58 protein-coding genes, 6 tRNA genes and 1 riboswitch (1 of these 65 running past the window's edge) are annotated in these 57,671 nt (G+C 44.3%); of the genes, 5 read left to right on the top strand and 59 right to left on the bottom strand.

The annotated features are described in order from the left end of the window. The 5 genes from thiW to HF966_RS06965 form a co-directional block, all read right to left on the bottom strand. Window positions 1-347 carry the 5' portion of an energy coupling factor transporter S component ThiW gene (gene thiW, locus HF966_RS06985; RefSeq protein ID WP_246586697.1) on the bottom strand. It extends 178 nt beyond the left edge of the window, so only the first 347 of its 525 coding nucleotides appear in the window; it begins with the start codon at window positions 345-347; its stop codon lies off the left edge, out of view. 114 nt (window positions 348-461) lie between these two features. Continuing rightward, a riboswitch (TPP riboswitch) is annotated at window positions 462-551 on the bottom strand. 53 nt (window positions 552-604) lie between these two features. After that, window positions 605-1,114 carry a hypothetical protein gene (locus tag HF966_RS06980; RefSeq protein WP_168677411.1) on the bottom strand — a complete coding sequence of 170 codons (510 nt, stop codon included), beginning with the start codon at window positions 1,112-1,114 and terminating at the stop codon, window positions 605-607. Beyond that, window positions 1,111-1,407, bottom strand: a complete 297-nt coding sequence (locus HF966_RS06975) for a hypothetical protein (protein ID WP_168677409.1) — start codon at window positions 1,405-1,407, stop codon at window positions 1,111-1,113. The genes HF966_RS06980 and HF966_RS06975 overlap by 4 nt, the downstream gene beginning before the upstream one ends. A gap of 12 nt (window positions 1,408-1,419) precedes the next feature. Then, on the bottom strand, window positions 1,420-2,583 hold the full coding sequence (locus HF966_RS06970) for a vWA domain-containing protein (RefSeq protein WP_168677407.1): 1,164 nt from the start codon (window positions 2,581-2,583) through the stop codon (window positions 1,420-1,422). Continuing rightward, window positions 2,580-3,731 (bottom strand): ATP-binding protein, encoded by a 1,152-nt coding sequence (locus tag HF966_RS06965; RefSeq protein ID WP_168677404.1) that lies wholly within the window; start codon window positions 3,729-3,731, stop codon window positions 2,580-2,582. Before HF966_RS06965 ends, HF966_RS06970 begins: the two co-directional genes overlap by 4 nt. Window positions 3,732-3,794: 63 nt before the next feature. Here HF966_RS06965 and HF966_RS06960 point away from each other — a divergent pair, with 63 nt between their 5' ends. Continuing rightward, on the top strand, window positions 3,795-4,406 hold the full coding sequence (locus HF966_RS06960; protein WP_168677402.1) for an NAD(P)H-binding protein: 612 nt from the start codon (window positions 3,795-3,797) through the stop codon (window positions 4,404-4,406). Between the two features lie 30 nt (window positions 4,407-4,436). Here HF966_RS06960 and HF966_RS06955 read toward each other — a convergent pair whose 3' ends face one another. Next, window positions 4,437-6,491 carry a peptidoglycan D,D-transpeptidase FtsI family protein gene (locus tag HF966_RS06955; RefSeq protein ID WP_168677400.1) on the bottom strand — a complete coding sequence of 685 codons (2,055 nt, stop codon included), beginning with the start codon at window positions 6,489-6,491 and terminating at the stop codon, window positions 4,437-4,439. A gap of 96 nt (window positions 6,492-6,587) precedes the next feature. Between HF966_RS06955 and HF966_RS06950 the strand changes: the two genes are divergently transcribed. Then, complete coding sequence (locus HF966_RS06950) at window positions 6,588-9,191, top strand: YfhO family protein (protein ID WP_168677398.1); 2,604 nt, start codon at window positions 6,588-6,590, stop codon at window positions 9,189-9,191. 67 nt (window positions 9,192-9,258) lie between these two features. After that, a complete protein-coding gene (gene greA, locus HF966_RS06945; protein WP_168677396.1) occupies window positions 9,259-9,741 on the top strand; it encodes a transcription elongation factor GreA in 483 nt (160 codons plus the stop codon). A 79-nt stretch (window positions 9,742-9,820) separates the two neighbouring features. Here greA and HF966_RS06940 read toward each other — a convergent pair whose 3' ends face one another. The 23 genes from HF966_RS06940 to HF966_RS06830 form a co-directional block, all read right to left on the bottom strand. Continuing rightward, window positions 9,821-10,783: a GRP family sugar transporter gene (locus tag HF966_RS06940; protein WP_168677394.1), complete on the bottom strand. Its 963-nt coding sequence runs from the start codon at window positions 10,781-10,783 to the stop codon at window positions 9,821-9,823. A gap of 275 nt (window positions 10,784-11,058) precedes the next feature. Then, window positions 11,059-12,387: an endolytic transglycosylase MltG gene (locus HF966_RS06935; protein WP_168677392.1), complete on the bottom strand. Its 1,329-nt coding sequence runs from the start codon at window positions 12,385-12,387 to the stop codon at window positions 11,059-11,061. A gap of 110 nt (window positions 12,388-12,497) precedes the next feature. Further along, window positions 12,498-13,757 carry an acetate/propionate family kinase gene (locus tag HF966_RS06930; protein ID WP_168677390.1) on the bottom strand — a complete coding sequence of 420 codons (1,260 nt, stop codon included), beginning with the start codon at window positions 13,755-13,757 and terminating at the stop codon, window positions 12,498-12,500. Window positions 13,758-13,879: 122 nt separating this feature from the next. Then, on the bottom strand, window positions 13,880-14,884 hold the full coding sequence (locus tag HF966_RS06925; protein WP_168677388.1) for a class I SAM-dependent methyltransferase: 1,005 nt from the start codon (window positions 14,882-14,884) through the stop codon (window positions 13,880-13,882). 31 nt (window positions 14,885-14,915) lie between these two features. Further along, window positions 14,916-15,221, bottom strand: coding sequence for a hypothetical protein (locus tag HF966_RS06920; RefSeq protein ID WP_168677386.1), 306 nt, complete (start codon window positions 15,219-15,221; stop codon window positions 14,916-14,918). Beyond that, window positions 15,211-15,633, bottom strand: coding sequence for a prepilin-type N-terminal cleavage/methylation domain-containing protein (locus tag HF966_RS06915; protein WP_168677380.1), 423 nt, complete (start codon window positions 15,631-15,633; stop codon window positions 15,211-15,213). Before HF966_RS06915 ends, HF966_RS06920 begins: the two co-directional genes overlap by 11 nt. Then, window positions 15,614-15,811 carry a hypothetical protein gene (locus HF966_RS06910; protein ID WP_168677379.1) on the bottom strand — a complete coding sequence of 66 codons (198 nt, stop codon included), beginning with the start codon at window positions 15,809-15,811 and terminating at the stop codon, window positions 15,614-15,616. Before HF966_RS06910 ends, HF966_RS06915 begins: the two co-directional genes overlap by 20 nt. Beyond that, window positions 15,798-16,190 carry a DUF2268 domain-containing protein gene (locus tag HF966_RS06905; protein WP_168677378.1) on the bottom strand — a complete coding sequence of 131 codons (393 nt, stop codon included), beginning with the start codon at window positions 16,188-16,190 and terminating at the stop codon, window positions 15,798-15,800. Before HF966_RS06905 ends, HF966_RS06910 begins: the two co-directional genes overlap by 14 nt. Next, on the bottom strand, window positions 16,174-16,485 hold the full coding sequence (locus HF966_RS06900) for a competence type IV pilus major pilin ComGC (protein WP_168677377.1): 312 nt from the start codon (window positions 16,483-16,485) through the stop codon (window positions 16,174-16,176). Before HF966_RS06900 ends, HF966_RS06905 begins: the two co-directional genes overlap by 17 nt. Continuing rightward, window positions 16,482-17,528: a type II secretion system F family protein gene (locus tag HF966_RS06895; protein WP_246586695.1), complete on the bottom strand. Its 1,047-nt coding sequence runs from the start codon at window positions 17,526-17,528 to the stop codon at window positions 16,482-16,484. Before HF966_RS06895 ends, HF966_RS06900 begins: the two co-directional genes overlap by 4 nt. Further along, window positions 17,470-18,426 (bottom strand): competence type IV pilus ATPase ComGA, encoded by a 957-nt coding sequence (gene comGA, locus HF966_RS06890; protein WP_168677376.1) that lies wholly within the window; start codon window positions 18,424-18,426, stop codon window positions 17,470-17,472. Before comGA ends, HF966_RS06895 begins: the two co-directional genes overlap by 59 nt. A gap of 89 nt (window positions 18,427-18,515) precedes the next feature. Further along, window positions 18,516-19,868 (bottom strand): glucose-6-phosphate isomerase, encoded by a 1,353-nt coding sequence (locus HF966_RS06885; protein ID WP_168677375.1) that lies wholly within the window; start codon window positions 19,866-19,868, stop codon window positions 18,516-18,518. Window positions 19,869-19,953: 85 nt separating this feature from the next. Beyond that, on the bottom strand, window positions 19,954-20,655 hold the full coding sequence (locus HF966_RS06880) for a glucosamine-6-phosphate deaminase (protein ID WP_168677374.1): 702 nt from the start codon (window positions 20,653-20,655) through the stop codon (window positions 19,954-19,956). A 105-nt stretch (window positions 20,656-20,760) separates the two neighbouring features. Then, window positions 20,761-21,858 carry a sensor histidine kinase gene (locus tag HF966_RS06875; RefSeq protein WP_168677373.1) on the bottom strand — a complete coding sequence of 366 codons (1,098 nt, stop codon included), beginning with the start codon at window positions 21,856-21,858 and terminating at the stop codon, window positions 20,761-20,763. After that, window positions 21,858-22,547 (bottom strand): response regulator transcription factor, encoded by a 690-nt coding sequence (locus HF966_RS06870; RefSeq protein WP_168677372.1) that lies wholly within the window; start codon window positions 22,545-22,547, stop codon window positions 21,858-21,860. The genes HF966_RS06875 and HF966_RS06870 overlap by 1 nt, the downstream gene beginning before the upstream one ends. A 12-nt stretch (window positions 22,548-22,559) precedes the next feature. Beyond that, a complete protein-coding gene (locus HF966_RS06865) occupies window positions 22,560-23,264 on the bottom strand; it encodes a DUF1129 domain-containing protein (RefSeq protein WP_168677371.1) in 705 nt (234 codons plus the stop codon). A gap of 67 nt (window positions 23,265-23,331) precedes the next feature. Then, a complete protein-coding gene (ychF, locus tag HF966_RS06860) occupies window positions 23,332-24,432 on the bottom strand; it encodes a redox-regulated ATPase YchF (RefSeq protein WP_168677370.1) in 1,101 nt (366 codons plus the stop codon). 71 nt (window positions 24,433-24,503) lie between these two features. After that, window positions 24,504-24,710 (bottom strand): DUF951 domain-containing protein, encoded by a 207-nt coding sequence (locus HF966_RS06855; protein ID WP_168677368.1) that lies wholly within the window; start codon window positions 24,708-24,710, stop codon window positions 24,504-24,506. A gap of 1 nt (window position 24,711) precedes the next feature. Further along, a complete protein-coding gene (locus HF966_RS06850; protein WP_168677367.1) occupies window positions 24,712-25,611 on the bottom strand; it encodes a ParB/RepB/Spo0J family partition protein in 900 nt (299 codons plus the stop codon). Next, entirely contained in the window at window positions 25,601-26,362 is a 762-nt protein-coding gene (locus HF966_RS06845; RefSeq protein ID WP_168677366.1) for a ParA family protein, read from the bottom strand. The genes HF966_RS06850 and HF966_RS06845 overlap by 11 nt, the downstream gene beginning before the upstream one ends. Before the next feature lie 82 nt (window positions 26,363-26,444). After that, complete coding sequence (gene rsmG, locus HF966_RS06840; protein ID WP_168677365.1) at window positions 26,445-27,164, bottom strand: 16S rRNA (guanine(527)-N(7))-methyltransferase RsmG; 720 nt, start codon at window positions 27,162-27,164, stop codon at window positions 26,445-26,447. A gap of 76 nt (window positions 27,165-27,240) precedes the next feature. After that, a complete protein-coding gene (gene rihC / locus HF966_RS06835) occupies window positions 27,241-28,194 on the bottom strand; it encodes a ribonucleoside hydrolase RihC (protein WP_168677450.1) in 954 nt (317 codons plus the stop codon). Window positions 28,195-28,494: 300 nt separating this feature from the next. Further along, a complete protein-coding gene (locus tag HF966_RS06830) occupies window positions 28,495-30,129 on the bottom strand; it encodes a peptide ABC transporter substrate-binding protein (protein ID WP_168677363.1) in 1,635 nt (544 codons plus the stop codon). A 245-nt stretch (window positions 30,130-30,374) separates the two neighbouring features. On the opposite strand from HF966_RS06830, the gene HF966_RS06825 reads away from it, so the two are divergent. Further along, window positions 30,375-30,584, top strand: coding sequence for a hypothetical protein (locus HF966_RS06825; RefSeq protein ID WP_168677362.1), 210 nt, complete (start codon window positions 30,375-30,377; stop codon window positions 30,582-30,584). Window positions 30,585-30,620: 36 nt separating this feature from the next. Here the strand turns inward: HF966_RS06825 and HF966_RS06820 are convergent, their stop codons facing one another. Next, complete coding sequence (locus HF966_RS06820; RefSeq protein ID WP_168677361.1) at window positions 30,621-31,484, bottom strand: glycosyltransferase family 8 protein; 864 nt, start codon at window positions 31,482-31,484, stop codon at window positions 30,621-30,623. Window positions 31,485-31,568: 84 nt separating this feature from the next. On the opposite strand from HF966_RS06820, the gene HF966_RS06815 reads away from it, so the two are divergent. Further along, window positions 31,569-32,732 carry a DUF2075 domain-containing protein gene (locus HF966_RS06815; RefSeq protein WP_168677359.1) on the top strand — a complete coding sequence of 388 codons (1,164 nt, stop codon included), beginning with the start codon at window positions 31,569-31,571 and terminating at the stop codon, window positions 32,730-32,732. Window positions 32,733-32,814: 82 nt separating this feature from the next. On the opposite strand, the gene HF966_RS06810 is transcribed toward HF966_RS06815, so the two are convergent. The 29 genes from HF966_RS06810 to HF966_RS06670 all read right to left on the bottom strand — a co-directional run bounded on the left by HF966_RS06810 (window position 32,815) and on the right by HF966_RS06670 (window position 57,621). Continuing rightward, window positions 32,815-32,898 (bottom strand) — tRNA-Leu (locus HF966_RS06810). Window positions 32,899-32,991: 93 nt separating this feature from the next. Further along, on the bottom strand, window positions 32,992-33,297 hold the full coding sequence (locus HF966_RS06805; RefSeq protein ID WP_168677358.1) for an ArsR/SmtB family transcription factor: 306 nt from the start codon (window positions 33,295-33,297) through the stop codon (window positions 32,992-32,994). 7 nt (window positions 33,298-33,304) lie between these two features. Next, window positions 33,305-33,916: a cadmium resistance transporter gene (locus HF966_RS06800; protein WP_168677357.1), complete on the bottom strand. Its 612-nt coding sequence runs from the start codon at window positions 33,914-33,916 to the stop codon at window positions 33,305-33,307. A gap of 352 nt (window positions 33,917-34,268) precedes the next feature. Beyond that, window positions 34,269-34,730 carry a universal stress protein gene (locus HF966_RS06795; protein WP_168677356.1) on the bottom strand — a complete coding sequence of 154 codons (462 nt, stop codon included), beginning with the start codon at window positions 34,728-34,730 and terminating at the stop codon, window positions 34,269-34,271. 27 nt (window positions 34,731-34,757) lie between these two features. Next, window positions 34,758-36,161 carry an Nramp family divalent metal transporter gene (locus HF966_RS06790; RefSeq protein WP_168677354.1) on the bottom strand — a complete coding sequence of 468 codons (1,404 nt, stop codon included), beginning with the start codon at window positions 36,159-36,161 and terminating at the stop codon, window positions 34,758-34,760. 371 nt (window positions 36,162-36,532) lie between these two features. Continuing rightward, on the bottom strand, window positions 36,533-37,438 hold the full coding sequence (locus HF966_RS06785; RefSeq protein WP_168677353.1) for a cation diffusion facilitator family transporter: 906 nt from the start codon (window positions 37,436-37,438) through the stop codon (window positions 36,533-36,535). A 78-nt stretch (window positions 37,439-37,516) separates the two neighbouring features. Beyond that, complete coding sequence (locus HF966_RS06780) at window positions 37,517-38,221, bottom strand: NAD-dependent protein deacylase (RefSeq protein WP_168677352.1); 705 nt, start codon at window positions 38,219-38,221, stop codon at window positions 37,517-37,519. A 13-nt stretch (window positions 38,222-38,234) separates the two neighbouring features. After that, on the bottom strand, window positions 38,235-39,176 hold the full coding sequence (locus HF966_RS06775) for a nitrate ABC transporter ATPase (RefSeq protein WP_168677351.1): 942 nt from the start codon (window positions 39,174-39,176) through the stop codon (window positions 38,235-38,237). Further along, window positions 39,173-40,387, bottom strand: a complete 1,215-nt coding sequence (locus HF966_RS06770; RefSeq protein WP_168677349.1) for a hydroxymethylglutaryl-CoA reductase — start codon at window positions 40,385-40,387, stop codon at window positions 39,173-39,175. The genes HF966_RS06775 and HF966_RS06770 overlap by 4 nt, the downstream gene beginning before the upstream one ends. After that, entirely contained in the window at window positions 40,380-41,300 is a 921-nt protein-coding gene (locus HF966_RS06765) for a Ppx/GppA phosphatase family protein (RefSeq protein WP_168677348.1), read from the bottom strand. The genes HF966_RS06770 and HF966_RS06765 overlap by 8 nt, the downstream gene beginning before the upstream one ends. A gap of 255 nt (window positions 41,301-41,555) precedes the next feature. Beyond that, the gene (locus tag HF966_RS06760) at window positions 41,556-42,557 is read right to left on the bottom strand and encodes a phosphatase PAP2 family protein (RefSeq protein ID WP_168677346.1); all 1,002 of its coding nucleotides are present in this window, start codon (window positions 42,555-42,557) and stop codon (window positions 41,556-41,558) included. Between the two features lie 116 nt (window positions 42,558-42,673). Further along, the gene (locus tag HF966_RS06755; protein ID WP_168677345.1) at window positions 42,674-43,855 is read right to left on the bottom strand and encodes an LCP family protein; all 1,182 of its coding nucleotides are present in this window, start codon (window positions 43,853-43,855) and stop codon (window positions 42,674-42,676) included. Between the two features lie 34 nt (window positions 43,856-43,889). After that, on the bottom strand, window positions 43,890-44,567 hold the full coding sequence (locus tag HF966_RS06750) for a metal-dependent hydrolase (RefSeq protein ID WP_168677343.1): 678 nt from the start codon (window positions 44,565-44,567) through the stop codon (window positions 43,890-43,892). A 53-nt stretch (window positions 44,568-44,620) separates the two neighbouring features. Further along, entirely contained in the window at window positions 44,621-45,874 is a 1,254-nt protein-coding gene (locus HF966_RS06745; protein WP_168677341.1) for an aminoacyltransferase, read from the bottom strand. Window positions 45,875-45,943: 69 nt separating this feature from the next. Then, window positions 45,944-47,101, bottom strand: coding sequence for a LysM peptidoglycan-binding domain-containing protein (locus HF966_RS06740; RefSeq protein WP_168677340.1), 1,158 nt, complete (start codon window positions 47,099-47,101; stop codon window positions 45,944-45,946). 202 nt (window positions 47,102-47,303) lie between these two features. Continuing rightward, window positions 47,304-47,654: an NlpC/P60 family protein gene (locus tag HF966_RS06735; protein WP_168677338.1), complete on the bottom strand. Its 351-nt coding sequence runs from the start codon at window positions 47,652-47,654 to the stop codon at window positions 47,304-47,306. A 7-nt stretch (window positions 47,655-47,661) separates the two neighbouring features. Next, the gene (locus HF966_RS06730) at window positions 47,662-48,918 is read right to left on the bottom strand and encodes a LysM peptidoglycan-binding domain-containing protein (protein ID WP_168677336.1); all 1,257 of its coding nucleotides are present in this window, start codon (window positions 48,916-48,918) and stop codon (window positions 47,662-47,664) included. Between the two features lie 314 nt (window positions 48,919-49,232). Next, window positions 49,233-50,204 carry a beta-ketoacyl-ACP synthase III gene (locus HF966_RS06725; protein ID WP_168677334.1) on the bottom strand — a complete coding sequence of 324 codons (972 nt, stop codon included), beginning with the start codon at window positions 50,202-50,204 and terminating at the stop codon, window positions 49,233-49,235. A 106-nt stretch (window positions 50,205-50,310) separates the two neighbouring features. Beyond that, window positions 50,311-50,991, bottom strand: coding sequence for a hypothetical protein (locus HF966_RS06720; RefSeq protein ID WP_168677332.1), 681 nt, complete (start codon window positions 50,989-50,991; stop codon window positions 50,311-50,313). Window positions 50,992-51,059: 68 nt separating this feature from the next. Continuing rightward, complete coding sequence (locus HF966_RS06715) at window positions 51,060-53,744, bottom strand: valine--tRNA ligase (RefSeq protein ID WP_168677330.1); 2,685 nt, start codon at window positions 53,742-53,744, stop codon at window positions 51,060-51,062. 275 nt (window positions 53,745-54,019) lie between these two features. Then, entirely contained in the window at window positions 54,020-55,045 is a 1,026-nt protein-coding gene (locus HF966_RS06710; RefSeq protein WP_168677328.1) for an acyltransferase family protein, read from the bottom strand. A gap of 21 nt (window positions 55,046-55,066) precedes the next feature. Then, window positions 55,067-55,432: a type II toxin-antitoxin system PemK/MazF family toxin gene (locus HF966_RS06705; RefSeq protein ID WP_168677326.1), complete on the bottom strand. Its 366-nt coding sequence runs from the start codon at window positions 55,430-55,432 to the stop codon at window positions 55,067-55,069. Between the two features lie 39 nt (window positions 55,433-55,471). After that, window positions 55,472-56,599 carry an alanine racemase gene (gene alr / locus HF966_RS06700; RefSeq protein WP_168677324.1) on the bottom strand — a complete coding sequence of 376 codons (1,128 nt, stop codon included), beginning with the start codon at window positions 56,597-56,599 and terminating at the stop codon, window positions 55,472-55,474. Next, complete coding sequence (acpS, locus tag HF966_RS06695; RefSeq protein ID WP_168677321.1) at window positions 56,599-57,006, bottom strand: holo-ACP synthase; 408 nt, start codon at window positions 57,004-57,006, stop codon at window positions 56,599-56,601. Before acpS ends, alr begins: the two co-directional genes overlap by 1 nt. A 116-nt stretch (window positions 57,007-57,122) precedes the next feature. Beyond that, window positions 57,123-57,206 (bottom strand) — tRNA-Leu (locus tag HF966_RS06690). Between the two features lie 26 nt (window positions 57,207-57,232). Then, window positions 57,233-57,305 (bottom strand) — tRNA-His (locus HF966_RS06685). 2 nt (window positions 57,306-57,307) lie between these two features. Further along, window positions 57,308-57,381 (bottom strand) — tRNA-Trp (locus tag HF966_RS06680). A 91-nt stretch (window positions 57,382-57,472) separates the two neighbouring features. After that, window positions 57,473-57,546: transfer RNA gene (locus HF966_RS06675), tRNA-Asp, on the bottom strand. Between the two features lie 2 nt (window positions 57,547-57,548). Next, window positions 57,549-57,621, bottom strand: a tRNA-Val gene (locus HF966_RS06670). Window positions 57,622-57,671 lie beyond the last annotated feature (50 nt).

The raw sequence follows: 57,671 nt of genomic DNA, 5'->3' as shown, positions 1-57,671 counted from the left end.
ATCACCCCTGTCCCAATGATTTCTCCAATCATGGCAGCGATATACTTGCCGGTCCGTTGATATAAAATGCCTGCGAGTCCGGCGCCAATCACCGCCCCAACAATGGCCAAAATTGGCCGACCGTCAAGAATCATCCGCAAAGCACCGGTCAAAAATGCCACGGCAATGGCATACCAAGGCCCCAACAGCACGGCGGTAATCACATTAAAAAAATGTTGGAACGGTGCCATGTTGGGGAGTACCACGACACTAGATGTCGCAAATGATAAAGCTGTTAGCACACCTGCTAAAGCCATTTTTCGGATGGTCCGATTGGAACCAAGCCCGGTTGTTGTCGTTGTTGCCACAATTGTCTCCTCTACCTATCTCGTTTCGCCGACTGGAGAAATAAAAAACCGTCACCTTTTTTCGCGTAGGAAAACAGGTGACGGAATAACGTATGCTGGTCAGGCCAGAAAATTATTTGCGCCAATGTATCTCCCTTCGCACGCATTACCGCGATCAGGTTCAATGGGTCTCTCTCAGCCAAAATGGCACCCCAGATAGTTCTATTAGTTTATGGCCTAATTGTAGCGTAGAAATTTAGTGATTGCAAGTCACACTTTTAACCCCACCATGTCTTATCGTCAAAATCGCGCATCGTATGCGTCAATGATAATTGATCGGCTGACGTGACGTGGGAATAACTCGTTGTATAAACATTTTTCATCAACTGCGTCATTTGCTGATAGATCTCACTGGCTAAAAATGTAGCTAAAGCGGCATGGTCTGGCCAAAAAGTCCACAACATATACTCAGACTTACCGTTTGCATTTTGTGCCAGAATCGCATTTTTAGCAACCAATTGTCCGATGAGTTCATCGTTATGCCCTTTGCTCTGAAAAGCCATTTGATGAACAATTTGCCCTTTTAATTCACCAGTGACGACCCGACTATCAAAGGGCATTGGTCGCTTAAATTGCGCCACAAGCGTTGGCGCATCTAAAATCAACAGATTCGTGCCCGATAATTGGGACTCCTTACCGAGATAGAAAAAGTTTGCTGGGTTGGCTGCTTGCATCGCAAGTAAGGTTGCTGGTGCCTGTTCTGGTGCTAATACCAAGTTAATTTTCATAAGAATGGCTCCTTTAATTGCTGCGTCACCTCTGCGGTAAGGTAACTTTGGTTATGTTTCAAAAATTGCTGTACGCCGGCAAATGTTGTCAGATTGTATGTTGATTTGATAACACCAGCCGCACTGAGGTGCCGCGCATAAACAATATCGGCCCAGGTCATCATCGGTGTTTCCCACGGTGCTTTAAAGTCAAGTGATCCCCAGCGATCCGATAAAACCGCAACTGCGCGCTGATAACGCCGATCTTTATCAATTAAGCTTTTTAGGTCTGCCGGTAATAGTTTTTCTACCATATTTTGCCTCATTTAAAGTAGTGGTAATATCGTGCCAAATGGTGCTTGAATACTTAACGCTTGGTCTAGTGGGAGCACCCAAAAGACATCTTGAAAAGCCGTTTTTAAGGGCGTTGTTTCCCCTGCGCCATCTGTAAAAATCACCACTTTGGTGTCTTTTGGCGTTAATTTTTTGCGTTGCAGTGCATCAAAAATCGACTGAAAGGTCGTGCCACCGTTGGCAACACGTGTCAAATATTGAGCCGAACTTAACGGTTGGACTTTACTATCAAAAGCATACAGTTGGACGCCATGCCCAAAGCTTGAGACAATTTGTTGTCCATAAGCTTGCATGACTTGTAATTGTGCATCCGAAATTGATGCCGATTGATCAATAAACACCGCCAGCTGAGGTGAATATCTCGGTGTCGTCCCCAGCAAATCGAGACGATAAGGCTGCCGCCGGTTAAAACGCGTGCGCGTCGGGCTGTGCTGATCAGGTTGCGCATGTCGCCCCATATTTAACAATGCGCGCCAAGGTAACAATGGCGTTGTTAATACAGCTAACGCACGTTGAACTGGCACAGGTAACTGCCCGCGGCCAATCGAATTGACTGGTACAGTTGCTTGTTGCACTAGGGTCACCAAAGCAGATTGGGCTTGTGGTAAGTCACCTGCAATATTCTGCCATCCGGCATGGCTTGCTTCATCCCCGCCACCGGATGTTTTGCGAATGACATCATGTTGCGCCAACTCAGTTATGTAGACCGCTGAATCTTGGTGTGGCGCTAACTCTATCCCATAGTCGGCCCAAATACTTTGCCGCGTCACAAGATTGGGCAACGTGCCTAACCCTGTTGGTAAATATTGATTTATCGCCACATCCGTCCCATAATCAACCACGATCTGACGTTGTGTGACATTTGCATAGCGTGTGGGATGCTGCCAAATCATATGCAATGCCTCATGGGCAAGGGCTAAAGCCATTTGCTCTGGGGTGGCATACTGTTGTCGAACCAATTTGGGATTAACAACCAGTTGCCAGGACCCAGACTGCCAACGCAGCCCCAAAGGCGCCTTGGCATGCGCATCCATCACCCGCCCCAATTTTAAAATGATGTTGCCATAAATTGGCGCCTGATCCAATAATTTTTTGACCCCATCAGCGATTAAATTGTTCCTATCAACAGGCGTCATTTGGCTGCAATGTCCATCATTTTTTGGTAGAGTTGCACGACATTAGGGGCTTCAGATTGAAATAAACGCTCTAAGAGCCGTTGGTCAGCAAGTTGTTTAACGAGTGCATATTGACTGTCCGGTGCAAGCTCAGCAAGCAAGCTTGCAAAGCGCCCGGCATGCGCATCGTTTAGCAGATCAACCGTTTGAACCGCCGTCTGTGTCAAGGTTAATTTTTGCACCTCGGATAAGGCCTGAAATTCCTGCAACACATCATCTGGCACGGTTGGCCCAGCTGGCATCGCCTCAAAAATCATGGCGGCTGTCAATCCTGGGGTTTGCCGGTGAATCGATGCGACAAATTGTGTGGCTACTGCACTACCAACATCCCCTGCCACAAGATCAAATAATAACGTTTCTTGTAAAGGCGTTGGTAATGCCAGTAATTCATAATAATTATCGGAAACACGCTGCCAAGCACGTGGTGTTGGCATAATATCTGTTTGGTGGTTTGTCACTTGTAAGACGTCGGTATTGTCGCTGATAAATTGTTGAATCAGGGGATGGATATTGGGGCGTTTTTCCCCTGCTGATGCCCACGCAAGCCATTCACGAACTGACACTGACATGACCAATCTTGTCGTGCGATCATTAATTGCCGCATCAGCACCATATACAGCATAAGTAGTCGCTTCAAATCCACTCATTTGTTGATCCGGATTTTCAGCAATAATCATGGCAACATTTGCGGGTAAAATCAGGTCATTAATTTGTCGCTGAAGAACCAGATTCATTAACTCACTTTGCACCGCAGCAGTGCCACGATTAAATTCATCCAAAAACCAAAGAATGGGTTTCTTTGGGTTATGTTCTGCTTGTTGAATGATTTGAATGAGGGTGTGGGTGTAGCCAAATTGAATATCAGCTAAGCGCCCGTAGGCACGCGTCGTGATATAAGCTGATTCAGTCATCGGTGGAATCGGAATCGCTAAATCGCCCTTTTCTGATAATGAGACAACCGTTGTAAATAAACGCGCCCCTAATTGTTGGGCAACGGCTTGGACCAAGGCTGTTTTCCCGATACCCGCATCACCAACAATGGTCGGGACATGGCCGGCACGTAAAATTAAAGGGACTGCCGTTAATAATTGCTGATAGGATAATGCCATCTCGTGCCTCCACTTCTAACATCAATTTTACCCCTTCTCAACGTTTCATGCTAAAATAAAAGCATGACAAAACTACTTATTCTTGGTGCAAATGGCCAAATCGCTAAACTGGTGGTGCCCATGCTTGCACATACTGACACGCAAATTATCCGCACATCGCTCCATGCTCGACCTGATCAAGGTATTCAAGCCTTAGATGCTGTTGATGAGGCTGCTTTAGTGGCCGCTTTAAAAGATGTGGACATTGTTTATGCCAATATTGGTGCCGAGGGGCGCCAAAAAGCTGCGGCCAATAGCGTCGTCAATGCCATGCATTCGGCCGGCGTTAAGCGCCTGATTTGGATTGCAACGATCGGCGTGCATGATGAATTGCCAGCACCAACACGTGATCTATGGGCGAACCTCCTCGGCACAACTGATAATGAAAATACCTATATGGGCGATCAAGCTGCTGCCGTAGCGCGTATCATGTCATCTGCTCTAGATTATACGATTATTCGACCAAATGAGCTTTTCGATGAGAATATCATGCAGGCTGTTTCGGTGCAAATCGGACCAGATGAACAAATTATTGGTGGCCCAATCACCCGCACGAGCGTGGCAGAGTTTATTACCCAGGTTATCCAACATCCGGACACTTACGTTGCCGAATCTGTGGCAGTATCTAGCCGTTAAAAAACACCCGAAATTAATTTCGGGTGTTTTTTATTTGCCATCTGGCTTCGCTTCGACATTTTGCCAATAAGAATCAATAATTTTGGCAGATATTTTACCATTGGTCCCATCCAGGTAATTATTCATACCTGGAATCGCCATGGCAACGGCAAAAGGTTGCCCGGGTACATAAGCTACCATAGATTCGGTATACGTATCATGCCCGTTGGTTTTGGTTTCCGCCGTACCAGTTTTAGCATAAACATGTGGTTCTAATTTATGCATATCCGATCCACCCGTGTTCCAAGAATCAGAACCATTTGCCACACGGTTCATCCCAACTTTAATGATGCCCCATTCACTTGGTGTCAGATTCACTTGGCCTTGCACTGTTGGCGAAGCCGTCCAAACTGTCTTTTGTTGGTCGCTATTGGGTTGGCTTTGGAGGATAGACCCGACAACATGCGGTTCAACCAAATAGCCCCCATTGGCAATCGTTGAGACATACCGAGCTAATTGCAACGTCGTGTAAGAATCGTATTGTCCAAAAGATTCATACAAATACTTACCCAAAGCTTCACCAGTCGTTGGCCCACGATAGCCCGCTGTTTCACCAGCAATATCAATCCCAGTCTTGGTCCCTAAGCCAAATTGCCCTAGGCCATTCCGTAGCGTTTGGAAAGCATCTGCATGTAAGGCCAGTGGCGAACCAGGACTATACGTTTGGCCACCAATCTTCATCCCCAATTGCACAAAATACGTGTTGGATGAGCGCTCCAAAGCGGTTGGCGCATCAATCGGCACTGGCTTCCCTGACTTATTCCAATAAGAGGTAATATCTGGTGTGCCCGCAATCTTAATGGCTTGATCGTTTAACACCGTATTACTTGGTGTGATGACACCCTTTTGGAAAGCAGTCGCAAGGACGGCGGGCTTAATCACCGATCCCATGACAATCGCTTGGTTAATGTTCCCCAACGGGTTTGCGGTCTTTTTCCCTGTTGCTGTATCACGACTCACACCGGCCATGGCGTATATGCCACCAGTAAAGGGATTAATCACTGTCGCGTAAGCCCCTTGCACATCACCACCAGGTAGATTATCTTCCAAAATCTTTTGCACGTCATCTTGGAATTTTGCATTGATGGTGAGTTTGATATTATCTCCCGCTTGACCGTCATATTTAATTTGTGATGACTTAATTTGACCATCACTGCCCGTTGTGACAAGCGTTTGTGACGCAGAACCTTTCAGAATCGATTCATACCCCATTTCCAAGCTCGAATTACCAACTGGTTCGTTTTGCGAGTAGCCTTGTGCTAATAATGTATGTAAACGATTATCAGGCAGACCTGTTGATTCATTGGTGACCGTCCCAACGAGTGCTTGGAAGGAATCGCCTTCAGGATATTGGCGAGACCAACTCGTGCCCAATTTAATCCCTGGAAAATCACTTAAACGTTCCCCGATTTCCGCGATTTCTTCATTCGAAACGTCTGACTCTTTAATGAACGTTGTAGACAAGGTATAAGCGCCACTCATCCGTTGGAAAATCATTGCGGCATTATCATTGACCTGATCTGCCAAGTGATGTTGCAGCACATAATTAATCAGCAAGTTGTTGATCTCAGCTGGTGTCAAACTAGCGCCTTTTTTCTGCGTTGTTTTAACCAGCTTGTCTGATATTTTTTGACTTTGCTTTGTATCTGCCAAGTAGAACTCCGCTTTCGCGCGTTCGCTTAGTCGCTGTGTATCAATCGTCAAATACTTGCTTAATTTCAATGCCGTTTGTCGCATTGTGGCTGCCGTCACAGACGTGCCACGTGTGAAAGTAATGGCGGCTTGTGCCTTATTACCGACAATAACACGTCCGGTCGAATCAAAAAACATCCCACGTGGGACATTGCCTTTTTCAATCGTTTGATCACTACGATTCACTTCGCCTTGATAATACGACCCTTGTTGGATGGTTAAAAACGCTAACTGGATCACTAAAGCAATCATCAAGGTTAGCGCGATACCCAATAATATATTTAAACGCACTGGCAAGTTGGCACTGACGCTATTTTTTTTATCCCGATCTTCTAAGTACGGATTACGTTGCATATTTGACCCCAATTTTAACAATAAACTACTTAACTAGATTACCACAAATCAAGTTTTTACGCTAAAATTAACCGCCAAATTTGGTATATTAGAAGCATGAAAAAACGACAATTCTTTCTCTCGCCACTGGCATTAAGTTTTTGGCTCCCAGCTTTGATCATGTTAAGTTACTATGCTTATCGTGGCATGGCACCATTTGGTCAAAACTCCATCTTAACAGTTGATTTAGGGCAGCAATACATCGATCAGTTTGCCGCGTTTAAAACGGCCTTTTTGGCCCATCCAAGCAGCTTCTTCTACTCGTTTAGTAATGCGTTAGGCGGCGACATGCTTGGTGAATGGGCATATTATTTGATGAGCCCATTTAATCTTATTTTTCTCTTTGTCCCAAACATCAACCTCCCTGCTGCCATTTTAGGCGTCACTGTGCTAAAATTTGGCGCGGCTGGCTTGACCATGGCCTATTTAATCAAACGCCTCCAATTACAAAAAGGTTATTATACGACCCTATTTGCCGTCAACTATGCCCTGTCAGGCTGGTTTATTGCCAATGATTTAAACCTCTTATGGCTAGATGCTGCCATTTTACTGCCCCTAGTCATCCTCCAAATTGAACAGCTTTTTGTCCAAAATACTTGGTGGCGTTATGCCTTAATTTTAGGGGCAACGATTATTTGTAACTATTATATCGGCTACATGATCGCTATTTTTATCACTTTATATTTCGTCTGGCGGTTAACTTGGCCACAGCAAAGCCAACCACGCTGGCTGAGTGTGAAACAATTTGTTTACGGCAGCCTCACCGGCGGTGCCCTGAGCGCTTGGTTGTTGCTCCCAACGATTTATCAATTACGGATCGGCAAGTCACAGTATAATTCGCCATTTTCGTGGCGCTTTGATAATAACCCCCTGCAACTCCTGGCAAAATTAATCCCAGGAAGTTTTGATTTTAATCAAATGCAGACTGGCCAAGCTAATTTTTATGTTTCAGCCTTTATCTTGATAACTGTGGTCCCTTTTTTCACAACAAAATTGTGGCATTGGCGCGTAAAACTTGGTGGTTTGGGCATCCTTTGCTTTCTTTTATTAGCAACGACTTGGGCGCCACTGACGTTGTTCTTCCATGGTTTTCAGTACCCCGTATGGTATCCTTATCGATTCAGCTTTATCATCAGCTTTTTTTTGATTTATTTAGCAGCAATGGCATGGCACCCAAACTGGCAACCAAAATTACGGACAGTTTTGGGTTATCTGATCATGCTACTTGTGATTGTGGCATATACGACCAGTAAAGTACATCAACTGCCTGCGCTCGATCAACGCGCAATTGTTATCTTTGCCGGGCTATTTCTGATCACTTTGTCCCAATTTGTGTTGCAACAACATGATCGTTTCTGGTTACCTTTACTATTTGTGGTGACACTCGGCAGTCTCACCGTCAATGTTTATTTGACTTTGAATCACTTTTCTTACCTAACGAACACAGAATACCAAAACGCTATCAAGGCGCTTCAATCAGCAAATCAACCGCTCAAAAAAGATCCCAGCTGGCATCGTGTTGCGCAAACCTTTCAACGAACGCGCGGTGATGCCATGATGCTCGATTATTACGGTGGTTCGCACTTTAGTTCCGCGATGCCAAAAGCTACGCCAACTTTCTTCGGCAATTTTGGCCAACCAGATGGCGATAACTACGTTGCCTACACGAATGGCAGTTTGCTTTCAGATGCAATGCTTGGGATGAAGTATTTGATCACCCCAAACCCCAAAAGCAAGGAACAAGCTGGTGAGCCGAAAACGCTGTTGGTCGGTCACCGGCCTGATACTGCAAATTATCATTTAAATACAACGACGCCAACGACAATGGTCTGGCAAAATCCCTATGCCCTGCCAGTTGCTTTTGCTGCCAACCCAGCAGCATTATCCACCCAATTTTTGACCAACAACCCTTTGGAAAACCAAGCGAATTTATGGCAGGCACTCACAGGGGCGAACGTCTCACCGTTACAGGTCGCAAATTTTGACCAAGCCGTTGGGCATCATGTGACTACCCCAAAAACCATTACGAACGCTGTCATTGCAAAAACGCAATCAAATCGGCCAGCCAGCTTAGACCTTCACTTTACGCCCAAAACTAACGATAGTTATTACCTCACCATTGGCAGTGGGTTACAAATTAAAGATTTTGATTTATTGATTAATGGCCAAATTATTAAACAATTTAGTACCTATCGCCATACGATTGTGATTAATCTCGCTTCGCAGGTAAAAGATCAACCTCAAGTGGTGACGCTGCGATTCAAGCAAGCTAACGCGCTGGTCTTAAATAATGTCACGTTGTACCATATCAATCAAACAGCTTTTCAGCAACAAGCTAAACAACTTGCAACACATCCAATTCACATCACACACCGAAATGAACGCCAACTCACTGGTACAATTACCACAACAACGCAGCAGTCTCTAATCATGACATCCATTCCAAATGCACCAGGTTGGCATGTCACGCTTGACGGGCGCAACATCACACCAATGACTGTCGGTGACTACCTCATTGCTGTAAAAACCACCCCAGGTCAGCATACAATCAGTTGGCGCTACACCCCACCGCTGTTCTGGTTGGGCGTCGTTATTTCCAGTCTGGCACTAGCCGGTGTTTTATTCGCATTTATCCGTCAAAAAAAGCTTGCAAGTTCATAGGCCACATGATATGCTCGTTTTGCTTATTATTTGCGATAAACCCGCAAAATCGAAAGGAAATCATTATATGTCAGAAGAAAAAGTATTTCCAATGACAGCTGAAGGTCGTGAAAAGCTCCAAGCTGAATTGGAAGATCTCATCTCAAACCAACGTCCTGAAATTACAAATCGTATCCAAATTGCCCGCTCATACGGTGATTTGTCTGAAAACTCTGAATACCAGTCAGCTAAAGACGAACAAGCCTTTGTTGAAGGCCGCATCTTGACATTAAAGAAAATGATTGAAAACGCTGAAATCATTGACCCTAATGCCACGGCAGCTGACGAAGTTTCTTTGGGTAAGACCGTGACGTTCAAAGAATTACCTGATGAAGAACCAGAAACTTATGTGATTGTTGGTTCAACGGAATCTGATCCACTTGCTGGTAAAATTTCAAATGAATCTGCAATGGCTGTTGCATTACTAGGTAAAAAGGTTGGCAACAAAGTTTCTGTGCCATTACCAAGTGGTGATAGCATCGATGTTGAAATTCTAAAAGTTGAAAAGTAAGACGTTGCAAAAAGCCTGATACACTTCATGTATCAGGCTTTTTTGCTATAAAAAAACCAGATTGCTCTGGTTTAATCGATTATGCGAATTGGTTAATGTTACCAATAATAATGGCACCGACAACCACAAGGATTGTCCCAATGATGATCAACTTCATTTGATAACTTGACTTCTTTTCACCAAGTAAGTAAATACCACCAAATGTGGCAACGATAATACCCAATTGTGAGAATGTTGTGGCAATAGTTTGTCCTACAGCAGGATTTGCAGCTGAGATGAACATGAAGATGTTACCTGTTGCCCAAACCAAACCAGTCAAAATATTCTTCCAAGTTGGCTTTTCAAACATCTTGTCTGCTTCTTTCAAAACAAAGATGACAATCAAGAAAGCACCAATCACTTGACCAATGGCTTGTGGACCAACGATTGCTGTCATATAGTCAACGCCATTGTTCTTCGCCTTAATGGCATCTGAAATGTAGCCAATTTTGTTCAAGAAGTTGGGCAAAACAAAGTAGAACATGTAGCCAACCGTTGAAATGACCAAGTAAATCAAACCCTTAGTCATACTCTTCGCATCTGCTTGGCCAGAAATACCAGAGTTCAACGCCTTATCACGGGCTGAAATTAACGTGGCACCGATGACAACGGCAACGATTGAAATAATGCCAATTGCCCACATCTTACCAGTCTTCCAGTCGCCCAAAACCACAGCGGCCATCAACGCGTTAGTAACAATTTGACCCGCTGTAGACAACGGAATCGCCAATGAGACACCAAGGTCCTTAATGGCTAGGAATTGGCCGGCTGTTCCGACAGCCCAAACAAGGCCTGAAACAATCCCTACTGTCCAAATTTGTGAGCCAAGGTAGGCGTGATTTGGCATCACGTAGAAGAACATTGTCGCTAATCCAAAGATTAACGCACCAAAGGTCATGCCCAGTGTTTGTTGACCAGCTGAGCCGCCCATTTTGGTATTCACAAGGCCAACTGAACCCCATGCTAGTGCTGGTACAAGTGCCAACAGAATTGCTGCATTCATTTATAAATCGCTCCTTATATTGATCATGTGTGCTAACATGATTTGTTTACTAGAACTATTTTACACGAATGAAAACGTTTACACAACCCTTTTCTCGTATTTTTGTAAACGTTTTCATTCACAATCATTGTTTTTCAATCGTTTCATATAGAATTATCATAAATCCATCTTTTTAATCGTTGTTAAAACAATACCATACTGACTTTTATGATATAACCGCCATAAATTTGATCAATGACTAAAAGAAAAAGCGACCAAATAATTGGTCGCTTTTCTTACTGATCATAGCGCTGTAAGTGCCATGTTTCAATCAAGTTAACTAGGAGTTTTGTATAATTTACATCCGTTGCATAGTGATCATCATACAAAGCTTTAGCAGCTGATTTGTAATCCTTTGCATTCAGAACATCCTTAAATTGTGTTGGGTTCCAAGTATTCCCGTTAACTAAGGTTTCCGCGTGCTCTTTCATACTGTCTTTCCAACTGCTATAGACCGCAAAGCGGGCTTGTTGTGTTTGTGGCTTGCCATCCACGTATTCTGTGGTATCTAAGACCACCGAATTTCCCGGCGTGGTGTCTTGTGTTTTCACACCATAGAAATTGTTGTATTTCGATGACAGCTTTGAATTATCCCAGTTGGATTCGTGCGCGGCTTGTGCAATCGAGATTGAGGCCAAAATGCCATATTTTTTCGCTAGTTCTTGTGCGTAAGGCGCAATTTTTTGAATGAAGGCTAGCCGGCGCTCAAATTCAGCTTTCCCAGAAGTAGCCACCAAGGCCATCACATTAGGGGTGGCCATGCCGTTGGCTCGAAGCGTCTTATAGTAAGGTTGCATCGTCTTATCTGACGTTTGTAACAAGACCTCGACAATCGCCTTGGCTGTCTTGGCCTGACGAAGATCAAAGGCTTGCGGATAAACGTAATCTAAGAGCACCGCCTGCTTTGTGCTTGACTGCTTGATGCCGCGCAACAAGTCAGGATATTTCTTGTACATCTGATCGATCAACTGTTTATCATTGAGCGCTGACAGGATATCTTGGGCTGATACCGACTTCACCTGATCCGCTAGATTCACTGCAACTTGATCTGGTGTTTGTCCAACAGTGACATACCCATATCCTTTAGGCAACTGAGGTTCTGATGTGGGGCCTGCCGCCATTTGATTGAAAATTAATTGCATCGTTTGTGATGGCGATAAGTGATAAGTACCCGCTTGGAGCTTTTCAGCACCCTGGGACATGGCATATTTATAAAATACCTGCCCGTTGGTAATGACTTTTTTCTTTTCTAACGTTTGACCCATTTGCAGGGCTGTTGATCCTTCTGGAATCTTCACGGTTATAAACGTGGTATCTTTTGGATTAAGCGCAGCATATTTATCAGTTAACAGGGCTTTCGCCCCAAACACAACACCTAGTAGCACCAATGCGATGACGAGCATCGTTAAAATCCGTTTGAATGGCCCGCGTTTTTTAGGACCGCGGCCATTGCCAAAAGCCTCATTAAATGGATTCTTGGGATCATATGGCGCATTATTTTGCGCTGCGTCTAGCGCCTCAGCAGCTTGAATTTCATGCTGGTGCCGTTCTTTTCTAGATTCCATAATTCACCTTCTAAAAATTATCTTAAAAATGAAAGCGGCTAGTATGCAGATATACTAGCCGACCCGTTATATTTTATCATATTTTCCCATCATGAAAGATTAAGAGCACATTACTTAAATCGCTCAACATCTCGCGCAATCATGAGTTCTTCATTGGTTGGCACAAGGAGGGCCTTTACTCGGGAATTTTGGTCAGAAATTTCAATTTCTTGCCCACGTGTCTGGTTTGCGGTTGCATCTAGTGTCACCCCAAAATAAGCCAGTTTATCAATAATCATTTGGCGGATGGGTGCTGAGTTTTCACCAATACCTGCGGTAAATACTAAGGCATCCACGCCCCCCATTTCGGCAATATATTGTCCAATGTACTTCACAATGCGATTAACAAAGACCTTGACTGCCAGACGGGCATGGTCGTTTGTCTCACTCACTTCTAACAAATCACGCATATCAGAAGAAATCGTTGATAAGCCTAACAGGCCAGACTTCTTATTTAAGATTGTCAACATCTCCTCATTTGACAACCCCTCATGCTCTTGAATGTAGTAAATCAATGACGGATCAACATCCCCAGAACGCGTCGCCATTGCCACACCCGCAAGTGGGGTGAAGCCCATCGATGTGTCTAATGACTTGCCATCTTTCACGGCAGTGATGGAAGCCCCGGCGCCTAAGTGCAAGGTAATCAGCTTCAAATCAGCCAATGGTTGGCCCAACATTTCTGCTGCTCGGCCAGCAACATACCGATGCGACGTACCATGGGCACCATATTTTCTCGCACCATAACGCGTATAGTATTCGTATGGTAAGGCATAAAGATAATTTTCTTCAGGCATCGTTTGGTGGAATGAGGTATCAAATACAGCAACCGAAATCGCATCTGGTAGCAATTTTTGAAAGGCGCGAATCCCCATCGCATTGGCTGGATTATGCAGTGGTGCATAGTCAGCTAAACGGTCAATTTTTTCTAACACTGACTTCGTGACCAAAACAGAATGGTTAAACCATTCTCCACCCGCAACCACACGGTGCCCCACGCCGGTAATCTCACTAAAGTCAGCAATAATACCGAGGTCTGTCAATTTTTGCAACATAAAATTAATGGCTTGTTGATGATCTTTGATTGGTAAGACATTTTCATACTTATGCATCTGGCCATCTTGTGAGACGGTCACGTTGCTACCATCGGCCGACTGATCTGCCAAGTGTGTGCCTTGGTTCGTTTCGACGCCGTACTTGATAGTCACGATGGCATCATCCATGCCAATGCGTTCGATTACTCCTTGAGCCATTACTTGTTCTGCTGGCATGTCCAACAATTGAAATTTCAATGAAGAACTACCTGCGTTTACAGCCATTGTTTTAGCCATGATTAAATTTTTACCTGTCTTTCTTAAACGTGTACTGATTCGTGACAGGCTTAAAATATCAGGTTTGTTGGTGTTGGCGACATCAACACCCAAATATTTAGTGCATCGTCATCGTATCAGGTTCAGTTTTGCTCTTTATCCAGTGTAACCCAAGCTTTAATATCTTGCAAAAATTTTTTCAATCCATCAATGTCTTTTAATGGCGGATACTGCCCCATCAGCACTTCCCCTTGTTGCCCTACGCCATGTTTGCGTAACACAAGCATTGCTTTTGCTGCGCGCGCATCTTTAAAGAAAGCAGCCGGTAATTGCAAAAAAGCCTTTAATTGTGCTTGATGAGTCAAAAATTTCAATAAACTTTTTGCTTGCTCGCCTGTCATAACATTGGCCGGGACAATTAAATAAACCCAACCATCATCCGTGACAAAATCGAGGCTTTTTTCAATTAGCAATTGATGTACAAATGAACGGCCTGTCGTGGCTTGCGTGTCATACTTTTCAGACGGTTGCAAAGGATAGTAACCCACTGGCAAATCAGCAATGACGGCCTTAGCTTTGGGCGCTTCGGTGATGGCGACCACGTCTTCTTGGTAGAAAGTTGTGGTGCCTTGGTGCAATAATTGGTCGACTGCTGTTGCCAAAGCGAGTTGTGACTCATCGTTATCAATGCCCACACGCTGAATGTCAAGTCCATTCATTTTTAAGACATCATTCACTGTATAGAGCAAATTACCTGCGCCAACAGTCATGTCTAACACGGTGTCACCTGTCTTAAGTTGCGCTGTTTGCATCAAAAAATCAGCCAATAAATAACCAATCCCGTCAGGTGTAATTTGATGGTTTGCTTGCGTTTTATCATCACGGTTGGCTTTTAAAATTGCCAATTGCAACGTTTTCCGCAAATCTGATGTGGCCATGTGCTGCCAATCTAATTGCGCAATTAAGGTCTGTATTTGCTCTGCAACAGCGGGCGTTGGCTTGCCTGCTACGTATTGCACCTGGCCACTTGCGAGGTCTTCAAGCACCTCAGTGAGTGCTGATGTCAAACTCATCGCAGTATCTTGTGCTAAAGCTTGTGAACGCGTTGTTAACGCATCGAAATATTGTGCGATTTTATCTTGTGTCATAGCCTTATTTTAGCGTGTTTTCATGCGGTTTTCAAGGTGCCGGATGGTGCAAAGATCTGGTGTAACCTGTCTTGCCAATACGGATCGTGAGCTGATCTTCGCACACTGAAATGCGTCGTTGATCCAACGTGAAGACCGCTTGATGCGTTTGCTCATAATGTAAACTCGCTTTAAACTGTAATTTATCGAGTTCAGCTAATCGAATCATCTGTCGCTGCGTTTGTAATCTGGCATTCAACACGACATTTTGTAACAGTATTAACCCACCTAAAAACCCTAAAATGACCAGCGCAGATCCAAAAACCGCCCCTGGTTGTTGGATCAGTTTATGGGGCACGCGGCAAATACAGCGCTTCGGTTGCTCGTTGTTTGTTTTCGCCCAGTACTTCAAGTTGCAGATAAGCCTCATGATCTTGCACATCAAAATCTTGCACCTCCGGGATTAAAATAATTTGTCCTGCGCCCTCGCCCGATAATTGCAGTCGCCGTTTTACCACCTCAAGCGTCATGTTTTTACCATCATGACTCTTTAATTGCAATTGATGGGGTGAAACCGCCACGCGGGTATACTTTTGTGCAGTCAATTGGTAAGTGACTGCCCGTAATGAAGCATCTAGTGGCATCGGGGCCTGTGTCCGAAAACTTGGCAACACACATTGTATTGTTGCAAAAACTAAGCCTAAGACACCTAATGCAATCAGCGCTTCTAACAGCGTAAACGCTTGAACCTTATTTTTGAGCATAAGCATGCCAGGCTTTCATCGCGTCAAGACTGTCTTGTTTCATTGCATCATATTGTCGACTTAACTTTTGTTCTTGTTGCTTAAACTGACTTAATTGTTCATACTCTAGCACCAGCATGCCACTTAGTAAGCTTAACGTTATCAACGCTTCGCCAAGTAGAAATGCTGGTTTACGTTTGGACAATGCGATAGGCCCCACCTCCTAAACTAAAAATGATTTTAATGGTATGCATCTGCTGTGTGAGTATGACGGTTGTCGGTGCGACATAGCCCGTTGCTAAAACTCGAATTTTTTGTGGTTTTTGATTCAGATAGCCCCTAGGATAAGCGAGTTTTTGCCCATTAAAACTGATCCTCGTTGCTTGAAAATCGACGACCGCCACCTGCTGACGCGTTTGTGCCGTTAATCGTACTTGTTGCCACCGTGCATCAAATGAGGCTGTCCAACGCGTTACACTCACTTTTGGTGCATTAACAGTCGTCCCAATGAATAGCATGCCCGCAACCAGCCCGAGGACAATCAGCGATTCAAGCAGTGTATACCCCCTACTGGTGTGCTTCATTGTTACTAATTGTAATTTTGAGTTCTTTGGCTTTTTGGACTTGACGGTTGGATAAATAACCAGAATTCACAAGGTCTGTGTAAGTCACCGGGTTGGTATCAGGATGATCGTTAATGTATAAATCAACTTGCGTCTGGATGGTTGAAACCATGGCTGTCGCATGCGTTGTCACTGCCTTTTTTCTTTGGGTATTCAAATTCGGCAAAATGAGTAACATGAGTAGACTAATGATGAACAAGACGATGGCTGTTTCAATGAGTGTGAAACCTCGCTGGGTGCGTTTAAAAAATTTCATTGGTATAACCCTCCAATTGTCTGATACATTGGCAGTAGCATTGATAAGTAGACGGCAATGATGGCTAGGCCAATGATGCCAAAAAGGAGCGGCTGCAATGTGCCAATTAAGCGGTTCGTCCGCTGCATAACCTGTTGTAATTGATTTTTTGCATAGTACGCCAAGTAACCGGCTAGTACCTGAGGTTCGTGACCACGCGAAAAGTAGCCGGCTAACGCACGATTATAATAAGGTTGTTTCAAAATGTAATCCGACAATGTTTGACCTGTTTTCAGCCATCGGCGTGCATCTTCTGCTAAAACCACAGCAAGATGTTTATTTTTTGCCGCACGTACGTCACACATTTCTTCGATAATTTCAGGCACTGTTAAACCATTCGCCAATAAGGTGGCTAATTGTTGCGCCACTTGATAGGTCACAATGGCTTTAACAATAGGCCCAATCCACCATAAATGCGCTAATATGACGAGTCGACGCTGTGCTAACATTTGGCGCCACCGTAAAATACCTAAGCCAATCAAACCAATCAAAATACCAATGATCAGATAAAACGTCTCACTTGTCTGGCTTGTCGTGTTGTCAGGCGCTCCCTGCCATTGCTGCAAAATTGGGTATAAGAAGCACTTCATCCCCACCAGCATGACGAACAGTAAACAAATTAAAACCAGTGGGTATTGCAACACCTGCTTTATCTTTTGCTGTTGTTGCTGAATCTGTGCTAAATTTTGCCCAATTTCAACTAGGGTTTGCGATAAGTTACCGTGCTGATCGGCTAATTTTATCTGTAATAAAATCGGCCGACTAACATCATGGTCTAAAATAATATTGAGTGGGATTCCTTGATTTAACCCATGTTTTACTCGGGTCAACCAAGTCACCCAACGCTCATGTGCCGCCGCTAGAATATCCAAACTTTGCGCAATACTATAACCAGATTGCAACAATTCCCCAAGTTCCTGAAAAAATACCACTTGATCTTGTCGTTTAAAGGTCGGTGAACGTCTGGTAAACATCGTTTGCAATTTGCTTGGTCGCCAATGCATGTGCCAGCACCTCCTGCCATTCTTGCGAAAATTTAGGCCATTGCTCGCCATGCAAAATTCGGCCGATAACATCTGCTGATAAATGATCCACAATGGCCGCCTGCGTCGCAGCCGTCGTCATCACTAAACGCTGATAGGCCACCCCTGTTAAAGCCACTGCAAGTTGTGCGCTATCAACCCCTAAATCAAGTAAACGTAAGACCACATCACGTGCCGACATGGCATGAATCGTACTTAGAACTAGGTGCCCACTTAAAGCTGCTTTAATGGCCGCTTCTGCTGTCAACTTATCTCTGATTTCCCCCACCAATAAAATTTCTGGGCGATGACGCAAAGCTACTTTAATCAATTCATCATAATGAATACCCGCCTCGTCATTAACTTGTAGTTGCACGAATTGCGGTTGATGAATTTCAACCGGATCTTCAATCGTCAATACGAGCTTATGCTCAGCTAATTGAGTTAATAATTGGTACAACGTCGTCGTCTTGCCAGAACCTGTTGGCCCAGACATCAAGAAGAGACCAGCGCTTGGCATCTCATGATAAAGTTGGTCAAATTGGCTCGGATCAAGCCAGTTTTGATCACCGCTTGCTTGATAAATAAGCCGTAAAACCAACGTTTCACGGTTTAAAAAATCACCAACCGTTGACACGCGAATCCATGTATCCTGATGGACGAATCGCCCAAGCTGTGGCCGACGACGTTCAGAAATATTCATTTTTGCCCGGTATTTTACCGCTGAAATCATTTGTTGTGCCGCTGCATTGGTCAACGTCAAATAACGTGATGACCGCCCATCAATATGAAATTTCACAACATAGTGCGTGTCAGTATGTGGTAACACATAAATGTCGTTGGCATGGCACCCAATCGCATCCTCTAAAATCGTATTCATTTGGCTCCCTCAGTCTATCGAGATGATACGGCATGATTGTTTTTTCCTCACAAAAAAAACACGCAAACGCGTGTTGAGTATTTTAAATTTTATTCACCTAAACGAGCACGGAATGCCTTGGTCTCTGCTTCATAACCAGGCTTACCTAACAAGGCAAACATCGCTGTCTTGTAGGCTTCCACACCTGGTTGGTTGAATGGGTTGATACCAAACGTATAGCCTGAAGCCCCCACAGCCATTTCAAAGAAGTAAATCATATAACCTAATGTATAGGCATCTTGGGCTGGCAAATGCACCGCTAAGTTAGGCACGCCACCATCAACGTGGGCTAGGGTCACGCCTTGTGAGGCCTTCGTATTCACTTCATCAATTGTAATCCCTTCAAGATATTGCAAGCCGTCATTATTGTCTGCCTCATGTGGTAAGTCCAAGTTTGAGACCGGATTGTCAAGCTTAACAACCGTTTCAAACAAATCACGACGACCTTCTTGAATATATTGGCCAAGTGAGTGTAAATCAGTGGAATAGTTAGCTGAAGATGGGTAAATGCCCTTTTGGTTTTTACCTTCTGATTCGCCCATCAATTGCTTCCACCACTCTGACAGATACTGCATCGAAGGTTCCCAGTTAATTAATAGTTCTGTTGTGTAGCCCTTATCGTACAAAATGCGCCGTGCTGCCGCATACTTATACGCTTCATTCTTAGTCAAGTCAGCATCTGAATATTCAACTTGAGCATCTTTAGCTCCTGCCATCAACGCAGCAATATCAGCCCCACTAGCAGCGATTGGCAACAAGCCAACAGCTGTTAACACTGAGAAACGACCACCAACGCCATCCGGAATGGTAAACGTTTCATAACCAGCAGCAGCGGCTTCATCGTGAAGCGCACCGCGATTGGCATCAGTTGTAGCATAGATACGTTGCTTAGCTGCGGCTTCGCCGTATTTCTTTTCCAGCAATTGCTTAAAGACACGGAAAGCAATCGAAGGTTCAGTGGTTGTACCTGATTTAGAAATCACGTTCACAGAGAAGTCTTGATCCCCAATAACACGCACCAAATCATTCAAATACGATGCTGAGGTAGAATTACCAGCGAAGTAAATTTTAACACCTTGGCGTTGATCATCTGACAATTCATTATTAAACATCGGATTCAAGAAATCCACTGCCATTTTGGCACCAAGGTATGACCCACCGATACCAATCACGACAAGAATTTTTGAATCACTTTGGATACGCTTGGCAGCTGCCTGAATTCGGGCGAACTCTGCTTGATCATAATCCGTTGGTAAGGTGAGCCAATCAGAGTATTGGGCCCCCACACCTGTCCGGTTGCGTAGTTGTTGATCGGCCATTGTAATTAATGGTTGCATTTCCAAAAATTCATGTTCGGCCACGAAGTTTTCAATGTTCTTTGTATCAAAAGTAATGTGTGCCATAGCGTTAGCCAAGCGTCCCCACGTTGAATCAGGTGGTGGCGCGTTTCCTCCTTAAAATTTGTTAAGCGCTTACAATTTTATTCTATCACAATTTTGATGCGGCTGCGTCATCAATAATGATGGTCACATCTGGATGTGTTTGCAAAACAGATGCTGGGACATCAGTCGTCACTGGCCCATTCACTGTGGCAGCGACCGCGGTGGCCTTTTCTTCGCCAAACGCCATCAAAAGAATCTTTTTGGCTGACATCACCGAAGCGATGCCCATTGAAATGGCTTGGGTCGGCACAGCCGCTGGCTCATCAAAGAAGCGCGCGTTAGCCGCAATGGTCGACGGCGTTAAATTCACAAGATGCGTCGTCGCGTCAAATGGGGTCCCTGGTTCATTAAAACCAATGTGGCCATTTCGGCCAAGGCCTAATAACTGGATATCAATTGGATTTTGTGCCAGTATTTTGTCATATGCCCGTGCTGCCTGTTGGCCATCTGAACTTGCGCCATCGGGGATAAAAGTTTGCTTAAAGGGCTTTTGATTAAATAAATGTTGTTGCATAAAGTAATGGTAACTTTGCGGATCTTGGCTGGTCAAACCCAGATATTCATCCAAATTGACCGCCGTGATGTTTGAAAAATCTAACGCACTGGCCACAAAATGATCATATAATGCAATCGGCGTGGCACCCGTGGCTAAGCCCATGACTTTTATACCTTGCGCCAACGCCGTTTCATAGATTTCAAAAGCGCGTTGTGCGCCAGCACTTGCATCACTTACTTGAATAATTCGCATAATAGCCTCCTTATTGGTCTATACCGATTTGGTCTATACCAATATAATAACACACTTTTTTGCATTTGAAAATAGCAAAAAAGACAGACCTAATGGTCTGTCTTTTTAGTCACTGTTAACCGTTTGTTTTAATGGTAGCGTCACAATAAAGGTTGTCAGGTCATCATCTGAAGTCGCTCGCACCCGACCATGATGTTGATTAACAATCCCCTTGACGATAGCTAAGCCTAAACCAGTGCCACCAGTCTGGCTGTTACGTGAGCTTTCGACACGATAAAAACGGTCAAAAATGTCGGTTAAGGCGGCACTAGGAATTTTAATCCCATCATTAATCACGCGAATTTCCACTTCATCGGCTTTCACTTGCGCAGTCAACTTAATAAAAGTAGCCCCTTCACCATATTTAAACGCATTACTCATTAAATTCATCAACGCGCGGGCAAGTTTATCCGAATCGGCTTCGATGACAATTAATTCAGGATCTACAATCTGTGTCAGTGCCAGATGATGTTCATGGGCCTCGATTTCATAACTGGCAATTAATTGCGCAAATAAATCACCTAGGCTCAACGTCGTCATATTCAACACCGCATCATGGGCTTGGGTTTTCGAGAATTCAAACAAATCTTCGACAAGCACCTTCATTTGGTTGGACTTGCTGTAAGCAGTGTGAATATACTTGGCACGATCAGCCGCACTTAATTGCGTGCCATTCATTTCAACCAGGCCTAAATATCCAATGATTGCCGTCAGTGGGGTGCGTAAATCGTGTGAAATATTGGTAATCATTTCATCTTTTGAACGCTCACTCTCCCGTTCTTCTTCACGAATCGCTTGCGTGTGCTTAGAAATGGTATTGGTCACATCAATTAGGGCCTGCGTTTGCGGGGCATACATCGCTTGCCAGTCAATTTGCATGTCTGAATTATCATTTGCAATGGTCTGCATATCATGAATGAGACGCGTCAAACTCTCAGCTTGACGTAAACGCACATACTGCCAAATCACAATAATACCATCACCGATGACCAACACTGAAATCACGCCCCACTGCCAAAGACTTGGTAGCGATTGTAAGCGCCCCAAGGCCATCGTAGCGGCTGAATACACCGACCAACTAAAAAGCAGTAGCAACAAAGTTGTCACCACCGCATAATAAATTTTTGTGCGATTGTGCTTTAAAAACAACGCCAATTTTTTCATTAGTTTACTTCAATTTTGTAGCCAACGCCCCAAACAGTTTGGATGACTTGATCGCCACTTGTTGCCTCTTCAATTTTATCACGCAAATGTGAGACGTGGACCATCACTGTTTTCGCTGACACGACTGATTCTTGTTGCCAAACCCGTTCAAAAATATCATCTGCTGAGAACACACGATTAGGATGCGAAGCCAAAAGATATAAAATGCCAAATTCCAGCGCCGTTAAATTCACCAAATCACCATCAGATGTCTTCACTTCATGACTATCTTTATTGATGACCAGTGAGCCAATATCCAAAACATCTGGTGTTTGGTCCTGAACAGCATTTTCAGCACGACGTAAAAGTGACCGCACGCGCGCCATGACTTCCAACGGGTTAAATGGTTTTGTCACATAATCATCTGCTCCAGTGATCAAGCCTTGAATTTTATCCATGTCGCCTGATTTGGCAGATAACATCAAGATAGGGATGCGGCTATCTTTACGCACAGTCTTAACCACTTCCAAACCGTTCATGTTTGGCATCATGACATCCAAAATCATCAAGGCAATATCTGGGTTCGTATTGAGCTTTGAGAGCGCTTCTTTGCCATCGGTTGCCATGATGGGTTCGTAGCCTTCATTTTTGAGATAAATTTCAAGTAATTCAGCAATTTCAATATCATCGTCGACAACTAAAATCTTCATCTTCGGCTCCTTTTATTTCTTTGCTTGGCTAGATTCTAAACGGGCTTGCTGTGACAATTGGCTAATAGCCAAGAACCCGCCACCTTGTAGGCCAGCTTGTTGTCGGTTCCAACGGAAGACGCCATACGCAGCGACTGCCACAATAAGATAGGCCAGCGGTGGCAACGTTGGGTTGATGATTGGTGGTAACAAGCCCAAGACAATGAAACCAACAATCCACGCGACTAAGGCAAGCCCAAGATATAGCCAACGACGTGATTTAGGTTCTGCCTGCGTTGCTTTTGGGTCAGGGGTTAACTTCAACACCACCGCAGTATAAATTGAACCCCCAAGGGCTGCAATCAATAGTAGTGAGACAATGCCTGCACCTTGACCTGTGGCTTGCTTTGAAAAAAAGAGTGTTAAACCAAAGACCCCAGCAAACAACATCAAAATTGCCATTGACGTATCCAATGCGAGTTGCCAGAATTTGTAATCATGTAGTTTCTTATTGGACTTTTTGGGATCAAGATATTGTGCCACAGCTTGGGTCGGCGTGCCAAAAAGCTGTGCTGCCGTGGTCCCTGTCCCTTGCGCCGTTAAAAGCTTAGTCGTCACTTCGTCTGTGGCGGCTTCAATTTGTTCTGCGGACAACTGACTGTTTTGAGCTAACAATTTCTTAAAATGAAAAATAAAGTCTTCATTCTTTTTGGTTAATTGGTGTTTTACTTCTGCCATTTTTTGCTTCCTCCAGCAATATGTACACGGCTCCTGCCGCTTAACAGACTATGTGTCCAGGCCATGCTTACACGTTAAATCTAAATTCGATAATGTCGCCATCGTTGACAACGTACTCTTTACCTTCTGAACGCAACTTTCCCGCTTCTTTCACTGCCTTAACGGAACCCAACTGATCCAAATCAGCAAAAGCAATGGTTTCGGCACGAATGAACCCACGCTCAAAGTCTGAATGAATCACACCCGCTGTTTGTGGTGCTTTCATCCCCGCCTTAAATGTCCAGGCCCGTGTTTCTTTACCACCCGCAGTAAAGAATGTCCGCAAGTCCAACAAATGATACGCTGCGCGAATCAACTTGTTCAAGCCAGGTTCCGTGACCCCGGCCATTTCCAAGAATTCCGCCTTGTCTTCGTCCGCTAATTGCGCAATTTCTTCTTCCGCACTAGCTGACAAGCCAATCACATCAGCACCTTCCGTCGCAGCAAAGGCTTTAATCTCATTAAAGTACTTTGAGCTTTCTGGATCCGCCATGTCGTCTTCTGCTAAGTTGGCCACATATAAAACGGGTTTAGTGGTCAACAAGAACAAACCCTTGACAATCTTTTGTTCATCTTCGTTAAAGGTGATTGAACGGACAGATTTTCCCGCTTCCAAGACCGGCTTAATCTTTTCCAAAACGGCAAATTCCGCTTTGGCATCTTTATCGGCACCCTTTGCTGCACGTGCCACTTTGGCATAACGCTTATCAACTGTTTCCAAATCGGCCAAAATTAATTCCGTATTAATCGTGTCAATGTCATCTAACGGGTTAACCACGCCATTAACATGAATAATGTCATCCCCATCAAAGGCCCGCACCACGTGCACAATCGCGTTCACTTGGCGAATATTTTCCAAGAACTTATTGCCCAAGCCTTCACCTTGTGACGCCCCCTTGACAATCCCGGCAATGTCGGTAAATTCAAAGGTTGTTGGAATAATTTTGTCGGCAGGCACGAGTTCTTGAATCCGCGCTAAACGATCATCTGGGACTTCGACCATCCCCACGTTGGGTTCAATTGTGGCAAAGGGATAGTTGGCCATTTCAGCCCCAGCTTTGGTAATTGCATTAAAAAGTGTTGATTTGCCGACGTTTGGTAAGCCGACGATTCCAGCAGTAAGTGCCATGTTTTAGTATGTGACAAAAATTGCGCTCAGGCGCAATTTTTGGAGCACGTTTCCTTTCTTAATCAAACCAATTACGACTCAGCATCTGCTGAACGTAAAATTTTCTTGAGCCGCTTATTGAAATCAAAACGCGACATCATGATTCCACGACCACATTGCGTGCAGCTTAACTTAATATCGGCCCCAACACGCGTAATTTGCCATGCATTGGCCCCGCAAGCATGCGGCTTTTTCATTTCAACAATATCGTTTAAGTTGTAGTCCAATGGTAACACCATCTTACTCGACCTCAATCTCTAACAAATCTAAGATACGACTCAAATCATCATTTGAGACATAATTAATCTCAATTTTACCCTGACCCTTGGCCCCAGCATTCACTTTGACTTTCGTCCCAAATTTTTCTTCTAATTGTGAAGCAATCGCCGTGACGTACGGTGATACCACTTTTTGCGGCTTTTCGGTCTCACCAGCATTCATCTGCTTGACCAAAGCTTCTACTTGACGAACACTTAACTGGCGCGTCACCACCAAAGCGGCAACCTTTTCAATTTGTCGCGCGGACTTTAAGCCTAAAATAGCACGGGCATGTCCCATCGTCAGCTCGCCAGCTTGCACAAGATTTTGTACCGCTGTTGGCAATTTCAACAATCGCACGGCATTGGCCACAGTTGTCCGTTCTTTACCCACTTTTTCAGCCAGTTGAGCTTGCGTCAATTGCAGTTGAGCCATCAACGCTTGATAAGCTTGTGCTTCTTCGATAGCATCCAAATCATCTCGCTGCAAGTTCTCAATAAGAGCCACTGCGGCCATTGTGTCATCATCAACTGTCCGCACAATCGCACTAATTGTCGTTAGTCCGGCCAATTTTGAGGCACGCACCCGCCGTTCACCCGCAATAATTTGGTATTGTTGACCTGCACGGCGGACGATAATCGGCGTTAAAACCCCAGAAGACTGAATCGACTTTGCCAGTTCATTTAGCTTTTCTTCATCGAAATGATGGCGTGGTTGAAATGGGTTAGCAACAATCTGGTCTAACAACAATTTTTCAACCTGTTCTGTGTCACGTGCCTTTTTTGTCACTGACTTTGTATGCTCTAAGGCTTCCTCTGTCACATTGTTTGCATTAAACAAGCCACCTAGCCCTTTACCAAGCCCACCTTTTTTAGTTGCCATATTGCTTCAAGACCTCCTGTGCCAATTCTGTATAGACTTGTGCACCAACTGAACGTGGATCAAAATCAATAATTGCTTGGCCATAAGATGGCGCTTCACTCAATCGTACTGTGCGCGGAATCACTGTGTCATACACCTTGTCCCCAAAGTACTGGCGTACTTCTTCAGCGACTTGTTTGGCCAAATTCGTCCGACCATCATACATGGTCAACAGAATGCCTGCGATATCTAATTCGGCGTTAAACTGTTGTCGTACCAACTCAATCGTATTTAATAATTGGCCCAAACCTTCTAGCGCATAAAATTCTGTTTGTACGGGGATCAAAATCGCATCAGCTGCTGTGAAGGCGTTAACTGTTAGTAAGCCTAAAGCCGGTGGATTATCAATTAAAATAAAATCATAGTCATCATTGACTGTGGCTAACGCCGTCTTTAAACGATACTCGCGTGCATCTTTATCGGCTAGTTCGATTTCCGCGCCGGAAAGTTGGATCGTTGCCGGCACCAAGTCATAATTGTCTGTTGGCACAATCACATCACGCAAAGCCACATTGTCCACAATGACATCATAACTATCGCGTTCAAGTTCAGATTTATCAATGCCAGACCCACTCGTGGCATTGCCTTGCGCATCGATATCTACAAGTAAGACACGTTGTCCTGCTTGCGCCAAGGCTGCCCCCAGGTTAACACTGGTCGTTGTTTTACCGACGCCACCTTTTTGGTTGGCTAATGCAATTATTTGTGCCATTTGGTTTTGACGTCCTTTCTGTTACCACACATCTGTGCGTGTTCTATTGGCACGCAAAGGCGCCAGAGTAGTCTTTCCAAGCTTATCCAATCGGCTTTTTACTTGGGGTACCCGCTTGTCTTGGATACTTTTTTGGTGTTTTTTTAGTTTTTGCGACAATTTGTACAAAACGTGTATCGCCGTTTGGCAAAGTAAATTCGTAAGCGTCACGCAACTGCCCGCCCAATGTGGCTAAGGCTTGCTGGCCATCTGCTAATTCTTGTTCGGCAGCAGCCCCTTTCATGACGAGAAATTCGCCCCCAATTTTGACAAAAGGTAGCGTATATTCTGCCAAGACACTCGTTCTCGCCACGGCACGCGCGGTCGCAAAGTCAAACTGTTCACGATACTTTGGGTCTTGACCGATATCTTCCGCCCGACCATGCACAATCGTCACGCCTGACAAACCCAAGGTTGTGACAACTTCTTGCAAGAAGTTAACACGCTTTTTAAGGGCGTCAACCATTGTGATGTTTAAATTCGGGTAGGCAATTTTAAGTGGTAATGATGGGAACCCAGCCCCTGTCCCAACATCAATCAATGTCCCGTGCGAATCTTGTAAGGCTGTCTCATACTGCGCCACAGTCAAGGAATCATAGAAATGTTTTAAGTAAACATCATTTTTTTCCGTAATGGCCGTGAGGTTGACATGTTCATTGGTAGCCACCAAGAGGGCATAGTATTGTTCAAATTGCTGAATCTGTTTTTCGGTTAATGTCATACCAGCGTTTTTCAAGGCTGAAATAAACTCATCGACTGTCAATTTCTTACTCCATTTTCAAGTTTTTGCAGCACGAAAAGCGCCAATTACAACTAATACTAGAATACCTGAAAAAAGCCTAATTTTCAAGCTTACCGGGGGCTATCGCCGCGTCTTGAATTTTGGCAATTTCTAATAAAAACCACGCATTAAACGCCGCTGCATCAATCGCAGTTGCAACATGAATATTTGTCTGTTGATGCGTTTTGGCATGAATATCAGCAACGGTCGCACCAATGGCCGGTCCAGTGGTCACAACGTCCACCCAATAATCCTTAATTGTGTACTTTTCTGGTGACAATAAATAAAATAGCGTGTTCACATCATGCATCGGCTTGCCCGCTTGCATAGACCCATCACCATAAGCTCGAAACAACCCGGTCAGCATCTCACCCGTCAAATTCATCTGCGACAAGGTCACCATGGATTCTGCCGTTAACAAGGCTTTCAGCGTTACATCTAGGCCAATCATCGTAATATCTAGCCCACTTTCAAAAACAATTTTGGCCGCATCGGGATCTGTAAAGACATTAAATTCAGCTACAGAAGTCATGTTGCCACCCGATAGACTACCGCCCATCACCACAACGCGGTCAATCTTAGCTTGCACTTCAGGGTAATGTTGCAAGAGCATGGCTAAATTCGTGTAGGCTCCCACTGCCACCACCGTTAACTTCTCTTGACTTGCTAACAATGTGTCACGCATTGCTTCAACCGCTGGTTTTTGAATGATTTGTGTCGTTGGCTCAGCAAAATCATATCCGGCCATGCCGCTTGCGCCATGGATATTTGCAGCATCTTGATAGGGTTTAATTAACGGTTTCTCGGCACCGCGTGCCACGGCAACATCAGCACGTTGAAAGAAATGTGTTAATTTCAACACATTTTTGGTTGTTTTTGCCACAGACACGTTACCGGCAACGGTGGTAATAAGCCGCACGTCAAAACGCGGATCTGTGAGTAAAACCGATATTGCGGCCGCATCATCTATCCCTGGATCGGTATCTAAAATTACTGGTATGCTATTTGTCATCTGTCCTGAACGTGGTTGCCACGCTTTACCTCCATCTTCTGTTGTTACCCCCATTATAACAAAATCCCCTCCGAGCAAAGGCCTTGATTTTTACCCAACGAGGTTGTAAACTGTAGTCAATCTAGGAAAGGGGGTCATAACTTTTGAGTCATGCAACACAGTATCGCTCAATCGTTTTGGCCGCTTAAAGGAAAAGCGGTCAATTTGATTGCAGCAGCCGTGCCACCAAACATTTGGTTAGGCACGGCCTTTTTTATCCTAAAAAAAGCACAAGTTGCCAAGGCAACTTGTGCTTTTCGTTTATTGACGCACGGCTGTTTTAAAATCAAGTGGGACACCCACAGCATGGTGATAGAAACCAGAAATCTGTGGATTGACCAGCTCAGGTTGCGCTTGATAATAAAGCGGGTTGAGCAAGGCCTGTTCATGGATAATTTTCTCCATGCCTTGTTCGTCAACTGCGCGTTGCGAATCATTTGTCGCGTCAACCCCGGTAGCCTTTGCCAATAAGGCATCGTAAGCTGGGGTACTATTGTGGTTATAGTTGTTAGGATTGTCTGTCGCTGCCAAATCTAAGAAAGTCGTTGGTTCAGCATAATCGGCACCCCATTGTGTCAGCATAATTTGGAAATTTTTGTTCGTCCCATCTTGCAAACGCTGCTTAAACGGCACGAACTTTTCCGTCACCTTCAAGCCGGGTAATACCTTACTCCATTGGCCTTGCAAATAATTCACAACATCTTTGGCATTGGCCACACGATCCGTATCAGCTTCAATTTCCAGTGTGACCGACGTTGCACCAATTTCTGCCAACCCTGCTTTAAACAAGGCCTGGGCTTTGGTCGGATCATAGCTATAATCTTGCTTCGCATAAGTTGCAAAATCTTCACCATTGGCTTGACTTAAGCCTTTTGGCGTAAAGGTTGTGGCAGATGTTGACGTCCCAGACAAGACCTGAGCGTTTAACTCTGGCCGATTAGTTGCCAAATTCAACGCTTGTCGAATTTTATCATTGGTCAAAGCTTTCACACTGCCAGATTGGTTATAAGCTAAGTAGACCGTTGTCGCTTGAGGCGTTACGCGGTAGCCTTTATTCCCTTTATTCGCTTGGGCCAGTTGGGGTGTATTGACTAAAGCCGCATCTAATTTCCCAGTCTTATACATTTGAACGGCAACTTCAGGCTTTTGAATCACTTGGAAATCAATTTCTGGTGTCTTGACATGCTTGGCATCCCAATAATTATCATTTTTAACTAACTTAAATTCGTTATTCGTCCCTTGCCAACCTTCAAATTTGTAAGGCCCATTGTAAAGCGACTTAGCAGACGTCGTCGCAAATCCTTTCCCCTGCTTAGTCACAAACTTTTCCTGTTGCGGGAAGAAAGTCGGGAAAGTCAGCAAACTTTCAAATTGTGGCATTGGCTTTTCTAATGTGACCGTCAAAACATTACCTTTAGCGGTGATGCCGAGTGTTTTTTTATCCGCTTGCCCAGCTTGAATTTTGTCAGCATTTTTAATGCCACTGTACAGATAGGCATATTCAGACTTCGTGGCAGGATCGTTAGCACGCTGCCAACCATAAACAAAATCTGCTGCTGTCAGCTTTGACCCATCTGACCACTTTAAATTAGGGCGTAACGTAATGGTCCATGTTTTACCATCTGCTGACGCTTTGACTGATTGCGCTTGGGCAGGTTGTGGTGTGCCGTTCTTATCGGCGCGCATCAACCCTTCCCCTGCATTACCAGCAATATCCATCGAATACTCATCCGTGATTGTTGCTGTGTCCAACCCATTTAATGGCGTCGGTAGTGAAAAATGTAACACCTGATGATTGCCGCCTTGTGAGTTACCCCAAAGTCCTGCTGCCCGTGTACCAACTAACGCGACGACGACCACTGCGCCACCAGCCGCATATTTTTGCCAATTCTTCATTTGCTTCACCCATTATTATTTTTGATAAATCTCATTATAATCTCATGATATAATAATTTCAAGTGTTTATATTATTATCTTTGACGTGAATTTACATCGAACACGCTTTTAAAAATGATATTACGATTTGAATATGAGACCACTTTATTAAAATGTTACTTTTAGGAAGCAAAAAAATAGGCGTGTCAAATTTTATATGTTATATTATATATCTAACAAATTTTAACACTAAGGGTATTGAAGATATGACTGGACTGGAATACAATATTAGCACTGAATGGAGTCGCGACGTTTACGGCCAAGCGACAGGAGATACGGCATTAGAGCATGTCCCTGCACGTGTTCAGCAGCTTTGGGAGGACTTCCGACACGCCCATCATCTCCCTAACGATGCACAAATAGTTGAATTTGACCGAATTTTGACTGATTTTCAGACAAATGAATGGTCTGCATAAAAACAGCCGCTTGACGAAACGTCAAGCGGCTGTTTTTTAATCACCAAAGGCGTGATAAAGTAACTGTTCATAATGCTGATAAAGCACTGCGTAGCGATTCATGCCACCTTTTTCCCAAGGTTTTGGTCGGCCACAAAAATGCAAAATTACTGTATTTTTAATCACCCATTGCATATCGACCTCGCCAAGACTTTTAGCAAAGTGGACGATGTTATCGCGGGTATCATAATTCCAAATCTCTTCAGGTAACGGCAAAATTTCCTCCCCGTATAAGAAATTTAAAATATCTTGGTCGGGTAAAATTAATTCTTTGCCCCGTTTCGTAATGACATCCAAAATATCTGTTAAGTGGATACGCGCTCGCATTTTGTCAAGATCCATCAACATCACACCTGAATTAAAATAAGCCTGTTTCGTGCCTAAACGCACGTGATTAATCGTTTGCGTAATGCCGGTCAATCCCATATGACTTGCCGCAGCCATCATATGTGTGTTTAATGGTAAATCATATAACGGTTTAATGGGGTTAATGACCAAAATATCTGGATCAAGATAGATGACCCGTTTGAGCGTTGCTGGTAAATAGGCGCCACAAAGTAGGCGGAAATACATTTCTGGTGGGTATTGTTTGAACGTTGGCGCAGCATCCCATAACGTCATGTCAACTTTTATCACATGTAATGTAAACCCCAACTGCGCAACAAAATTAGCCAGTGCCGATAATGCTTCATCCGTAATGCCAGCATGCAACAACCAAATATCAAAAGCCTGCTGACGATTGTTTTGTTGAAGTGAAAATAACAGTACTTTTAACGGTTTAATGTAGTTAGCATCTACCGTCACTAGAACATTGATTGACTCTCCCGTGAGGCGATTTTGTCCCAAATTATCTCTATTCATAACTTATATTATACACAATTTTAATGCGGCCATCGCACCAAGAAAGCCAACTATAGTATAATAAGGGGCATTGGAGCCGAAAACATGAATAAAATATTAAAAGAACAATTTCTGATTGATAACCTTTCTGATGAGCAACAACATGTCATTGCCGACATGAACACTTACATTGCACAACACCTAGACAAAAAAGACCATGCCGTAGCGGTTATACAAGGCGCCGCTGGGACTGGTAAATCCGTGGTGCTGATGCAATTGGTGAAACAATACATGACAGACAAGCGATTTAAAACCGCCCTTGTTGTCAACCATCCCGAATTATATAAGGCGTACCAAGATATGGCCAAAGCATTCCCCGGCCTGAATCCCAAAGCCATCCGCCGGCCCACGGCACTAATCAACGACGCTCAGAAAAATCATCGCCAATATGATGTGATTTTTGTTGATGAAGCGCATCTTCTCTACTCAAAATCTGAACCATACGCGCATTACCGCGGTAACAATCAGTTAACTGATCTGATGAACCTTGCCAAAGTTGTTGTCGTTGTCTACGATTTCAATCAAGTCTTCCAATCCAAAATGTATTGGTCACATGACTTACTACGCAAAACGATCAGCCAACACCCTCATCGTCAATTTGATCTAGATTTCCAGTATCGGATGGTGGCTAGCCCGGCACAAGTGGACTGGCTGGATCGCCTGACGGCCCAACAGCCACTAACCCCGTTCCCAAATGATAGTCCGTTTGAATTTGAAGTGTTTGCCACTGCCGGTGAACTCTATGAGAAAATCAAAGCACAAAACCAAGCCGTTGGCCTGAGCCGTGTCGTGGCCACTTCTGGTTTTCCACGCATTGATGGGCGCCACAATGTCGAAATGGACACCTTTTCCTTGCCATGGGATGAATGGGATCCACAGCGCACACACTGGGCGAAGCGCGAATCATCTATTACCCAAGTCGGCACAATTTATACCTTGCAAGGCTTTGATTTGAACTATGTCGGCATGATTATTGGGCCATCTTTTGGTTATGATCCCAAAACCGATAAAATGACGATTATCCCAGAAAAATATTCCCACAAGGAAATTTTTAAAAAGCGCCAAGATATGCAATTCACAGCAGCACAATACCAAGACTTTATTGCCAATGTCTTAAACGTCCTGATCAAACGCGGCAAGTACGGTCTTTACCTCACCGCTTATGATGACGCGTTGCGTCAACGTCTGTTGGCACTGCAAGCCAAATAAAAGCACGCCGTCACTCGGCGTGCTTTTTAATGACTTTTAACACAACAAAAAAGCTACCTCTAAATGAGGTAGCTTTTTAAGATGCCGTCGGTGGGAGTCGAACCCACACGGTGTTGCCACCACTGGATTTTGAGTCCAGCGCGTCTGCCAATTCCGCCACAACGGCATGTATTCTTGTGTTGTTTTTTCGTATCAAACAACTATATAAGAATACCAAGAATTAACAAGTTCGTCAACCCCTTTTTCTAAATTTGCCCAATTAGTTGACGACATCGTGATGAAAGACATGATCTACGTGCTTTAAAGCATTATCTAACAAAATTAAAATATGCGAATCACTGAGGCAATACAAAACCAGACGGCCTTGACGTTGCGTTGTGACGAGCTGTGCTTCCCGCAATACCTTGAGTTGATGCGAGACAGCGGACTGTTCCATATCGAGTTGCGCAATAATTTCTGAAACCGTATAAGGCCGTTCTTGCAAAAGCGTCAAGATAGTCAAGCGCTGTCGGTTGCCTAGTATTTTAAATATTTGTTCCAATTCATTAATCGATTTTTTGTTCATACTCCTATTATAACAGGCTGAACAAATACTGTATGGTCCCTGCATCAAATAAAACATAACTACCAAGCAAGAGATAAATGACCAGTTGCACCCGATCGCCATATCGGGTCATGAAACGATGCACGGGTGCAAAATCTGTAAATTTTTTTGCCAAAAAGATGACAATGGTCAAAACAAACACGAAGATTGCCAAAATCGCTGGTAAATAAACAAAATTAGCCAGTGTGAAGTACGGAATATACAGGGCCAAATTATCGGCGCCACAAGTCCCCGCCGTCAAGCCGATCACAGTGACAAACACACTGCGTTGATTCATCTGCGCGAGTTTTTCGGCAACCTCGTCGCTTTCATCTTCTGACGAGAAAAATTTTTGTAAGCCCATCGCAATAGGTACAAGGCCTAATAAGCCCAATAACCATGGTTCAGGCACCCGTTTTAACAAAAGGGCGATGACAACCGCCGCAACAACTAAGAGCGCATTACCAATATATGCGCCCCAAATGAGCGCTTGCCGCTGTTGTCGCGTGCGGAATTGGGCAAATAGCAAGAGGAGTACCACAAAGTAATCTGACGTGGTGCCAATATATGAAGTAAACGCAGTTAAAAGAGTTTCAAGCATATCCAATCCTTATATGAATTATTTTTCATATATTATAACATGAAATTTATTTCATGTGTTAAATTATTAATATTTTTATGCTGATTTAATCTCGCCACGTTATAGTATAAATAATCAAAAAACAAGTCATCTCAAACAACGACGCGTTTTAGAAAGGTAGGTATTTGCCATGTTAGGCACCTGTTGATGGGTCACATCAACACACGAAACCCCGGACGGGCCACTCTCTTCTCTCCGAATAATCTCTCCCAAATATTCTTTTCTCTTAAATCTCTCAAAAAAAGGCCCCAGTGGACGCGTTAGTCCACTGGGGTTTCGTGTTTATCATAAAAAAACGCCTTTCGGCGTTTTTTTATCTGCGTGCTACCATTGATGAAATGGTTGCATGGCGCGCAATGTAGGCAGCTTGTGAACCCAAAGAATCCCAGAAACCTTCCCGTGAATGTGCCCCAACAATAATCAAATCCGCTTGCACTTTAGGCGCAACGTCTTGTAACAAAACCTCACCAGCTTTAGCGCCATCGGCAAAAATTGTCGTCACGTGCTCTGCACCTTTTGCCTTCGCGTAAGCTGCATATTTTGCTAGATTGGCTTCGATTTCAGCACGACGCGCCTTAATGACGTCTAAATGTAGCGCATCAATGGCTGATAATTCACCCATTTCTAACACAGAAGCAATGATGAGATGAGCCTGGTCTTCACTAGCTTGATGAATGGCGTTAGCCAAGGCGACGTATCCCTGTTCTGATTCATCTACGCCAACTAAAACGTGCTTAAATTGTATGGGTTCGATGTTTAAGTCTAATTCACTCATTTTATCTCTCCTTCATAAACGGGCTAATTATATGCTAAAAACCTTAGTGATTAAATCTATAATAATCTGAAGATTCAATGCCGTCAATACGACAAAGACAAGCCAACCAAGAATGGTCATCCACTTTGGATTGACAAAGTCTCCCATAATTTTCTTTGATGATGTAAAGTAAATCAATGGCGCCATGGCAAATGGCAAGGCAATTGATAGGAAGACTTGTGAATAAACCAATAATTGATCTAACTTACCTTCGGCACCGCCATAAAGCAAGGTAAAGATAATCACGGGGACTAATGCTAAACCACGCGTAATGACACGCCGTAGCCACATTGGAATGCGCAAATTAATGAACCCTTCCATGACGATTTCACCAGTTAGCGTCCCAGTAATGGTTGAGTTCTGACCAGAAGCCAACAGCGCGACTGCAAATAGCGTTGATAAAATTGGTGAGGCCACCGCACCAGCAATTTGTTTATCACTCAACGCGTTGTACATTGTGCCAAAGGTACCCACTTGATCTGCATGACCGAAGAATAGGGCAGCACCAAGGACCAGTAACAATGAATTAATCACAAACGCTAAGGACAATTGAATATTAGAATCCCACGTCATCAAGCGGACTGCTTCTTTCAATTCACCTGGGTTATCACGATCGATTTTGCGTGTCTGGGCGATTGATGAATGAAGATATAGATTGTGCGGCATAACCGTTGCCCCAATAATACCCAGTGACATCAATAACGGTGAATCCACACCCTTTGGCCCATGTGTTGAAACAGCTTGTAGTTGTGGCAGATAACCACCAAACATCGCGACAATGTCAGGTTTTGACAGCATCACCAGATAGGTGAAAATCAATAAAATGGTTAAAATTAAAGTCATGACAATCGCTTCGATTTTACGGAAGCCAAACTTCATCAACAGCAATAAGAGCAACACATCAAAAGCGGTTGTTAAGACTGACGCAATCATCGACCAACCAAATAACAAATGCAACGCGATCGCCCCACCGATGACTTCGGCAATATCAGTTGCCATTAAGGCCAATTCGGTAATAATCCACAGGGCAACACCACCGGCTTTATTTGTGCGTGCACGTGTGGCTTGCGCAAGGTCTTCTTGCTTAACCATCCCCATTTTTCCCGCCATATATTGCAACATCATCGCAATCAATGAGGAAATCAACACAACTGAAAGTAAAATATAATGATATTGCGCGCCACCATTGACGGAAGTCACCCAGTTCCCTGGGTCCATGTAACCAACGGCCACCAAGGCACCTGGTCCTGAAAAAGCCAACAGCTTTCGCCAAAAGGAACCATCCTTTGGGGCCTCAATTGAGCCATTCACATCACCCAAACTGAGGTTGTCCTCAGTTTTTTCCACTAGGTGGTGCTTAGTGGTTGCTTGATCTTTTGTTAAATCTTGCATTCTACTTCTCCTTTAGATTACTCTTCAGGACAAAAACATACGAATCCGACTAAATTACACATCTAGTATTCACTTTTAGGCGTCGTCGCTTTAGGGTGAGCTAAACGCGTATTAAAGTGCTAAATATTTTTCATAAAGGATTTCATTCAACTCGGTTGTTGAAAGCTTATGAAAGGTATCTAACTCGGCTATTTACGCCCTAATACATATTAAATATGCCACGTTTTCGGTCATCCGTCAACACAAAAAAAACACATGCCGAATGAAGCAGGTGTTTTTAAAGGCGTTTGGCACCTTAAATGATAGAATATCGCGACGTTACTTAGATATGTAAACCTTTTCATTAAATAATTACATTTGTGTAACAAAAATCAAATCGCATTACAGTGTTGCTGAAACTCTGGCGTCTCGATTTGAATGGTGACATGGCTAATGCCATAATGGCGCCGCAATTCGGTGGTAATCCCCGCCAAAACTTTCTGATCATCGACCGCATCAAAAATTGATAAGTGAACTGTCAATGCCGTTTCGGTCGTTGATAGCGCCCAAATATGCAAATCATGAATTTTTTTGACACCAGGATAGGTTTTTAAAAATGTCATGATTGCAGCTTCATTCACAGTTTCTGGCACACCGTTAACCGCCATATTAAATGTCGAAACCATGACTGGCCAAGAACTAACCAGAATAATGATACCAATAATGATTGACACAATGGCATCAATTGCTTGAATGCCCGTCCATTGGATTAACACACCAGCAACAATCACACCTAACGACACGCCTGCATCTGCTAAGAGATGGATATAGGCCGCTTTAGCATTTAGTTCTTGACCGTGTTGGTGCCCGTGTTCATCCGGTTTGCCACTTGAGCGAAATAACATGGCCGTGAAAAAATTAATCCCAATGCCAACTGCTGCAACAATCGTGACCGTGATACCACTCGTCTGCACTGCCGTTGGTGCCACAAGGTCGCGAATTCCTTCGTAAAAAATCGTGATGACGGCAAATAATAACAGAATCGTATTAAATAAACTCGCCAAAATGGAGACATTGTGCCAACCATACGTATGGCGACGGGTTGCTTTCAGACCAAAGACAAGCACAGCTAGCCAAGCAATCACTAAGGCCAAGACATCGCTGAGATTATGAAAAGCATCAGCAAATAAAGCGGTCGAATGAGCCAACTTTGAAAAGAGCAACTCAGTCAGTACAAAAATTAAGTTCAAGACGATGCCAATAATATAGGGCGTTTGTTTCATTTTCGTTGTTGTCATATTTTCCTCCGACCTCACTATACCATAAACATGAAAAAAAATTCATATTTAAAGTTTAAAAAAAGCCAATTTGGTTGGCTAAATTTTTAAAGTCTCAAAAAATGTTGTCGCATCCCCGATAATCTGATGAACCGGATACGGCGTCTCAATGTGGGTTAAATTCACCGACAAGATTGGCGTGCCCTTTTGGGCAACTTGCAATAAGCCAGCAAATGGATACACCTGAAAACTTGTCCCAACAATCACAAGCAAATCCGCTTGCTGCACCCAAGCAAGTGCGCGGTCAATCTCAAATGGCGTCTCTTCATAAAACGTGATACGTGGCCGCAACAACGCCCCGTCCGCACGCTGATAAGACTGGAGGTAATCCGCCACCGTCGCTGGCTGTTGGTCACGCGGTGCATAAATATCATATAACGAGCCATGAAACCGAATTAAGCGATCAGGGACCGTTTGGGCTTTCACATGCAAATCATCCACATTTTGGGTAATAATTCGGGCGCGACCAGCTTGCGTGAGTTGTGCCATTTTGTCATGGATGACATTTGGCATCGCTTCAGGAAAATACATGTTTGTTTTCATGAATTGATATTGTTGTGCCGGCGCCACTTCAAACGCAGTCGCCGACAATAAGTATTCTGGTGGCAAGGTGGTGCCTTGATATAACCCATTTTTAGAACGATAATCTGGAATACCTGATGGTGTTGAAACACCAGCACCCGTCATCAATACAATATTTTGCGCAGCATCAAATTGCGCTTGAATTTCTGGTGTGACCAACATGTTGTGCCTCCAATTACTGACGGTGAATATAAGGCAAGGCTAGTTGTTTGAATAAATCACCGACCGTCATTTGATACAGGGCTTTGAAAAACGCCGCTGAGTCTTGATCATCTGGTTTAGAAATCACAAAACTATTTTGTGAATCAACTTGTCCAAGCCCAACATAGGCCGTCTTTTTTGTTTGGAAATCAATCATTTCTGAATGATAAATCGTAAAGACTTGACTCACTGGTAAGGCTAACTGGCGTTCAGACAAGACACTTGTCAACGTCACATATTCCTTTGCATTGACCGTTGGTTTACCCCAAGCAGTCAATACTTCATCTACCCCGCCAAATAACGTTGTGATCTGACGGCGGATATGCCGTGACTGTTTCAAATCAGCAGATAAAATGGGTGCCGCTAATTTTTTGGCCGCCGTCCAAGCTAGTGGATAAAGCATCGCCAACTCAGAGAAGTCCGCACCGCTCACTTCAGCAAAAATATGGGCATCAAGTAGTGTGAGTAAGCGCCATAGACTTTCATCATCCAATTTCCCAACTTCTGACGTGAGTTCTGACTTAACCCCAGCCAAGTAAGCCTGACGTGTCGTTTCTGTGATCATGCCTTGTTGCAACAACTCACGATAAGTAATCGCATGCACAACCGTGCGGTGCATGCGCGTCGTAATCTGAATCATTTGCTGATCCAAAGCCTCATCCATAAATGTCAGGGCAAAAAATATTTGTGGTGTCACACCGTTTAACGTGAGGAGCATCTTTAATAATTCATTGCCAAACAAAAAGTCGCTTTCTGTCCCTTCGGCTAACTCAATTAACAAACGGTCTTCAAAAACTTCTTGTGCCACACGATCGATGTGTAATTCACCAGTAGCAGCCCCACTAACACGGGTCATCACTGTGCCTGGATAAACTTCATTCACGGCTTTTAATAATGTTTGAATCTTTGGGTTCATTTTCTCATCTCCAATAATAGGTTTCGTGCCACATCGGCATCAACTGTTGTCGTCGCTGCCAGTTGACGCACAAGGTCAGCAATCTCATCAGCCGTCGCACCAACTTGTATCGCGAGCGCGCGGTACTGCATTTTCATATGCCCTTTTTGAATGCCACCATTGGCAATGGCTTTGAGCGCAGCAAGATTTTGCGCCAGACCAACCGCAAGAATAACCCCTCGCAATGCATCTGCACGCGCAATCCCCATCAGTGCTAACGCGCGCTTGGCTTGCGGCATGGCTGAAATTGCCCCACCGACCGTACCCACTGTGATAGGCATCGTCAAACGGCCTTCGATAAAGTCCCCAGCAATGCGCCAGGTCGTCAATGACTGATAACGCCCTGTGTGGCTAGCAAAGGCGTGCCCAGCAGCTTCAACAGCTCGCCAATCATTCCCTGTTGCCAACGTGACCGCGCCAATGCCATTAAATAGGCCTTTATTTTCCGTGGTCGCACGATAAATATCTGCATGGCCAAATTGGTTCAATTGCACCAGCCGTTTCGCCACAACTGGCCCGCCAACCAAACTGATTGGGACCTGACCCGTAACCGTAACACACTGTGCCGTCGCATAGTTAGATAAAATTGCCCCAACAAAATGCGTCTGAAAATCAGAAAATACTGCTTGTTCGGCTTCAAGAATAGTATTGACAATGTTGGCGCCCATGGCATCTTTTGTATCAATCGTAAAATCAACACTGACCATCGTTTCCGAAACGGTCCGGGCAACAACAGATAACAAACCACCACCTCGGCGGTAGATTGATGGCTTCGCCTGTTTGGCAACAGAAAAAAATACCGTTTGTTGCGCGTTGACAAATTTTTCTATCGCTGCGGCACTCACATCAGAAAATAACAATTGCCCAATTAATGCCGTACGCTCAGGTAACGTTACCGCCACACCGCCACCAGCATTTAACATTTTAGCGCCATGGTTAGCGGCAGCAATCACACTGGGTTCTTCCGTCGCCATCGGCACCGTGACCCGTTGGCCAGCCACAACAATATCATGTAACAGCCCTGTTGGCACTCGAAAATCGCTGATATAATTTTCAACGATTTGGGCGTTAAGCGCACTTTGCTCATGCTGCCAAGCCTGCTGCGCTGCCGGTGTTAACTTTAAAGACGCCAAACGTTCATCTGGCGTCAACTCGTAAAATTTTTTATGCATTTTCTTGTATCATTTCTGCAATCAAACCTTCTCGCACGCCACTTTCAGAAAAAATCACACGTGGGGCTTGAATGATTGTCATTAAATTCAACAGTGGTAGTAGTCCACTGACAATGATATCGGCGCGCGACACTTCAAGGCCCGCCATATGTTCGCGTTCAGCACGGCTCATTTTCCGCAGGCGCGCAAATATTTGTTGTACCATGTCTATTGACATGTCAAATCCTTGAATCGCATCCACTTCCTGCGCGCTCAGAATTGTGCGTCCCATGCGTGCCAACGAGCGGTTGGCGCCCCCAAGTAATACCACCGGCTGGCCGACTTGTTGCTTTAACCAAGGCAAGGCTTGGTATTGCGCGGTGATATCAGCACACGCCGCAGTCACGTTAGCTTGGTCAATCGCATTGGCCAAATGGTACGTTTCAGATAATGTGACTGCGCCAAATGGCAAGCTAACTGCTGCTTGATTTTGGCCATCTCGCACCGCAATCAATTCAACCGAGGCGCCCCCAGTATCTAAAATGACTGCATCGCGAATCGCTAACGTGGTCACCACGCCAAGATAATCATAATAAGCTTCTTCCTCACCCGTTAAAACACGGAACTGCATCCCCGTCTCTTGTTCGACTCGAGTTAAAAAGACAGCTTGGTTTTTCGCAACGCGTACCGCTGCCGTGGTAATCGCCACAACCGTCGGCTCAAAAGGCGCGTAAACCGATTGAAAATACTTTAACGCCGTTATTGTGCGTGCCATAGGGGTTTCTTTTAACGTGCGCTCCGGCCCCATATTTTGGGCAATGCGCGTATCTTGTTTTTCACGGATAATTTCCGTATAAGTGCCGTCGTCGTGCAATGCTTCAACCACCATTCTGGCTGAATTGCTACCGAGATCGACAATCGCTAAATAGCTCATGTGTATATCCTAGAAATGATTTATTACTTACTAGTATAACAAATAAGCCTGTCAAACGGGCATTGAACCATGTTACAATCTTATGATGTTGCAACCAATTCGGTCTTTTATTCCTAGCATTTAAAAACCCGATTACCAATGTTAGGCAACCGGGAATGTTATTTATTTATAAAAGCCCCATCCAAAGGTATCTGACTTCAAGAATATCTCTTGCTTGCATCGCTAGCTCTCAGGCACGCATTAATGCACGTACCATTAAGATAGTGTTGGCTTGCTTTCAACGAAATGTGCACTAATCAAGCGACTGGCAGCAAAAATCAATAAACCAGTCAAGATACTTGAGACCGTCACATCACTTAACCAGTGGGCACCAATGCGCACTCGGCTTAACCCAGTAAGAATGCCCATGGCAATCCCAAAGATAGTCATTTGCTTTTGTGCTGAGATGTTTGTCCGAGGCACAAATAATGCCAAGTATAAGAACAACCAACCAGACATCGTATGCCCAGATGGGAATGAATTATGTCCGTTCGCACCATTCATATGGTACCAAGGTGTAAATTCGCTAAACGCGTGCCCAGAAACGGTGGTCATTTCGTAAGGTCGGAAGCGCCCCCACAACGTTTTCATTTCGCCGATCATCGTTTGCGCAATGAATACCGTTGCAATCCCAACAACCGCCACGACAATCAGATAATTCATGTCTTCATCTGACTTTTTGTTTAACCAATTGGCAAACAATAGCGATAAAATGAACGTGAAGACAATTGCCAAGCCCCAACGTAACGTTTCTGGATAGTTTTGAACTGCTGCGGTATTATTGGCAATCCCCATTGGTACGCCTTTTTGAATGTTATTTAACATGGAAAACGTGTAACTTAGCGCATCTTGTAATAACGATAACATTTGGTTAAAAGCCAGCACAATCATCCCTGCAGTCATGATGTATTTCAGCACCACATCATTCACACGACGCCAGATGAACCAAGCGATGACCTCAGCAGCCGTAAAAGTTACTACTTGTGCCCCTTGATCCGCGTAATTTTGGAAAATATTACCAAAAATTGAGTTTTGATTCATCACGGCTTGCGTTACATTTTTATCAAAAAAAGTGGCCACTAACAATGACAAAACGCCCAGACCGAGAAGGCCCAACACCACTTGCTTTTCCGACTGCGTTGTGCGGAACGTCCGCTGTTGATCATGATTCCCAATTTGAAAATCATTGTGTTGAAAAGTATCTCCTGTTAACTGCATGAGTCATCTCCATTTCTTTTATTCAACACCTTAATTGTATCGAAGCATTGTCGCTATTACGTCAACAATATATCTAGAACACGTAAAAAAACGATTACTTTTGTAATCGTTTTTTGTTATTGCGGATCTAATGTTTCATCAATCACGCCTAAGTTTCTTTCAGCAATACCATACCCTAATGCCGGTACGGCACTACCAAACTGCGTGCCTGTCTTTTTAGCGGACAACGCCAGTGATTGTCTCAATTTATCCGTTACGCGCTGTTTTTCAGCTAACGGTACCATCTGGTAACTCACCCCAGCATACATATCACCCACGCCTTGCATATGATCAGAGACTTGATTCTTCGTCGCCGGCATATACTTCTTGGCCAGATTCATCATGTCGCTATACGTCATATCAGTTTCAACATTGGTCGCAATTGAGGCCATGAATTTATCATTTAGTAATGTCGAAACACTCGCCGATTTCTTTAATAGCGCCTGCAAAACTAAGCGCTGTCGTAGCTGACGGCCATAATCACCCTGCGGATCATCATAGCGCATCCGTGAAAATGACAAGGCCGCGTTGCCATCCATCGTTGTATAAGACTTGAAATTTTTCCCATCTTTAGCATACTCAAACTGTGACTTGCCTTTAAAGAACTTGAATGTTTCAGGTGTCGTATCTGCTTCTGGTGTGTAGGTAAACGTCAACGGTGACACAACTTGCACCCCACCAACTTGATCAATCAATTTTTCCAAACCACCCATATTCACTAAAACATAAAAATCAATCGGCACATTCAAATAGTTTTGCAAGGTGGTTAAAGTTGCGCCAACACCAGCAATTGGGAAAGCTGCGTTTAACTTTTGTGGGAAAGTGGACTCCGCCCCAGCAATTGCTACCATAATATCACGCGGAATGGACATCATTGTTGTCGTTTTAGTTTTCGGATTGACGGTGATCAGCATCATAGAATCGGTTAACCCGGTACGATCACGCTTTAAAGCCCCCGTATCTGTCCCCAACACAAGCATTGAAAAAGGTTTGCCCGCCTTCAACACATCAGTCACATTACGTGCTTTTGTGACGTCAGCACTCCGGTACATTTTATTGACGGACTGGTGCACATTCCCTAAAATAGTCGCAAAAAAAACACCTGCAATAATTGCCAACAGTAAGATGAGTGCGATCAGCCAACGCCACCATTTCCGCCGTCGCCGAGGTTTTTTGGGTGGTTGCCCCCCACTTTGCATCTGCGGTGTCTTGTCGTGTTGTTCACGCCGTGCTGATCGGCTCATCATTTCATTATCCATATTGGCCCCCAATCAAATATTACCCATTATACCACTAAAAATGAAATGGTTCCCCAATCGCTGGCCTAAAGCCAACACCTTCTGGCAAGTCAGCAATAAAGCGCGCAACATCAGCCTTGATTTTGGGAAAGGTATCGTAATGAATCGGCAGCACATGCGCCGCTGTCAAAAAGCTAGCCGCAATTAAGGCATCATCTTGTGTCATCGTGTAATAGCCGCCAATTGGCAAAAAGGCCATGTCGACTGGTTGGCGTAAGGCCACTAACTTCATATCAGAATAAAGCGCCGTATCCCCCGCAAAATATAATAATTTGCCTTCAACAGACAAGGCGAATCCAGCCGACATACTGGCACGATCATCAGTCGTTACAGCATGCCAGGCAGGGTAAAACTTAACCGTGATCGTCGGTGTCAACTGCACTTCCCCACCAAAATTTGGTGCCATCACAGGAATGGCTTTTCCTGTTAAAAACTGTATTGGTGTATCCGCCAATACCACAACCGTGGCTCCTGTCCGCTGGGCAATGGCTAGCGTATCTCCGACATGATCCTCATGGGAATGGGTCAAAATAATGTAATCTGCCGCCAGTGAGGTAGCTAACTCATCACCGTGACTTAAGAATGGGTTTTGTGAGATAAATGGATCAACTAAGATCCTCGTCCCATCAGAAACAATGCGGAGCGCCGCATGGCCAAAATGTGTGATTTCCATCAAAAATACCGCCTTTCAGTTCAAGATGTGACCTTGTGATGGGCAAGCTGCCATTAAGCTTTGCCAGTAAGTTGCTTGAGTAAACGATATAAACGATATTTCAAACCATTAACCGGTAAGATAAAATCCCCCACTAACTGTCGTGCATGACCAGCAAATGCGGTTTTAAATCCTAGCACGCCGTCGGACCCATCAAAACGCCCAGAAATACCATAGAAATTATAAGTTGGTATCCCCTGCGCCACCGCGCGTTGCATCATGTCGAATTGAATTTGATAAGGGGCATAATAATCCATATAGGCTTCATAAGTGCCCGAATAAAGGTACGTCATTTCTTGCGGCTGGGCAATAAACAATGCGCCGGCCACTACGACCGTTGACGTCCCAGCAACCGCCATTTGTTGGGTTGCTTTTGCCACGCGCTGCACATGATGTTGCTTTTGATCATCAAATTCCGAAAATTGGCGTTTAAACTTTTCTTGCAGGGGATACTTGTCAATTTTTGTTTGAATCTTTTCAAGTTTCTGATCAAGCGCTACAATTTTGTGCTTTTCTTCTGCAATATATTGTTCAAAATTCAATTCTGCAAAAATAAACGTCGCTGAAGCGCCATAATTATCATATATCGCCTCATAGAATGCTAAATCTTTATCGTGATAATGCAAACGATCAGCAGTAGTTTGCGTTAACCGCTTAAATTCGGGTAACTCTTCACGTGATAGCTCACGTAGTTTAATCCCAAACTGTTGGTTCTTTTTCAGATAATACTGCGCATTTTTGGTAAAAGACTGCTGAAGGGCTTGCGGTGTATCCAAATCACTGAGTGATTTGACATATTCCCAAGTTGGTGAGCCTGTCGTTGACATGCCAAATTCAAACGGTGCATGCGTATACCCAGCATCGCTCATCATGTTTAAGAAATGGTCATTTGGTGCATCAAGCAATTGGCCCTTGTCATCTGTCGCTGCATAGGTTACATTTGGTCGCCAAATAATATAAAGCGCGCCATGTTGCTTAGCAAAATTTTTAACAGACTGCGTAAAGAACTGCACCAATGCAATATTGTCAAAATCTAGCAATGGCCCACGGTCAAGTAAATAAACTTGCCCAAAGCGTGTGGATTCTGTTGTTATCAGAGCCGCCGCCACAATCATATCGTCTTCTTTCACACCGACTAAAAATGCGTCACGTTGCCGTTGACGCAAGAGTTGATATTGTAAAATAGATTGCGTATAACTGCCTAATGGTTGTTTTGTTTCAAAATATTGATATTCATCTGGTGTTAGTTCGGTAAAAAATAATGTCATGATGCTATGATCCTCTACCTCCTATTATACAAAAAAAGGCGCCTCAACTGGGCGCCTTTAAAGAATTTATTAGTATTGACCAACATTTGATTCTGCAACAATTGTGTTCCCAACAACACCGAAACCAACAGAAGTGGCACGTGGGTTAGTCACCCACATACGGTGACCAGGTGTCCCATTTGTCATCATGCTTGTTTCATTATACCAAGCACTAACGACTTGATTGAAACCAAATCCGATAGCTACTACTTCACCATTGGTACGGAAGTGGTTAACTGGCAAGCCACCGTTTGCAACGGCGTTAACTGCACGCGCTTGTGCTTTGGCAGACAAGCCCGCATCCAAAGTTACGGGGTTCAAGCCCATTGAAGCACGCAGTGCGTTCAAAGAATTCAACATAGTTGTCGCAGCTGGATCAGCATAGGTAGCCGGTGCTGCAGGGGCTGATACAGGTGTTACTTGAGGTTGCGATTGCGTTGCAGGAGCGACTGCTTGTTGCGCCGCCGCTGAGGCTGCTGAAGCACCGCCATTAGCTTGATAGGCAAGATATTCAGCAGCAGTCATGAAACCATCATGGTCAGCATCAGCAGCCGCAATGTACTTAACATCGTCAGGTACTGTTGCTGCAGGTGTTGATGGTGTTGCTGGCGCAGCTTGATGTGCTGGTGTTGCCGCAGTAGGTGCAGGAGCTGCCGCTACTGGGGCTGCTTGTTGCGCTGGTGTTGCCGCAGTAGGTGCAGGAGCTGCCGTTACTGGGGCTGCTTGTTGTGCTGGAGCGGCTGCTGGCTGTTGCGCTGGGGCAGATGCCGTAGACAAAGTCAAGACTTGCCCAACTGTAATGAAGTTAAGGTTTTGAATACCATTTGCTGAAACAAGGTTAGCAACTGATGTCCCGTTTGCGGCCGCAATACGGAACAACGTATCACCAGCTTTAACAGTATAACTACCATTGGCAGCAGAGGCTGCTTGTTGCGCCGGCGCTGCTGGTGCAGTAGCTGTGCTAGCAGTGCCTTGTGTTTGTAATTGTTGACCAACAAAGATCAAGTTGGCATTAGAAATACCATTGGCCTTAACCAATGCGTCAACGGATGTGCCATGTGCATTAGCTAACTTTGTTAAGGTGTCGCCTGCTTGAACAGTAATAGTATCGGCATTAGCAGTGGCTACACCAGCTACCGCAAAAGCACCAGCGGCAACAGCAGATTTAAACATAGTAGATGATTTCATAATATAGGTAACTCCTTAAAGTTAAAGACGTAGTTAAGTATCATTGTTTGAGGTCTTCTCGACAATAATAAGTTTACCAAATTAGCATAACGTTGATGTTGTGCCTTCTTTTCACTTCGTTATCAAGAACACAAACTTGTCACAAAACAAGCGTTTAAATGTCTTTTGTTACAGATATATTTCTATAAGATAACAAAAACACTTAGAGTACAGTCCCAGCGAACGTTGGATACCAATTCTGATTGAGTGTTTGAATTTTAACCTGCGCATCATTTTCATCTACAGCGATAAAATGACGGCCACCAACATAAATACCAACGCTATAAGGTTGTTCTGGAATACCCCAAAACAACAAATCGCCTGTTCGGGTGTTCTCAACCGTATTTAATTCGTAAACATCGTAAATGAGATCAATCAGTTCATGTGACCAGTGACCCGTTTGCCCATCCGCTCTAATCTTTGATGAATTCATAACAAACGCAACAAACGCACCTGGGGACTGATATGTTTTCCCCAACTGCGTTAGTGCGATGTCTAGCCAATTATTTGCCATAAAGTAATTAATATTGTCCGGCGTCAGACTCACCAACAATTGTGTTTCCCACGATACCAAAGCCAACGGCTGAGGCACGGGCATTGGTTACCCACATTTGATGGCCCGGTGTGCCATTTGTCATCATGTTTGTTTCGTTGTACCAAGCGTTGATAACCGTCCCAGCACTCCAACCAATAGCAACGACTTCGCCATTCGTGCTGAAGTGATTAGTTGGCAAGCCACCGTTGGCAACCGCATTTTCAGCACGTGCCTGGGCACGCGCTGACAAACCAGCATCCAAATGCACTGGTGCCAAACCTAGTGCTGCACGCTTTGCGTTCAATGAATTCACAATTGTTTGTGCCGCTGATGACGACACTGGAGCTGCGGCTTGTGTTGACATGCGTGTCACGTTTGCAGCTGGAGCTGCAGCCTGTTGTGCTGGCGCTTGAGATGACGCACCGCCATTGGCTTCGTATGCTTGGTATTCAGCAGCTGACATGAAGCCGTCATGGTTGGAATCAGCCGCAGCAATGTACTTCACATTTTCAGGCACAGCAGCAGGTGCTGGGGCTTGTTGTGCTGGGGCTTGAGCTTGGGAAGCTGCGCCACCATTGGCTTCATATGCTTCATACTCATCAGCTGACATAAAACCATCATGGTTTGTATCCGCTGCAGCAATATACTTCACGTTTTCTGGTACAGTGACCGTTGCTGCAGGCTTGGCAGCTGGTTGATTAACATCCCCACCATTAGCCTTAAACGTGTTGTATTCATCAAGAGACATGAAGCCATCATGATTTGTGTCAGCCGCAGCAATATAAGTTAGGTTTTCTGCTGGGGCTTGTTGTGCCGCTGTAACAGTTGCTGCTGTCGGTGTTGCCGCAGCCTTTAATGACAAAGTTTGGCCTGTCACAACTAAGTTATTAGCTGCCAAGCCGTTCAATGACTTCAATGTTGCAACATTGACACCAGTTTGTTCAGCAATCTTTGACAATGAATCGCCTGCTTGTACGGTATAAGTTGCGCCATCAGCAGAAATTGCTGCCGGCTTTGTGTCAGCAACTGTTAATGTTTCACCCGCAATAATCAAGTTTTGGTTGTTGATGTTATTTGTCTTTGCTAATGCGTCTGCAGTTGTATTGTTTGCTTGCGCGATACCACTCAACGTGTCGCCTGATTTAACTTCTACTGTGTCAGCTGAAGCAGCAGCGTGACCACCAACAAATGCTGCAACTCCCGCAGCTGTTGCCAACATTGTTTTCTTTAAATTGTTAACCATTGTGATAGATACTCCAAAAATTTAGATTTCATTATAATTATTAATTTTTAGATTTGCCTTTATACAAATCTTAAGAACATGTTCTAGTATAGCGGTCTAGTATAACGCCAACATTGTTTGAATTTTTCAATCGCATGACTTTGTTACAAATACATTACCAAAGCGAAAGATCGTTGGCATCACAATGTTTCTTACGCCAAGATTTTTAATTCCGGCGGTTTTTTTGCCACAAAAATACCGTGATTTTATCAAGTTACTGATTCAATCACGGTATTTTTTATTTTTTTAATTTATTAAGCGTCTTAATAAATTCTTTAAAACTCCAGTAAGAGACTCCCATAGGTAAAGCCAGCGCCATAACCGGTAAGCAACACGCGCTTACCTGTCAGATCAACGGCGTCATGCAATTCATCTAAACCAATCGCAATCCCAGCTGATGATGTATTGCCATAGCGCACGATGTTCGTAGCAAATTTAGCTATCGGTGCATCCAGTGCATCGGCAATATATTCGATTAATCTCAGGTTGGCTTGATGTGGAATAAAGTAGTCTACATCAGCAGGCGTTAAGTCTTTGCCTGCCAAAAATTCACGTATGTGTTGTGGAATACGCGTCGTCACCTCATCAAAAACGGCATGTCCCATTTGTGAAAAAGCATCTATTTGGGGATAATTATCCGCTGACAAAGACGTAAGGGGGGCAATGCGGCCAGAATGTACCACCTCTGCATCCCCAATCGTCCGCATTTCTTCACCAGCAACTACACCATCAGATGCGACTGCAGATAACACGACTGCGCCCGCACCATCACCAAAGAAAACAGTACTGGTACGATCAGTAAAATCCATCATCTTTGAGTTCACTTCAGCTGAAATCACTAACGCATGGCGATACATCCCCGAGCGTAAAAACTTATCTGCTGTACTCAAACCAAAAACAAAACCCGAGCAAGCAGTCATGATATCATACGCCCAAGCATTTTCCGCCTTTAGATTACGTTGGACTAAGGCTGCCGTTGATGGCGCTAGGCCATCTGGTGTAAACGTTGTCACAATAATCAAATCAATATCTGCTGCAGTCAATGTTGTTTTTGCCAAAGCAAGTTTAGCGGCTTTGGTGGCTAAATCACTGGTGTTTTCCCCTTGCAGTGAGATGTGTCTTGTTTTAATCCCTGTATGTGATTGAATCCAGTCATCACTGGTATCCATGATTTCAGCAAGGTCATGATTTGTCACAACATCCTTTGGGACATAATGTGCACTTGCTAATATTTGACTTCCGGGCATCGTTGTTTCCCCTCTAAATGGCTATAACAGTGATGAATCGCTGCTTTTTCTGCTTAAACTCAGCCTGTTATTGCCTCTTTTTATACTTATATTATTGTAGCGGATTTTATTGAATACGCAAGTTGTTTGCCGCTCTCGGCCACATCATCAGTGTTTGGGCCGGCGCCGTCTGATGCCAGTGAAAATGCTCGTACACACTCATTGCCAACACATCCGTGGTGTCAAACGTCGCTAACAAGCGGCTGCCGATGGGTAAAATTCCCAATAAATCACGCCACAATGCCTGTAACGTTGCGACATCATCACCAAATGTCCACTTTAGTGCCAAATGGTTGTCAGTTTGAAAAATTAGGATTGCGGCAACAATGTGCTGTTTTGTGAGTCTAACGATACTATGTGTCGCATCAAAGTTGTCGTCACCAAAGAGCCATTTGGCATAATCAATGTTAGGTATTGGTGGATTAAAACGATGCGTGCGTTCATAATGATCGCGCAGTAACATCACCAATTCTGCTTTTAGATCTGCCTCCAAGTCCACCACAGGAACCACTGGTTCACCAGAAAAATCGCGAATATTGAGTTGGGCAAAATACGTTTGACTCACGCTTTGAAACCCATGATCCGCCAAAAAACCACGAGTTTCAGGATGAGACACATATGCCATAAGCCCCTGCTGGTCATGTCTTGCTTCAGCTTGCATGGCCCACAATGTTGGCACATCGAGATCGTCAACTTGTGTAATTTGTGCAAATTGTGGCTGATATTTATTTGTGATTAATTCAGGCATCACTATTTCTATGATCTTCCATTTTACAACTAAAAAATCAGTTCAGGCGTCTGAACTGACTTTTGAGTTTACTTAGCAGCTTGCAAAGCTTGTAACCGTTCTTGTGTTGCTGCTAACTTCGCTTGCCAATCGGCTAGCTTAGCTTTTTCAGCACTAACAACCGCTTCAGGCGCCGAGTTGACAAATTTCTCATTGCCTAACTTACCTTCAGCACGCTTCACCTCGCCAGTGAACTTTTTGACTTCCCCTGACAAACGTGCAATTTCTTCATCAATGTCAATCAATTCAGCTAATGGCACGTAAATTTCGGCCCCTGAAATGACTTGAGACATCGCCAAATCTGGTGCCACAATGTCTGCACCAATCGTCAATGACTTAGGATGGACAAAACGGTTAATGTAGTCCGCGTTATCTTGGAAAATCTGAACCAGCCCAGCATCTGACGTCTTAATCAACAAGTCAATTTCTGTTGACATTGGCGCATTAGCTTCGGAACGAATATTACGCACCGCCACAATCAAGTCTTGTAATGACTTAAAGGCTTTTTCAGCCGCCACATTCGTTAATTCGTCATGAACAACGGGATAACGTGTCACTGAAAAGTCCACATCTTGACCCACTTGAGCTGGCATTTCTTGCCAAATGGCTTCCGTCACAAATGGCATAATCGGTTGCAAAAGCCGCAATGTTTGGTCCAAAACATAGGCCAATGTTTGTTGTACCGGTGCCTTATCGCCGTCCCCATTCAAGGTTTCCTTGGTCATTTCAATATACCAATCAGCAAAGTCTGACCAGATGAAGTTGTACAATTCACGACCGGCTTCGCCGAATTCGAACTTATCAAAGTTGCGCGTCACATTTTCAACGGTCGTGTTTAAACGTGACAAAATCCACTGGTCAGCCAACGTTAACTTGTCCAAATCAGGCAGCGTTGATGGCGTATCTTCGGACAAATTCATAATGACATAGCGTGCTGCATTCCAAATTTTATTAATAAAGTTCCAGGCTGCGTCCATCTTGTCATACGTGAAACGCACATCTTGGCCTGGTGTTGAACCAGTGGCCAAGAACCAACGCAACGCATCGGCCCCATACTTTTCAATCACGTCCATGGGGTCAACACCATTGCCCAGTGACTTGGACATTTTACGGCCTTCCCCATCTCGAATCAAGCCATGAATCAAGACATTCTTAAATGGCCGCTGACCGGTAAATTCTTTTCCTTGGAACATCATTCGTGCTACCCAGAAGAAAATAATGTCATAACCCGTCACCAGTGTGTTCGTTGGATAGTAACGCGCATAATCGCCCGTTGTATCTTCTGGCCAACCCATCGTTGAAAATGGCCACAAAGCTGAACTAAACCAAGTATCTAAGACATCTGGATCGCGTTCCCAGCCTTCGCCTTCAGGCGCTTTTGTACCCACGTAGATTTCTTCTTGGTCGGTACCCTTATGCTTATACCAAGCTGGAATTTGATGGCCCCACCAAAGTTGACGTGAGATGACCCAATCACGAATGTTTTCCATCCAACGGGTAAAGGTATCTTCAAAACGTGCTGGAACAAATTCGACTTTTTCATCTGGGTTTTGTTGCATGGCTAAAGCTTGTTCAGCCAATGGCGCCATCTTCACAAACCATTGCGTTGACAAACGTGATTCAACTGGCACTCCAGTCCGTTCTGAATGACCGACTGAGTGTACAATTGGTTCAACATTTAGCATGTCATCACCGGCTTCCAAATCCGCCACAATCGCTTTGCGCGCTTCAAAGCGTTCCATGCCGTTATAAGGCCCCGCCAATTCATTCAAATGGCCATCATCAGTCATCGTGTTGATACGTTCCAGATTGTGACGATTACCGACTTGGAAATCATTTGGATCATGGGCCGGCGTAATTTTAACCATGCCCGTGCCAAAGTCTTTTTCAACGTATTCATCCGCAATAATTGGAATTTCACGACCGACCAATGGGACCATGACTGTCTTACCAATCAAATCCTTGTAACGCTCATCACTTGGGTGAACCGCCACGGCCACATCACCAAACATTGTTTCTGGTCGGGTTGTGGCAATTTCGATGTAGTCTTTGCCCTCAAAAGTCGTGCCATCAGTGAATGGGTACTTCACGTGGTAGAACGCCCCTTCATCATCTTGATAAATCACTTCGATATCGGATAAGGCTGTTCGCGCTTGGGGATCCCAGTTAATGATATATTCACCACGATAAATCAAGCCTTTATTATAAAGGTCGATAAAGACTTTGTTAACGGCCTTATTCAAACCTTCATCTAAGGTAAAACGTTCGCGGTCAAAGTCGAGTGACAGCCCCATCTTACCCCATTGTTGCTTGATTGTGGCTGCATATTCGTTCTTCCAGTCCCAAACTTGTTCGACGAACTTTTCACGGCCCAAGTCATAACGTGAGACCCCTTCACCGCGTAGACGTTGTTCCACTTTGGCTTGCGTGGCAATGCCGGCATGATCCATACCGGGCAACCACAACACGTCCAAGCCCTGCATTTTCTTTTGACGAATAATCATGTCTTGCAATGTTGTATCCCAAGCATGACCCAAATGCAATTTCCCTGTGACGTTTGGGGGTGGAATCACAATGGCATAAGATTCTGGTTCTTGCCCTTGAATAGCCTGGTTAGCTTCTGGTGCAAACAACTTTTTTTCTTGCCAATGGTCGTAACGGCCTGCTTCAACCGCCGTTGGGTCATACTTTGTAGACATATCAATGTCACGCATACTATTCTCCTTTTGTCATGATACAAAAAAAATCGCCCTAAAAATTATATTAGGACGATTTTCACCGTGGTACCACCTGTATTGCTGATCGTCTGTTGTCATCACAATGATCAGCCACTCTTATTATTCAACTTGTTAACACTTAGCAACCTTGGGCATTAACATGACTGATTCACAGCACCATCAGTTCTCTAGGCATGTATTTGCTTAATCCTCTAAGATAGCACTATCTTACTAGAATTTTGGCTGCTCGTCAAGTTTCTAAACAACGTTAGCTACTTCAAACGCGAATAGCCGAGCGGATTAAAAATTAGTGACAACATTGGTATTTTTTTGGTCATGTAAACCACAAGTAAACTCGTGGCCCACGCAAAAATTAAAATGAGTATCACCAAAGCCATGTATTGGTGTAGGCCAACTTTTAGGAGTAACACCCGTCCGATTGAAGTCATAGGTGCATGGACTAAATAAATAATCAATGAATAACGACCACAGATCGTTAAGTTGTTGGTTAACTTACCTTGCGGTGTTTTTTGATATAAATACAAAAATACCGGTATGCTGGCCAACTTGGAGAACACATCTGTGATATTCATCATATCCGTTTCAAACCATTGTCCACCTTGTTGCATTTGCCAAATTAAGCTCGCAACAAGCACCAAGCCACTCACGTAGTACACCACACGATGGTTTAGCCACTGAGGATGTTGTTTGAAGATGTAACCTAAATAAAAACTGCTTGTCCACATCAATAGGCTACTGATGACATACGGCAATACGATCGTTTGACTTATTACCAACACTAAACCAGCCAAATAAATGCACATTTGGCTAAACATGGATAGCCGCAATAATGAGAGCATACCCACGAAAGCGAACACAAAGAAGAGCACATAAAGATACCATAAATACCCAATTGGCATGGCATAAATGTGGGCTAAATCTTGCCAGGAATTCAAATGATGCACATCTGCGGCAACATGTTGCATTGCCACATAAATTATCGAAAAGACAACATAAGGCACCCCTAAACTCACTAACTTTTTCAAAAGACTTGCAAAATAGTGCTTCATATTTTTTGGCGGTGAGTAGACAAAGCCTGATAAGGCAAAGAATACTGGCATCACGACGGTAAATAACAAGCCCATCGTCATTTCCGAAAACACCTGATAAGCTGGAAATTGGTCTGTTTTGTCAAGCCCTTCAATTACGTGGACGAACACAACCAAAAAAATGGTGACCCCTTTTGCAAAGTCCAGCCAAGCTATTCTCTGCTTTGGCTTAGCAACACGATTATTCAACAGCTTTTCCTTCAAAATTCATTATTTAATTCCCAGACTAATACGGAGCGCATGTGCCACTTGCTGCATCTCATGCGAGTTTGCGCCTAAATGGGCAATTTTATCCCGCAGGCGTCTTTTATCAATCGTCCGTACCTGTTCAGTTAAAATCACTGAATCACGCTTAATACCGCCGAGATGCGCTGGTAACAGCACATGTGTTGGCAATTTAGGTTTGGAAATTTGTGATGTAATGGCTGCCACAATCGTTGTTGGCGAATTCGCGTTCCCAACATCGTTTTGCACGATCAGTACTGGGCGCACCCCGGCCTGTTCTGAGCCAATGCCTTGTTTCAAGTCTGCGTAGAAAACATCGCCACGCATCACTGTTTGATATGCTTCTTTCATAAAAATTCTCACTTACTATGTACGCGCGTGTTGCGCTTGTTATTGATAAATTCTCGGGAGTCGTGGCCCAAATGTTGTTAAAATCTCATGGGGGATCGTGTTGGCATATTGTGAAAAATCTTCGACTGTAATTTCACAATCGCCATCTTGTCCGATCAGGGTGACAACTGTGCCAATAGGGTATGGTCGATCAAGAGTGATAACGATTTGATCCATCGTGACACGGCCAATCACTTGTTCTTCATGGCCAGCCACTAATACGCTCATCCCACCCATGCGACGCAAATAACCGTCCGCATAGCCAATAGGCAATGTGGCCACCCATTGTGGTGTGGTTGCGGTATAGGTTGCCCCATAACTCACGGATTCACCTGGCTGCAGTTGATGGACAGCACCAATGCGCGATTTTAATGACAAAACATTTTTTAAAGCCAGCGGCAACGGTAATTCTGGCGCACCTGGATTATACCCATAAAGTACCGAGCCCACACGAATCGTGCCGGTCTCGATCTGATCATGATGCCAAAGTGCAGAACCTGAGTTAGCAAGGTGCCAGTCAGCTTTAGGAATCCCAACAGCGGTGACCCAAGAATTAAAACGCGCTACTTGTTGTGCGTAATACGCTTGATTGCGATCGTCGGCGGTTGCAAAATGAGTAAATACTCCAGAAAATGCTAACGTATCGGTCTTTAAAATTTTATCATACATGGCTTGCAATTCAGCCTCTGAATGGGCCCCCATGCGGCCCATTCCAGTATCGACAGCCAGTTGCACGCCTAATTGCTCTCCTGCATCAAGTTGTGCTGCTGCTGCATCCAACCATGCTAACGTACCAACTGCAGGTGTGAGTCGGTGCGCAGCCATCACTCGCACATGTTGGACATCTTGTACACCAAGTAACACAATGTTGAAGTCATCATGCATGACTTGCGTGCGCAAAGCAATCCCCTCAGCAATCGTGGCCACCGCAAAATCACGTACACCAATCTCGTAAAGGGCTTCTGTTACTGGTACGGCGCCATGGCCATAAGCATCTGCTTTAACCACAGCAATCAACCGCTGTGCCCCCGCATGCTGCATGATTGCTTTCGCATTATATTGTATTGCGGCTAAATCAATCGCTAACCAGGATGGTCGCATTTGTAAAAAATTGTTTTTATCTATCATCACAAAACTCCGCGTTTCGGAAATAATTTTAAGCTGAGTCGTTCCCAGATGGTTAAGCGTTCAATCACAACCACAGTATTCACGACATCACCACTATGTGTAATGGCAACATGTGTTTTATATGGAAAGTTTTTAACTCGCATGATTGGGCGGCCATTTCCAGCATTTAAAATTTCGATATCATGCCAGTGAACCTTAGCCCCAATACCATAGCCTGTTGCTTTTGAAAACGCTTCTTTCGCAGAAAAACGCCCGGCAACAAACTCATGATAGTGTTTACCATGCCGTTTGCTTGCCTGGAGGCGTTCTGCATCAGTCAAAATGGTCGTCATAAAATTTTCTTTTCGATCCACAATTTGGCCAACACGACTAATCGATTCTGTATCATTGCCTATACCAATTATCATATTCTTATTGTATCAAAATGTTTTATAATCACCAAGCGCTAGCCCAGTTTTCTCGCTGAGCCATCACGTTAAAGACAAACAAAAAAGCAGTATCTTGACGATACTACTTTTCTAAATGCCGTCGGTGGGAGTCGAACCCACACGGTGTTGCCACCACTGGATTTTGAGTCCAGCGCGTCTGCCAATTCCGCCACAACGGCATATATAAAGCCAACTGGCTTCTTAGGGCGATAGAAGGGGATCGAACCCTCGCATGCTGGATCCACAAACCAGTGTGTTAACCACTTCACCACTACCGCCATGGCAGGGATAGAGGGAATCGAACCCCCATCAACGGTTTTGGAGACCGCTATTCTACCGTTTAACTATATCCCTACATTTTTAAATCTCAGCTAAGCGCTGATATAACATGGTAAGGAATTGCGCCTTACATAACACTGGCTTGTTCATGTTTGTCAGTAATTAGCGGTCACAGCGGGGCTCGAACCCGCGATCTCCTGCGTGACAGGCAGGCGTCCTAACCAGCTAGACCATGCGACCAATGGACGCTACAGGGATCGAACCTGTGACCCCCTGCTTGTAAGGCAGGTGCTCTCCCAGCTGAGCTAAGCGTCCATATGGAGAGGAAGGGATTCGAACCCTCGAAACAATTCCTTGTTTACATG

Source organism: Leuconostoc holzapfelii (assembly GCF_012396485.1).
GTDB classification, from domain to species: Bacteria; Bacillota; Bacilli; order Lactobacillales; family Lactobacillaceae; genus Leuconostoc; species Leuconostoc holzapfelii.
This window is presented reverse-complemented; position numbering and strand designations above follow the sequence as displayed.

Bases quoted from the DNA above. Each gene is read 5' to 3' on its own strand.
- HF966_RS06750 (WP_168677343.1), bottom strand. From the start codon at position 44,567: ATGGAAATCACACATTTTGGCCATGCGGCGCTCCGCATTGTTTCTGAT.
- HF966_RS06760 (WP_168677346.1), bottom strand. From the start codon at position 42,557: ATGCAGTTAACAGGAGATACTTTTCAACACAATGATTTTCAAATTGGG.
- HF966_RS06865 (WP_168677371.1), bottom strand. From the start codon at position 23,264: ATGGCAGAAGTAAAACACCAATTAACCAAAAAGAATGAAGACTTTATT.
- rihC (WP_168677450.1), bottom strand. From the start codon at position 28,194: ATGACAAATAGCATACCAGTAATTTTAGATACCGATCCAGGGATAGAT.
- HF966_RS06780 (WP_168677352.1), bottom strand. From the start codon at position 38,221: ATGTTGGTCACACCAGAAATTCAAGCGCAATTTGATGCTGCGCAAAAT.
- ychF (WP_168677370.1), bottom strand. From the start codon at position 24,432: ATGGCACTTACTGCTGGAATCGTCGGCTTACCAAACGTCGGCAAATCA.
- HF966_RS06745 (WP_168677341.1), bottom strand. From the start codon at position 45,874: ATGACATTATTTTTTACCGAACTAACACCAGATGAATATCAATATTTT.
- HF966_RS06875 (WP_168677373.1), bottom strand. From the start codon at position 21,858: ATGAAAAAATTGGCGTTGTTTTTAAAGCACAATCGCACAAAAATTTAT.
- HF966_RS06930 (WP_168677390.1), bottom strand. From the start codon at position 13,757: ATGGCTAAAACAATGGCTGTAAACGCAGGTAGTTCTTCATTGAAATTT.
- greA (WP_168677396.1), top strand. From the start codon at position 9,259: ATGTCAGAAGAAAAAGTATTTCCAATGACAGCTGAAGGTCGTGAAAAG.
- HF966_RS06965 (WP_168677404.1), bottom strand. From the start codon at position 3,731: ATGGCATTATCCTATCAGCAATTATTAACGGCAGTCCCTTTAATTTTA.
- HF966_RS06815 (WP_168677359.1), top strand. From the start codon at position 31,569: ATGAATAAAATATTAAAAGAACAATTTCTGATTGATAACCTTTCTGAT.
- HF966_RS06795 (WP_168677356.1), bottom strand. From the start codon at position 34,730: ATGAGTGAATTAGACTTAAACATCGAACCCATACAATTTAAGCACGTT.
- HF966_RS06705 (WP_168677326.1), bottom strand. From the start codon at position 55,432: ATGAAAGAAGCATATCAAACAGTGATGCGTGGCGATGTTTTCTACGCA.
- HF966_RS06980 (WP_168677411.1), bottom strand. From the start codon at position 1,114: ATGAAAATTAACTTGGTATTAGCACCAGAACAGGCACCAGCAACCTTA.
- HF966_RS06735 (WP_168677338.1), bottom strand. From the start codon at position 47,654: ATGGCAAATAATTGGCTAGACATCGCACTAACGCAGTTGGGGAAAACA.
- HF966_RS06905 (WP_168677378.1), bottom strand. From the start codon at position 16,190: ATGAAGCACACCAGTAGGGGGTATACACTGCTTGAATCGCTGATTGTC.
- HF966_RS06925 (WP_168677388.1), bottom strand. From the start codon at position 14,884: ATGACACAAGATAAAATCGCACAATATTTCGATGCGTTAACAACGCGT.
- HF966_RS06845 (WP_168677366.1), bottom strand. From the start codon at position 26,362: ATGGCACAAATAATTGCATTAGCCAACCAAAAAGGTGGCGTCGGTAAA.
- HF966_RS06770 (WP_168677349.1), bottom strand. From the start codon at position 40,387: ATGCATAAAAAATTTTACGAGTTGACGCCAGATGAACGTTTGGCGTCT.
- HF966_RS06715 (WP_168677330.1), bottom strand. From the start codon at position 53,744: ATGCGTGACATTGATATGTCTACAAAGTATGACCCAACGGCGGTTGAA.
- HF966_RS06870 (WP_168677372.1), bottom strand. From the start codon at position 22,547: ATGAAGATTTTAGTTGTCGACGATGATATTGAAATTGCTGAATTACTT.
- HF966_RS06950 (WP_168677398.1), top strand. From the start codon at position 6,588: ATGAAAAAACGACAATTCTTTCTCTCGCCACTGGCATTAAGTTTTTGG.
- HF966_RS06740 (WP_168677340.1), bottom strand. From the start codon at position 47,101: ATGAAATCATCTACTATGTTTAAATCTGCTGTTGCCGCTGGTGCTTTT.
- HF966_RS06785 (WP_168677353.1), bottom strand. From the start codon at position 37,438: ATGACAACAACGAAAATGAAACAAACGCCCTATATTATTGGCATCGTC.
- comGA (WP_168677376.1), bottom strand. From the start codon at position 18,426: ATGAATACGATTTTAGAGGATGCGATTGGGTGCCATGCCAACGACATT.
- HF966_RS06825 (WP_168677362.1), top strand. From the start codon at position 30,375: ATGACTGGACTGGAATACAATATTAGCACTGAATGGAGTCGCGACGTT.
- HF966_RS06955 (WP_168677400.1), bottom strand. From the start codon at position 6,491: ATGCAACGTAATCCGTACTTAGAAGATCGGGATAAAAAAAATAGCGTC.
- HF966_RS06935 (WP_168677392.1), bottom strand. From the start codon at position 12,387: ATGGAATCTAGAAAAGAACGGCACCAGCATGAAATTCAAGCTGCTGAG.
- HF966_RS06800 (WP_168677357.1), bottom strand. From the start codon at position 33,916: ATGCTTGAAACTCTTTTAACTGCGTTTACTTCATATATTGGCACCACG.
- HF966_RS06960 (WP_168677402.1), top strand. From the start codon at position 3,795: ATGACAAAACTACTTATTCTTGGTGCAAATGGCCAAATCGCTAAACTG.
- HF966_RS06775 (WP_168677351.1), bottom strand. From the start codon at position 39,176: ATGAACCCAAAGATTCAAACATTATTAAAAGCCGTGAATGAAGTTTAT.
- HF966_RS06725 (WP_168677334.1), bottom strand. From the start codon at position 50,204: ATGCCCGGAAGTCAAATATTAGCAAGTGCACATTATGTCCCAAAGGAT.
- acpS (WP_168677321.1), bottom strand. From the start codon at position 57,006: ATGATAATTGGTATAGGCAATGATACAGAATCGATTAGTCGTGTTGGC.
- HF966_RS06765 (WP_168677348.1), bottom strand. From the start codon at position 41,300: ATGAGCTATTTAGCGATTGTCGATCTCGGTAGCAATTCAGCCAGAATG.
- HF966_RS06885 (WP_168677375.1), bottom strand. From the start codon at position 19,868: ATGGCACACATTACTTTTGATACAAAGAACATTGAAAACTTCGTGGCC.
- HF966_RS06895 (WP_246586695.1), bottom strand. From the start codon at position 17,528: ATGCATTGGCGACCAAGCAAATTGCAAACGATGTTTACCAGACGTTCA.
- HF966_RS06900 (WP_168677377.1), bottom strand. From the start codon at position 16,485: ATGAAATTTTTTAAACGCACCCAGCGAGGTTTCACACTCATTGAAACA.
- HF966_RS06730 (WP_168677336.1), bottom strand. From the start codon at position 48,918: ATGGTTAACAATTTAAAGAAAACAATGTTGGCAACAGCTGCGGGAGTT.
- HF966_RS06970 (WP_168677407.1), bottom strand. From the start codon at position 2,583: ATGACGCCTGTTGATAGGAACAATTTAATCGCTGATGGGGTCAAAAAA.
- HF966_RS06820 (WP_168677361.1), bottom strand. From the start codon at position 31,484: ATGAATAGAGATAATTTGGGACAAAATCGCCTCACGGGAGAGTCAATC.
- HF966_RS06790 (WP_168677354.1), bottom strand. From the start codon at position 36,161: ATGCAAGATTTAACAAAAGATCAAGCAACCACTAAGCACCACCTAGTG.
- HF966_RS06720 (WP_168677332.1), bottom strand. From the start codon at position 50,991: ATGCCTGAATTAATCACAAATAAATATCAGCCACAATTTGCACAAATT.
- HF966_RS06940 (WP_168677394.1), bottom strand. From the start codon at position 10,783: ATGAATGCAGCAATTCTGTTGGCACTTGTACCAGCACTAGCATGGGGT.
- HF966_RS06805 (WP_168677358.1), bottom strand. From the start codon at position 33,297: ATGAACAAAAAATCGATTAATGAATTGGAACAAATATTTAAAATACTA.
- HF966_RS06880 (WP_168677374.1), bottom strand. From the start codon at position 20,655: ATGCGAATTATTCAAGTAAGTGATGCAAGTGCTGGCGCACAACGCGCT.
- HF966_RS06830 (WP_168677363.1), bottom strand. From the start codon at position 30,129: ATGAAGAATTGGCAAAAATATGCGGCTGGTGGCGCAGTGGTCGTCGTC.
- HF966_RS06915 (WP_168677380.1), bottom strand. From the start codon at position 15,633: ATGCTTATGCTCAAAAATAAGGTTCAAGCGTTTACGCTGTTAGAAGCG.
- HF966_RS06755 (WP_168677345.1), bottom strand. From the start codon at position 43,855: ATGGATAATGAAATGATGAGCCGATCAGCACGGCGTGAACAACACGAC.
- HF966_RS06850 (WP_168677367.1), bottom strand. From the start codon at position 25,611: ATGGCAACTAAAAAAGGTGGGCTTGGTAAAGGGCTAGGTGGCTTGTTT.
- alr (WP_168677324.1), bottom strand. From the start codon at position 56,599: ATGATAGATAAAAACAATTTTTTACAAATGCGACCATCCTGGTTAGCG.
- HF966_RS06855 (WP_168677368.1), bottom strand. From the start codon at position 24,710: ATGGTGTTACCATTGGACTACAACTTAAACGATATTGTTGAAATGAAA.
- HF966_RS06975 (WP_168677409.1), bottom strand. From the start codon at position 1,407: ATGGTAGAAAAACTATTACCGGCAGACCTAAAAAGCTTAATTGATAAA.